At 41.9% G+C, this 57,671-nt stretch carries 50 protein-coding genes, 1 tRNA gene and 2 pseudogenes; 32 read left to right on the top strand and 21 right to left on the bottom strand.

Annotation, left to right across the window (positions count from 1 at the left end; translation table 11 throughout):
- Window positions 1–8: 8 nt before the first annotated feature.
- The 4 genes from PseudUWO311_RS18260 to PseudUWO311_RS18245 all read left to right on the top strand — a co-directional run bounded on the left by PseudUWO311_RS18260 (window position 9) and on the right by PseudUWO311_RS18245 (window position 4,926).
- Window positions 9–1,286, top strand: a complete 1,278-nt coding sequence (locus PseudUWO311_RS18260) for a ferredoxin:protochlorophyllide reductase (ATP-dependent) subunit N (protein ID WP_142656665.1) — start codon at window positions 9–11, stop codon at window positions 1,284–1,286.
- 67 nt (window positions 1,287–1,353) lie between these two features.
- Complete coding sequence (bchB, locus tag PseudUWO311_RS18255) at window positions 1,354–3,036, top strand: ferredoxin:protochlorophyllide reductase (ATP-dependent) subunit B (RefSeq protein WP_142656664.1); 1,683 nt, start codon at window positions 1,354–1,356, stop codon at window positions 3,034–3,036.
- Window positions 3,037–3,105: 69 nt separating this feature from the next.
- Entirely contained in the window at window positions 3,106–4,008 is a 903-nt protein-coding gene (gene bchL, locus PseudUWO311_RS18250) for a ferredoxin:protochlorophyllide reductase (ATP-dependent) iron-sulfur ATP-binding protein (protein ID WP_142656663.1), read from the top strand.
- 261 nt (window positions 4,009–4,269) lie between these two features.
- Window positions 4,270–4,926, top strand: coding sequence for a Uma2 family endonuclease (locus tag PseudUWO311_RS18245; RefSeq protein ID WP_142656662.1), 657 nt, complete (start codon window positions 4,270–4,272; stop codon window positions 4,924–4,926).
- 121 nt (window positions 4,927–5,047) lie between these two features.
- Here PseudUWO311_RS18245 and PseudUWO311_RS18240 read toward each other — a convergent pair whose 3' ends face one another.
- Window positions 5,048–5,623 (bottom strand): GNAT family N-acetyltransferase, encoded by a 576-nt coding sequence (locus PseudUWO311_RS18240; protein WP_142656661.1) that lies wholly within the window; start codon window positions 5,621–5,623, stop codon window positions 5,048–5,050.
- A 246-nt stretch (window positions 5,624–5,869) separates the two neighbouring features.
- Between PseudUWO311_RS18240 and hemF the strand changes: the two genes are divergently transcribed.
- Complete coding sequence (gene hemF / locus PseudUWO311_RS18235) at window positions 5,870–6,892, top strand: oxygen-dependent coproporphyrinogen oxidase (RefSeq protein WP_142656660.1); 1,023 nt, start codon at window positions 5,870–5,872, stop codon at window positions 6,890–6,892.
- Between the two features lie 40 nt (window positions 6,893–6,932).
- On the opposite strand, the gene PseudUWO311_RS18230 is transcribed toward hemF, so the two are convergent.
- Window positions 6,933–8,258, bottom strand: a complete 1,326-nt coding sequence (locus PseudUWO311_RS18230; RefSeq protein ID WP_142656659.1) for a hypothetical protein — start codon at window positions 8,256–8,258, stop codon at window positions 6,933–6,935.
- Window positions 8,259–8,373: 115 nt separating this feature from the next.
- Between PseudUWO311_RS18230 and PseudUWO311_RS18225 the strand changes: the two genes are divergently transcribed.
- The 4 genes from PseudUWO311_RS18225 to PseudUWO311_RS18210 all read left to right on the top strand — a co-directional run bounded on the left by PseudUWO311_RS18225 (window position 8,374) and on the right by PseudUWO311_RS18210 (window position 11,315).
- Window positions 8,374–9,075 (top strand): ABC transporter ATP-binding protein, encoded by a 702-nt coding sequence (locus PseudUWO311_RS18225; protein WP_142656658.1) that lies wholly within the window; start codon window positions 8,374–8,376, stop codon window positions 9,073–9,075.
- Window positions 9,076–9,211: 136 nt separating this feature from the next.
- Complete coding sequence (locus PseudUWO311_RS18220) at window positions 9,212–10,300, top strand: AI-2E family transporter (RefSeq protein WP_142656657.1); 1,089 nt, start codon at window positions 9,212–9,214, stop codon at window positions 10,298–10,300.
- 236 nt (window positions 10,301–10,536) lie between these two features.
- A complete protein-coding gene (locus PseudUWO311_RS18215; protein WP_142656656.1) occupies window positions 10,537–10,833 on the top strand; it encodes a hypothetical protein in 297 nt (98 codons plus the stop codon).
- A 161-nt stretch (window positions 10,834–10,994) separates the two neighbouring features.
- Window positions 10,995–11,315, top strand: coding sequence for a hypothetical protein (locus tag PseudUWO311_RS18210; protein ID WP_142656655.1), 321 nt, complete (start codon window positions 10,995–10,997; stop codon window positions 11,313–11,315).
- Window positions 11,316–11,396: 81 nt separating this feature from the next.
- Here PseudUWO311_RS18210 and opcA read toward each other — a convergent pair whose 3' ends face one another.
- Both opcA and zwf read right to left on the bottom strand, forming a co-directional pair.
- Complete coding sequence (gene opcA, locus PseudUWO311_RS18205; RefSeq protein ID WP_142656654.1) at window positions 11,397–12,518, bottom strand: glucose-6-phosphate dehydrogenase assembly protein OpcA; 1,122 nt, start codon at window positions 12,516–12,518, stop codon at window positions 11,397–11,399.
- Window positions 12,519–12,667: 149 nt separating this feature from the next.
- Window positions 12,668–14,197, bottom strand: a complete 1,530-nt coding sequence (gene zwf / locus PseudUWO311_RS18200) for a glucose-6-phosphate dehydrogenase (protein WP_142656653.1) — start codon at window positions 14,195–14,197, stop codon at window positions 12,668–12,670.
- A gap of 393 nt (window positions 14,198–14,590) precedes the next feature.
- Here zwf and PseudUWO311_RS18195 point away from each other — a divergent pair, with 393 nt between their 5' ends.
- Window positions 14,591–16,198 (top strand): iron uptake porin, encoded by a 1,608-nt coding sequence (locus PseudUWO311_RS18195; protein WP_142656652.1) that lies wholly within the window; start codon window positions 14,591–14,593, stop codon window positions 16,196–16,198.
- 55 nt (window positions 16,199–16,253) lie between these two features.
- Here the strand turns inward: PseudUWO311_RS18195 and PseudUWO311_RS18190 are convergent, their stop codons facing one another.
- Together PseudUWO311_RS18190 and PseudUWO311_RS18185 are read right to left on the bottom strand one after the other, a co-directional pair.
- Entirely contained in the window at window positions 16,254–16,886 is a 633-nt protein-coding gene (locus tag PseudUWO311_RS18190; protein WP_142656651.1) for an RloB family protein, read from the bottom strand.
- The gene (locus PseudUWO311_RS18185; RefSeq protein ID WP_223807631.1) at window positions 16,879–18,108 is read right to left on the bottom strand and encodes an AAA family ATPase; all 1,230 of its coding nucleotides are present in this window, start codon (window positions 18,106–18,108) and stop codon (window positions 16,879–16,881) included. Before PseudUWO311_RS18185 ends, PseudUWO311_RS18190 begins: the two co-directional genes overlap by 8 nt.
- A gap of 246 nt (window positions 18,109–18,354) precedes the next feature.
- Here PseudUWO311_RS18185 and bchD point away from each other — a divergent pair, with 246 nt between their 5' ends.
- A complete protein-coding gene (gene bchD, locus PseudUWO311_RS18180) occupies window positions 18,355–20,403 on the top strand; it encodes a magnesium chelatase ATPase subunit D (RefSeq protein ID WP_142656649.1) in 2,049 nt (682 codons plus the stop codon).
- Window positions 20,404–20,439: 36 nt separating this feature from the next.
- Here the strand turns inward: bchD and PseudUWO311_RS18175 are convergent, their stop codons facing one another.
- The 3 genes from PseudUWO311_RS18175 to PseudUWO311_RS18165 all read right to left on the bottom strand — a co-directional run bounded on the left by PseudUWO311_RS18175 (window position 20,440) and on the right by PseudUWO311_RS18165 (window position 24,808).
- The gene (locus PseudUWO311_RS18175) at window positions 20,440–22,050 is read right to left on the bottom strand and encodes a SpoIID/LytB domain-containing protein (RefSeq protein ID WP_142656648.1); all 1,611 of its coding nucleotides are present in this window, start codon (window positions 22,048–22,050) and stop codon (window positions 20,440–20,442) included.
- Window positions 22,051–22,211: 161 nt separating this feature from the next.
- Entirely contained in the window at window positions 22,212–23,423 is a 1,212-nt protein-coding gene (locus PseudUWO311_RS18170; RefSeq protein ID WP_142656647.1) for a DUF2252 domain-containing protein, read from the bottom strand.
- A 44-nt stretch (window positions 23,424–23,467) separates the two neighbouring features.
- Entirely contained in the window at window positions 23,468–24,808 is a 1,341-nt protein-coding gene (locus PseudUWO311_RS18165) for a hypothetical protein (protein ID WP_223807633.1), read from the bottom strand.
- Between the two features lie 272 nt (window positions 24,809–25,080).
- Between PseudUWO311_RS18165 and PseudUWO311_RS18160 the strand changes: the two genes are divergently transcribed.
- The gene (locus PseudUWO311_RS18160) at window positions 25,081–26,370 is read left to right on the top strand and encodes a glucose-1-phosphate adenylyltransferase (protein WP_142656645.1); all 1,290 of its coding nucleotides are present in this window, start codon (window positions 25,081–25,083) and stop codon (window positions 26,368–26,370) included.
- Between the two features lie 74 nt (window positions 26,371–26,444).
- Here the strand turns inward: PseudUWO311_RS18160 and gatA are convergent, their stop codons facing one another.
- Window positions 26,445–27,905 (bottom strand): Asp-tRNA(Asn)/Glu-tRNA(Gln) amidotransferase subunit GatA, encoded by a 1,461-nt coding sequence (gene gatA / locus PseudUWO311_RS18155; RefSeq protein WP_142656644.1) that lies wholly within the window; start codon window positions 27,903–27,905, stop codon window positions 26,445–26,447.
- A gap of 157 nt (window positions 27,906–28,062) precedes the next feature.
- On the opposite strand from gatA, the gene PseudUWO311_RS18150 reads away from it, so the two are divergent.
- From PseudUWO311_RS18150 to msrA, 5 genes are all read left to right on the top strand, one after another.
- Window positions 28,063–28,473: an STAS domain-containing protein gene (locus tag PseudUWO311_RS18150; RefSeq protein ID WP_142656643.1), complete on the top strand. Its 411-nt coding sequence runs from the start codon at window positions 28,063–28,065 to the stop codon at window positions 28,471–28,473.
- Window positions 28,474–29,078: 605 nt separating this feature from the next.
- Window positions 29,079–29,474, top strand: a complete 396-nt coding sequence (locus tag PseudUWO311_RS18145) for a Mini-ribonuclease 3 (RefSeq protein WP_142656642.1) — start codon at window positions 29,079–29,081, stop codon at window positions 29,472–29,474.
- Window positions 29,471–30,988 (top strand): 23S rRNA (guanosine(2251)-2'-O)-methyltransferase RlmB, encoded by a 1,518-nt coding sequence (rlmB, locus tag PseudUWO311_RS18140; RefSeq protein ID WP_142656641.1) that lies wholly within the window; start codon window positions 29,471–29,473, stop codon window positions 30,986–30,988. Before PseudUWO311_RS18145 ends, rlmB begins: the two co-directional genes overlap by 4 nt.
- Window positions 30,989–31,083: 95 nt before the next feature.
- A complete protein-coding gene (locus tag PseudUWO311_RS18135) occupies window positions 31,084–31,380 on the top strand; it encodes a DUF1816 domain-containing protein (protein WP_142656640.1) in 297 nt (98 codons plus the stop codon).
- Window positions 31,381–31,498: 118 nt separating this feature from the next.
- Window positions 31,499–32,149, top strand: coding sequence for a peptide-methionine (S)-S-oxide reductase MsrA (msrA, locus tag PseudUWO311_RS18130; protein WP_142656639.1), 651 nt, complete (start codon window positions 31,499–31,501; stop codon window positions 32,147–32,149).
- Between the two features lie 62 nt (window positions 32,150–32,211).
- Here the strand turns inward: msrA and PseudUWO311_RS18125 are convergent, their stop codons facing one another.
- Window positions 32,212–33,489 (bottom strand): lipid-A-disaccharide synthase, encoded by a 1,278-nt coding sequence (locus tag PseudUWO311_RS18125; RefSeq protein ID WP_142656638.1) that lies wholly within the window; start codon window positions 33,487–33,489, stop codon window positions 32,212–32,214.
- A 281-nt stretch (window positions 33,490–33,770) separates the two neighbouring features.
- On the opposite strand from PseudUWO311_RS18125, the gene btpA reads away from it, so the two are divergent.
- Window positions 33,771–34,637, top strand: a complete 867-nt coding sequence (gene btpA, locus PseudUWO311_RS18120) for a photosystem I biogenesis protein BtpA (protein ID WP_142656637.1) — start codon at window positions 33,771–33,773, stop codon at window positions 34,635–34,637.
- Between the two features lie 70 nt (window positions 34,638–34,707).
- Window positions 34,708–35,607 carry a vitamin K epoxide reductase family protein gene (locus tag PseudUWO311_RS18115; RefSeq protein WP_142656636.1) on the top strand — a complete coding sequence of 300 codons (900 nt, stop codon included), beginning with the start codon at window positions 34,708–34,710 and terminating at the stop codon, window positions 35,605–35,607.
- A 33-nt stretch (window positions 35,608–35,640) separates the two neighbouring features.
- On the opposite strand, the gene PseudUWO311_RS18110 is transcribed toward PseudUWO311_RS18115, so the two are convergent.
- From PseudUWO311_RS18110 to rpmI, 3 genes are all read right to left on the bottom strand, one after another.
- Window positions 35,641–36,477: a transporter substrate-binding domain-containing protein gene (locus PseudUWO311_RS18110; RefSeq protein ID WP_142656635.1), complete on the bottom strand. Its 837-nt coding sequence runs from the start codon at window positions 36,475–36,477 to the stop codon at window positions 35,641–35,643.
- A 65-nt stretch (window positions 36,478–36,542) separates the two neighbouring features.
- The gene (rplT, locus tag PseudUWO311_RS18105; RefSeq protein WP_142656634.1) at window positions 36,543–36,896 is read right to left on the bottom strand and encodes a 50S ribosomal protein L20; all 354 of its coding nucleotides are present in this window, start codon (window positions 36,894–36,896) and stop codon (window positions 36,543–36,545) included.
- A 72-nt stretch (window positions 36,897–36,968) separates the two neighbouring features.
- A complete protein-coding gene (gene rpmI / locus PseudUWO311_RS18100) occupies window positions 36,969–37,166 on the bottom strand; it encodes a 50S ribosomal protein L35 (protein WP_103670288.1) in 198 nt (65 codons plus the stop codon).
- A 101-nt stretch (window positions 37,167–37,267) separates the two neighbouring features.
- On the opposite strand from rpmI, the gene PseudUWO311_RS18095 reads away from it, so the two are divergent.
- The 6 genes and pseudogenes from PseudUWO311_RS18095 to PseudUWO311_RS18070 all read left to right on the top strand — a co-directional run bounded on the left by PseudUWO311_RS18095 (window position 37,268) and on the right by PseudUWO311_RS18070 (window position 42,487).
- Entirely contained in the window at window positions 37,268–38,368 is a 1,101-nt protein-coding gene (locus PseudUWO311_RS18095) for an AAA family ATPase (RefSeq protein WP_142656633.1), read from the top strand.
- Between the two features lie 13 nt (window positions 38,369–38,381).
- Entirely contained in the window at window positions 38,382–39,056 is a 675-nt protein-coding gene (locus PseudUWO311_RS18090; protein ID WP_223807630.1) for a DUF3226 domain-containing protein, read from the top strand.
- 83 nt (window positions 39,057–39,139) lie between these two features.
- On the top strand, window positions 39,140–40,321 hold the full coding sequence (gene lpxB, locus PseudUWO311_RS18085) for a lipid-A-disaccharide synthase (RefSeq protein WP_190303557.1): 1,182 nt from the start codon (window positions 39,140–39,142) through the stop codon (window positions 40,319–40,321).
- Window positions 40,322–40,344: 23 nt separating this feature from the next.
- On the top strand, window positions 40,345–41,409 hold the full coding sequence (locus tag PseudUWO311_RS18080) for an LD-carboxypeptidase (RefSeq protein WP_142656631.1): 1,065 nt from the start codon (window positions 40,345–40,347) through the stop codon (window positions 41,407–41,409).
- A 217-nt stretch (window positions 41,410–41,626) separates the two neighbouring features.
- Window positions 41,627–41,885, top strand: a pseudogene (locus tag PseudUWO311_RS24945) (AbrB/MazE/SpoVT family DNA-binding domain-containing protein).
- Between the two features lie 26 nt (window positions 41,886–41,911).
- The gene (locus PseudUWO311_RS18070; protein WP_142656630.1) at window positions 41,912–42,487 is read left to right on the top strand and encodes a Uma2 family endonuclease; all 576 of its coding nucleotides are present in this window, start codon (window positions 41,912–41,914) and stop codon (window positions 42,485–42,487) included.
- Window positions 42,488–42,650: 163 nt separating this feature from the next.
- Here the strand turns inward: PseudUWO311_RS18070 and PseudUWO311_RS18065 are convergent, their stop codons facing one another.
- On the bottom strand, window positions 42,651–43,109 hold the full coding sequence (locus tag PseudUWO311_RS18065) for a DUF29 domain-containing protein (RefSeq protein WP_142656629.1): 459 nt from the start codon (window positions 43,107–43,109) through the stop codon (window positions 42,651–42,653).
- Between the two features lie 304 nt (window positions 43,110–43,413).
- Here PseudUWO311_RS18065 and PseudUWO311_RS18060 point away from each other — a divergent pair, with 304 nt between their 5' ends.
- The 3 genes from PseudUWO311_RS18060 (at window position 43,414) to PseudUWO311_RS18050 (ending at window position 46,763) form a co-directional block, all read left to right on the top strand.
- Window positions 43,414–44,913 (top strand): AAA family ATPase, encoded by a 1,500-nt coding sequence (locus PseudUWO311_RS18060; RefSeq protein WP_142656628.1) that lies wholly within the window; start codon window positions 43,414–43,416, stop codon window positions 44,911–44,913.
- The gene (locus PseudUWO311_RS18055) at window positions 44,910–45,695 is read left to right on the top strand and encodes a hypothetical protein (protein WP_142656627.1); all 786 of its coding nucleotides are present in this window, start codon (window positions 44,910–44,912) and stop codon (window positions 45,693–45,695) included. The genes PseudUWO311_RS18060 and PseudUWO311_RS18055 overlap by 4 nt, the downstream gene beginning before the upstream one ends.
- A 75-nt stretch (window positions 45,696–45,770) precedes the next feature.
- Window positions 45,771–46,763 (top strand): succinate dehydrogenase/fumarate reductase iron-sulfur subunit, encoded by a 993-nt coding sequence (locus PseudUWO311_RS18050; RefSeq protein ID WP_142656626.1) that lies wholly within the window; start codon window positions 45,771–45,773, stop codon window positions 46,761–46,763.
- Here the strand turns inward: PseudUWO311_RS18050 and PseudUWO311_RS18045 are convergent.
- Window positions 46,742–47,383, bottom strand: a complete 642-nt coding sequence (locus PseudUWO311_RS18045; protein WP_142656625.1) for a Uma2 family endonuclease — start codon at window positions 47,381–47,383, stop codon at window positions 46,742–46,744. The two genes, PseudUWO311_RS18050 and PseudUWO311_RS18045, sit on opposite strands and share 22 nt — an antisense overlap.
- Window positions 47,384–47,427: 44 nt before the next feature.
- The gene (locus PseudUWO311_RS18040; protein ID WP_142656624.1) at window positions 47,428–48,816 is read right to left on the bottom strand and encodes an N-acetylmuramoyl-L-alanine amidase; all 1,389 of its coding nucleotides are present in this window, start codon (window positions 48,814–48,816) and stop codon (window positions 47,428–47,430) included.
- A gap of 316 nt (window positions 48,817–49,132) precedes the next feature.
- On the opposite strand from PseudUWO311_RS18040, the gene PseudUWO311_RS18035 reads away from it, so the two are divergent.
- Both PseudUWO311_RS18035 and PseudUWO311_RS18030 read left to right on the top strand, forming a co-directional pair.
- Window positions 49,133–49,537, top strand: a complete 405-nt coding sequence (locus tag PseudUWO311_RS18035; protein WP_142656676.1) for an NIL domain-containing protein — start codon at window positions 49,133–49,135, stop codon at window positions 49,535–49,537.
- Between the two features lie 244 nt (window positions 49,538–49,781).
- The gene (locus tag PseudUWO311_RS18030; RefSeq protein WP_142656623.1) at window positions 49,782–50,528 is read left to right on the top strand and encodes a DedA family protein; all 747 of its coding nucleotides are present in this window, start codon (window positions 49,782–49,784) and stop codon (window positions 50,526–50,528) included.
- 48 nt (window positions 50,529–50,576) lie between these two features.
- Here the strand turns inward: PseudUWO311_RS18030 and PseudUWO311_RS18025 are convergent.
- The 3 genes from PseudUWO311_RS18025 to PseudUWO311_RS18015 form a co-directional block, all read right to left on the bottom strand.
- Window positions 50,577–50,661 (bottom strand) — tRNA-Ser (locus PseudUWO311_RS18025).
- A 179-nt stretch (window positions 50,662–50,840) separates the two neighbouring features.
- Window positions 50,841–52,019 (bottom strand): hypothetical protein, encoded by a 1,179-nt coding sequence (locus tag PseudUWO311_RS18020; protein ID WP_142656622.1) that lies wholly within the window; start codon window positions 52,017–52,019, stop codon window positions 50,841–50,843.
- A 513-nt stretch (window positions 52,020–52,532) separates the two neighbouring features.
- Window positions 52,533–54,887 (bottom strand): hypothetical protein, encoded by a 2,355-nt coding sequence (locus PseudUWO311_RS18015; protein ID WP_142656621.1) that lies wholly within the window; start codon window positions 54,885–54,887, stop codon window positions 52,533–52,535.
- 146 nt (window positions 54,888–55,033) lie between these two features.
- Between PseudUWO311_RS18015 and PseudUWO311_RS18010 the strand changes: the two genes are divergently transcribed.
- Window positions 55,034–55,717, top strand: a complete 684-nt coding sequence (locus PseudUWO311_RS18010; protein ID WP_142656620.1) for a response regulator transcription factor — start codon at window positions 55,034–55,036, stop codon at window positions 55,715–55,717.
- A 2-nt stretch (window positions 55,718–55,719) separates the two neighbouring features.
- On the top strand, window positions 55,720–56,961 hold the full coding sequence (locus tag PseudUWO311_RS18005) for a sensor histidine kinase (RefSeq protein WP_142656619.1): 1,242 nt from the start codon (window positions 55,720–55,722) through the stop codon (window positions 56,959–56,961).
- Here PseudUWO311_RS18005 and PseudUWO311_RS24940 read toward each other — a convergent pair.
- Window positions 56,908–57,468: pseudogene (locus PseudUWO311_RS24940) on the bottom strand (hypothetical protein); the annotation flags it as partial. The gene PseudUWO311_RS18005 and the pseudogene PseudUWO311_RS24940 sit on opposite strands and share 54 nt — an antisense overlap.
- Between the last annotated feature and the right edge of the window lie 203 nt (window positions 57,469–57,671).

Below are 57,671 nucleotides of genomic sequence, written 5' to 3'. Positions count from 1 at the left end.
AGCAAAACATGGCTCTAGAGCCTTGCACGGAATTACCTGTCAAAATTACTGCTGATATTCCCGTACTTAAGGAACGGGGACAAAGAGAGGTGTTTTGTGGCTTGACGGGGATCGTTTGGCTACATCGCAAAATGCAGGATGCTTTTTTTCTGGTAGTCGGTTCTCGTACCTGCGCCCATTTAATCCAATCAGCAGCAGGCGTAATGATTTTCGCGGAGCCAAGATTTGGCACAGCAATTCTCGGCGAACGAGATCTTGCTGGGCTGGCAGATGCCAATGAAGAACTTGATCGCGTTGTCGATCAGTTGCTTGAACGTCGCCCAGATATTGGCACGTTGTTTTTGGTGGGATCATGTCCCTCTGAAGTAATTAAGCTCGACCTTGCCAAAGCCGCAGAGAGACTTAGTACGCGTTTCTTTCCAAAAGTTCGGATTCTCAATTATTCTGGCAGCGGAATTGAAACAACATTTACCCAAGGTGAAGATGCCTGTCTGGGGTCTATGGTTCCAGTATTACCTCGCAGCGATGAAGCTGGGCTAATGGTGGTTGGTAGTCTGGCGGATGTGGTAGAAGATCAATTTCGCCGACTATTTGACAAAATGGGTATTGGCCCCGTTTATTTCTTTCCTCCTCGTCGTGCGTCTAATCTGCCACCAGTGGGTAAAGGTACAAAATTATTGCTTGCCCAGCCATTTTTAAGCGATACGGTGCGATCGCTTGTTTCTCGCGGCGCAACGTTGTTGCCATCACCATATCCTTTAGGGATCGAAGGGACAACAGCATGGCTCAAAACGGCAGCAGATGCTTGGAATATCGATAGCAAAGTTTTTGAAGAAGCGATCGAGCCTCCTGTCAAACGAGCCAAAATAGCTTTAGAACGCTATCGTCAAGCGCTGACAGGGCGTAAAGCATTTTTATTCCCAGACTCACAACTAGAAATTCCTTTAGCTCGTTTTCTATCAAGAGAATGTGGCATGGAACTTGTTGAGGTGGGAATGCCCTATATTGATCGCCTGTTGATGGACAAAGAAATTGCCCTGTTGCCTGAGGGAACTGTCCTATCAGAAGGACAAGATGTAGAGAAGCAGCTAGATCGATGTCGGGAAGCTCGTCCTGATATTACAGTCTGTGGTTTAGGACTTGCCAACCCTCTCGAAGCTGAAGGCATGGCTACCAAATGGTCAATCGAATTAGTATTTTCACCGATTCATGGGTATGACCAAGCTGCCGACCTTGCTGAATTGTTTGCTCGCCCGCTTGAGCGACGCAGAAGATTAACAGTGTAGTTAAGTAGGAGCGCGAAGCGCTCCTACTTAACTATGCTTTTGTAACCTAAACTCATCGAAGTAACTTATGGAATTGACTCTCTGGACTTACGAAGGCCCTCCCCATGTGGGGGCAATGCGAATTGCCACTGCAATGGAAGGTGTCCATTATGTTCTTCATGCGCCGCAGGGCGATACATACGCCGACTTGCTGTTTACGATGATTGAGCGTCGCGATCGCCGTCCGCCTGTAACTTACACCACCTTTCAAGCTCGCGATCTTGGTGGTGACACGGCTGAAATGGTTAAAACTTCTGTGCGCGAAGCCTATGACAGATTTAAGCCTCAAGTCATGCTCGTTGGAGAAAGTTGCACAGCTGAGTTAATTCAAGATCAACCAGGTGGCTTGGCCAAGAGCATGGGGCTGCCGATCCCAGTTGTAAGTTTGGAGCTGCCTGCTTATTCTAAGAAAGAAAATTGGGGAGCAAGCGAAACTCTGTATCATCTAGTTCGGACACTCCTATTACCAGTTGTCCCAGCCCCAAATACGCCACGTCCTAAACGCGATCCTAATATCCGTCCGAAAGCGAACATAATAGGACCAACTGCATTAGGCTTCCGATGCCGTGATGATATTCGCGAAGTGATCAAGTTATTGGCGGAGATCGGCGTAGACGTAAATGTCGTTGCGCCGATGGGATCAACACCCGATGACTTGCTGCGGATTCCAAATGCAGATTTTAATATTTGTCTCTACCCTGAAATAGCACTGACAACTTGTACTTGGCTCAGCCGTAGCTTTGGACAACCAATTATTAAAACCGTGCCTATCGGAGTCGGAGCGACTCGCGACTTTATTGCTGAAATTGGTAAAGTTGCTGATATCGATGTTAGTCAAGCACTAGCGCGATCGCATGCTGATACTCTGGGTAATTGGGATGCAGCGCGGGTATCATCGGCAGCAGAAGTGGGCGCTTCGAGACTACCTTGGTATTCCAGATCAGTTGACTCCACCTATCTCACAGGCAAGCGTGTATTCATCTTTGGTGATGCGACCCATGTTCTGGCGGCAGCAAGGATGGCAACTGAAGAATTAGGCTTTACCCTCGTTGGTATTGGAACCTATAGCCGAGAGTTCGCGCGGGAAGTACGCGAAGTTGCCAAGAAGCACGGAATTGAAGCTGTGATTAGTGATGACTATCTTGCCGTGGAAGCCAAAATTGCGGAAGCCGCTCCAGAACTAGTGCTTGGCACTCAGATGGAACGACATATTGCCAAACGCTTGGGTATCCCTTGCGCGGTAATTTCTGCACCAATCCATGTTCAAGATGTACCTGCTCGTTACTCACCACAAATGGGCTGGGAAGGCGCAAATGTGATTTTTGATAGCTGGATACATCCTTTGATGATGGGTCTAGAAGAGCATTTGATTGGAATGTTCAAAGAGGACTTCGAGTTTGCAGAAGGTCATATGAGCCATTTGCATACTGCACCATCACAAGAATCTCGTCGTGATCTACCTAGTGAATCAGTCGCTACTGATCATGCGATCGCCTTAACAAACAACTCTAATCAAGCCGTTCTCACACCTGTTGCTCAAGCAATTGAGGGCATTACTTGGAGTGCTGATGGTGAAGCTGAGTTGAAGAAGATTCCCTTCTTTGTTCGCGGCAAAATCAGGCGTAATACTGAGAAATTTGCTAGCGATCGCGGCATCACTTCGATCACCGTAGAAACTCTCTACGATGCAAAAGCCCAGATTGGTCAATAGAAACAGAAATGAAGTTTGGTGCGATGTACCAAGCTTCAAATAAACAATTATTTTTAATAGGAGTCTATTTTGGCAGTTTTAACCGCGCATCCACCATCAGTTACAAAATGTGAAGATGGCGAAGGCAGTGTTCAAGTTTATCAAGAGCCAGGAATGGTAATTGAAGGAGCTTTGGTAATCGCCGTCTATGGTAAAGGTGGCATCGGTAAATCGACCACTTCTTCCAATCTATCCGCAGCTTTTTCTCATCTTGGTAAGCGCGTACTTCAGATCGGCTGTGATCCTAAGCACGATAGTACTTTCACCTTAACCAAGAAAATGGTTCCCACGGTAATCGACATTCTCGAAACCGTTGATTTCCATTCCGAAGAACTGAAACCAGAAGATTTCATGTTTGAGGGCTATAATGGCGTGATGTGTATCGAAGCAGGTGGCCCACCCGCAGGCACTGGTTGCGGTGGCTATGTCACAGGGCAAACCGTTAAACTTCTTAAAGAACATCATCTGCTCGAAGATACTGATGTCGTGATTTTTGATGTATTGGGCGATGTGGTCTGTGGTGGTTTTGCTGCGCCATTGCAACATGCTCATTATTGCTTGATCGTCACCGCCAATGACTTTGACTCGATCTTCGCCATGAACCGCATTGTCGCTGCAATCCAATCTAAAGCGAAAAACTATCGCGTTCGTTTGGGCGGTATCATCGCCAACCGTAGCGAAGGAACCGATCAAATCGACAAGTTTAACGATCGCGTTGGCCTAAAAACCTTGGCACATTTCCGTACCGTCGATGCCATTCGTCGCAGTCGCTTGAAGAAATGCACCGTGTTTGAAATGGATCCTGATCCTGAAGTTCTAGAAGTGCAGCAAGAATATCTGAAGCTTGCCAAAGGTATGCTGGAAAACGCTGAGCCACTTTACGCTCAACCTCTAAAAGATCGCGAAATTTTCGACCTACTTGGTTTTGACTAATCATCAAAAAAGCCCTCGCTTAGCGAGGGCTTTTTTGTATTCAGGAGAATCCTACAGGAATTTCCGATCAGATGAAACACGATAAATTTCTTAAAAGCTGTGAAAGTGTTGCCTTGTAATACTTTCACAGCTTTTATTGGTTTGGATTTTATCGCAAAACGCTGTAAATAGACTTATTCATATGCTAAAACTATTGGTATAAGTTCTGAAGCAAAATCTTAAAGTATGATTTGTGGATAACGTTGCCAGGAGATTGATTAGATGATTACGACTTCCTTCCCTTACAAAAAAAAAGATGTAGAATCACCTAATGGTAAAGCTGTGCTAACTAATATTAGTTGGCAAACTTATCAAGCGATGCTTACTGATATGGGCAGCCATCGCTCTACCCGTCTAGCCTATCATCATGGAGTTTTAGAAATAAAAATGCCTTTAGGATTGCATGAAACAATTAACTGCATTTTAGAAAGGATAATTATTACTCTAACTGAAGAATTAAATTTAAGCATTCGAGGATTTGGTTCTACAACGTTAAACCGAGAAGACTTAGGCGTAGGAGTTGAGCCAGACTGTTGTTTTTATATTCAAAATAGCGATCGCATACGTGGACGCGAGATAAATTTAGAAATTGATCCCCCTCCAGATTTAGTCGTTGAAGTCGATATTACTAGTCCTAGCAGCCGTAGGTTCCCAATTTACAGAGATTTAGGTGTGCCAGAAATATGGAGATACAGTAGTTCGGGAATAGGTATCTACAAATTGCAGGAAAATGAATATTTGGAAAGTGAATTTAGTTTGTCTTTTCCAATGGTTTCTCATAAGATCCTCGATCAGTTTTTACAACAGACTGAATCAATAGATGACAATAAACTGATCCGTGAGTTTAGAGTTTGGTTGAGACAACAGATTAATCAATAAAAATTAGTGTCTTTATTTATTCGCGCTCCAGATTTTGGCTGTCTGAAACCTTTACGCGGAGGCTATCATTTTTTGAGCTTTGGGCGAGCGCGAATAATTCATGACACTAACCAATAAAAGGTTACATTAAAAAATCTGGATGTAAAGATGTATGCGATCGCGTAATTGCATACATCTTTACATCCCAAGGACGTTCTTTAGTGAAAACATAATTATGCAAAATCCCTTCAAACTGCATTCCTGATTTCTCTAGAACTCTTGCCGAACTTATATTTTCTACAGCACAATAAGCTTGAATCCTGAGTAATTGCATCACATGAAAGCCGAATGCGATCGCTACATTTACTGCTTCAGTCATCAAGCCTTGCCCCCAATAATCCTTTGACAGAGTGTATCCTAGTTCTGCCCTTCGATGAACAGGTGTAACATGCAAGCCACAAGTTCCAATTAATTTGCTGCTTCCCTTTTCTACTATTCCCCAAGTCATTCCTGTCCCATCGCGATACATTTTAAAAACAAAATTGTTTAAATATTCATAAGTCTCATTAATTGACTGATGCGCTTCCCATAAAGTGTAGGTACTTACTTCTGGATCATGGGCATAGGCAAAAATATCCGCAGCATCAGTAATATCCAATTTACGAAGAATCAATCGTGGTGTTTGCAAAGTTAGAAATTGTTCTGGCAGATCTAGCATCGTTGGGATTTTAATAAAGTCAGCGCGAAGCGCTGACTTTATGATACGAGTTAGCGATCGCGATATTTTGCTACACAATGCTTTACATTTGCCCCAGGCAACACAGACTAAATGTAAAGTATTTAACAGTGATATAGCAATTCTTAATGAGCTTAAGGAATCTCACCAGTAGGCTGAGACTCCTTAAGCTCACAAACTCTTATAAAAATTTTAAGTCCAACCTCTGAAAACTAATACGAAACGATTATGACTATCGCCCCTGTCGCTCCTAGTAAGGTTTTACTCAAAGTTCCTGTTGACTCTAAGACTCGTGTGAAACAGTTCATGCAGGGCTTGCAAGACAACATTTGCCAAGGTTTAGAAGAACTAGACGGCAAAGCAACGTTTAAGCAAGATCAATGGGAGAGACCCGAAGGCGGCGGCGGACGATCTCGTGTAATTACCGATGGTGACTATTTTGATAAGGGCGGCGTAAATTTTTCTGAGGTATTTGGCTCCCAGTTGCCCCCAGCTATTTTGCGCCATCACCCAGAAGTTGCAGGCGAAACATTTTATGCAACTGGGACTTCGATGGTGCTACATCCTAAAAATCCTTACGCGCCGACAGTTCACCTTAACTATCGCTATTTTGAAGCAGGTCCAATCTGGTGGTTTGGCGGCGGGCTTGACCTCACCCCTTACTATGGCTTTGGCGAAGATGCAAAACACTTACACACCACACTTAAAGCTGCTTGCGATCGCCACAATCCTCACTACTATCCTGTGTTCAAACAATGGTGTGATGATTACTTTTACCTCAAGCATCGCGGCGAAACTCGCGGCGTAGGCGGCATTTTCTTTGACTATCAAAATGGCGAAGACGGACTTTACAAAAATAGTAATGACTCAACAACTGCTCAAGTAATGAGTGACGAAGTCGGAGATGTACCTCGTACTTGGGAAGAAATTTTTGCCTTTGTCAATAGTTGTGGTAATTCCTTCTTGCCAGCCTATACCCCGATCGCTAATCGTCGCCGCAATATGGAATATGGCGATCGTGAGAAGCAATGGCAACTATATCGTCGTGGACGTTATGTAGAATTCAACCTCGTCTACGATCGCGGTACTATCTTTGGTCTACAAACAAATGGGCGCACCGAATCAATTCTGATGTCTTTACCTCCCCTAGTTCGTTGGGACTATGACTATCACCCTGAGCCAAATACTCCTGAAGCTGAACTAAATGAGACCTTCTTGAAGCCTCAAGACTGGGTTAACTGGAAAGCCTAATAAAAAAGCACCCCGCACGGGGTGCTTTTTTATTGATTAATCAGCCAATCCAAATACCGTTAGCATAGTCTAACCAATACTGCACTAACCATATACTTGATATTCCTAGTATCCACAAAAGCAATTTACTCACTTTTCGCGATGGAAAACATTGACTTATATAGGCGATCGCAAAAAAGAAATAAGGAGTTCCAAATATAAAACGTCTTAAGCTAGTTAACTTTTGGTCACTAAAAACAATAATAACTGTATGTATTAGAGCAAAATATACACAAAACCAAAATGTATAACTAGTGGATAGATTGTTGGCTGTATGAGTTAAGTTAATACCACTTAAATTATTTGTTTTGTTTGAAAAATTTCCTCTTTTAAAGTCAGAGCCATAGAATGCTAAAAAAGCTGGTGGATAGGCAAAAAGCAATATCCATTGCCAAACCTTTGGAATGACAAAAGTTAGCTTTCTAATATTAGTAGAGATAGAAATTAGCCATGATGTAATTAATAATATAAATGGCAAATATATTGATATAAAATCAGCATAAGTTAATGGAATAAAAAATAAATGAGGATAAAGTCCTAATTGCTTACCCCAATTTTTTTGATCATGAAAAGGGGCGAAAAAATCGCCTCTTGATTCTAAGCAATAATATCCATAGATACAATAACCAACAGCAGAACCAAGGCAAATTACTAGGGTTGCTATGCCATAGGTTTTAAGTATTTTTAAAGAGTCTGTACTATTCTGAAATCTATTTATTACTAAAATTGAGACCAATGCAAATACACAAGCAAATGCTGCTTGTATAAGAAAAGGTCTTGTTAATGAAAGCAACAAAGACAAAATAAATATAAGTATCAATAGATAAATTGATTTAACCTGTTTAACAGGTGTTTTTGAGGTTGATTTAAAATTGCTTAGAATAATTAAAAAAAGCAGGCTTAAAAAAGAAAAACCCCCTTCTGTATAACCAATCATTCTGAAGACTGAAAGAGGATTCATTGCATAGAGTGCTGCAACTAAAGATATTATTTTATAGCTTTTGATATTTTGTAATAGCAGAAATAGAAATAGGGGAATACTCATCAAAGATAATAAGCTACCAAAAACACGAAAATATAATGCAGCATCATCTACTGTTTGAGGTTTTACTAATCTATTAATTAGCCACGACCATAGGGGATAAAATGCATTACAAGTTTGATGTATTGCTAAATTTGAATAATGCTCAATATCATAAAAAAGTTTAGTGGCGGAGTTAGAGAAAAAGCTTGTGAAAATATGTGGATTTATAATGATGGCAATGGCTGTACAAAGAATAAATCCTAATATGATAAAAATTGATGTTAAAAATATACTGAATTTCATTAATGGTATAAATTGAACTTTGAAGTGATGTTTAATTTAGGATGACTTTAAATAGGAAATTAGAGTTAATGTCGATTTATAGGTAAGATTTTACAGCGTAGGAGGTAATTATTAAGTGTTAGACATTAACAATCTAAGCGTTAACTATGGAGGAATTCAGGCTCTGCAAGACGTGAGTTTAACCATAAATGAAGGCGAAATCGTGACTTTGATTGGCTCTAATGGCGCAGGTAAGACGACCACTTTACGCACTATTTCTCGTCTTGTTTCACAGCGATCGGGGCAGATTATTTATAACGGCAAAAACGTTACCAATCTACGACCAGATCAAATAGTCAAAATTGGGATTGCCCATAGCCCAGAGGGGCGGCGAGTATTAGCAAGACAAACTGTGCTGGATAATTTGGAGCTAGGAGCATTTTTGCGAAGCGATCGCTGGGGGATTAAAGCAGATATCGAAAAGCAATTTCAGATTTTTCCGAGGCTCGGTGAACGGCGCGATCAATTAGCAGGGACATTGAGTGGTGGCGAACAGCAAATGCTAGCGATCGCCCGTGCAGTGATGAGTCGCCCCAAGTTGCTATTACTAGATGAGCCTAGCTTGGGACTAGCACCGCAAATTGTGAAAGAAATCTTTAAAACCATTGTTAGCCTTAATGAAGATGGAGTAACAATTTTATTGGTTGAACAAAATGCCACATTAGCTTTACAACATGCTAATCGCGGCTATGTAATGGAATCGGGAGTAATTACGATCGCAGGGCAAGCATCGGATTTATTAGTTGATGAAAGAGTTCGTCAGGCTTATCTAGGATGAAACGACTAGTGGTGATGCATCGCCACTAGTCGTTTGTTTTTTAAGCTTTGTGGGAAACTTTTAGTGAATTTGTGTTTTAACCAACACTTTTAGCGCACAATTTTAAGTAGATACCTAGCGCGTCAAATTGTTTTGTATGATTGAGACCCTCAATAAGTTGCCTCGTTGGTTTTCTCTGGGCTTAACTTTCCCGTTAATTTTTCTGAACGGTTGGTTATTGCTATTGCTTGGTCGAGAATTGCAACCATTAGTCAGCATCCTGATCACAGCGACAGTGATTTCGTTTTTGCTAGATTATCCCATCCGCTTTCTGATCAAATTGAAGGTCAAGCGGGGTATTGCGGCGGGATTGGTAATTCTGATATTTTTCATGGTACTGGGGACATTAGCAATTTTTCTAGTGCCTTTGATTTTGGCGCAGGCAAATGAACTCATAGTCCGTCTACCTGAATGGATTAAGTCAGGGCAGCAACAGTTGCAAATTTTTGAGACTTGGGCGATCGCGCAGCAATTACCGATTGATATTAGTAGCACATTCAATCAAGTAATCGAAAAGTTAACGGGTGTCTTAAGATCGCTAACCAGCCAGCTTTTTAGTATTGTCTTTGGAGCGATCGGTAGTCTGGTCAATATCTTTTTGACGTTGATATTCTCGATTTTTCTCGTCCTGCGTGGCTCATTTCTGTGGAATGGCTTGCTTAGTTGGCTACCTCAAAAATGGAACGATCAGGTTCGGAATTTACTGCCCCGCAATTTTGAGCGCTTTATTGTCGGACAGGTGACTTTAGCGACAATCCTCGGTATTTCCCAAACCACAGCCATGCTGATTTTAGGTGTTCCCCTTGCTCAGCTGTTTGGCTTCGGCATAGGGCTTGCGAGTTTAATTCCCCTTGGTGGCTCTAGCACGATTATCACCGTTAGCCTATTGATTGCTCTACAGAATTTCTGGCTTGGTGTAAAGGTTTTACTAGTTGCAGTGGCAATTATTCAAATTGTTGAAAATGTACTTGGGCCGCGTATTGTCGGAGAGTTAACAGGGCTAAATCCAGTATGGATGTTAATTTCCCTCGATATTGGCTTTAAGCTAAATGGAGTTTTAGGGCTATTAGTTGCTGTGCCGATCGCAGGTTTTATCAAAGGTACTTTTGACACAATTCGCGGTGTGAATGGTTCCAGTAAAGTTGAGGCGATCGCCGAAGCCCATACCGAAGTTACTATTAAATGACACAGAACCACCAAGGAAATTTTTATGAGGATTTACGCAAAATAAATTCCCACACCCTTAGAGTTGCTCCCCGCAAGGGAGCAACTCTAAGGGTGTACTTTTTGTAGGCTTTTCTCTTTAATTGCTCGCGAAAAACATATAAATTCCACCTATATAGATATTTATTATCAAAATAAAGCTAAGATTAATTTTTAGAGGGGAATATCTATTAATTAGCTCAAGATATTCTAAAAACAATGTTCGATTTATTTCTAAGCTTGCCAGTTCAAACTGCCCAAGTTCAAACTATTGCTCAAGCGCAAGCTTCGACTGTCTATCTATCAATCTCCACCACACAATCAACTCGTCAAAATTGCATCAGTTACACAGCTAAAAATTCTACAGGGAGGACGGTAAGAGATGTTCAAGTCAACCGCCGCAATAGCAAAGGTGAAATCTTTCAGAACTATCTAATTGATTCTTTAGCTGCTGGTAAAACTACTTCTTTTGACATGTGTGATAGTTCATTCGTAAATGTTGAAGCAAGACAGTAAACAAAAGGAGTCGCTTAACGACTCCTTTTGTTTACTTTAAGTTTTTGTAACGTATGCCCCAATTAACAGGAACTCCTGTTAATCTAGGTAAAAGAAACATGAGTAGCACTCAAAGCGCCGCTCATGTTTCTCTTTTACAGAACTACTGATAATTTGGGCATATGAAGCGTTTTCGGGATGAATGGATTGATGAATGGTGTCAGGAAAATGGTTGGACTGACCTATTTGTTGAACGTTGCTGCAATTACTGGGCATTTCCACCAAGCTCTGTGATGCCATTGCCGATACCAGACAAGACGCTGCGGGCGATTAAAAATGCCAAAGGAATGAGTGATGATGAAAAATCTTGGACATTTGCTGCGATCGCTATTTCCTGCCTAGCATCAATATTTAGTTTTATTTTAAAAAATCCGCTACCAATTACCTGTGCTTTTGGCTGTGTTGCCTTTATTGTCGGGCAACTAGAAATCGAAGAATTTTAAAAAAAGTGCCTATTCTCATTATGAAACCAATTTTTATAATGAGAATAGCTATAAAAAAAGCTCGCCATGGCGAGCCTTTTTTTATAGTGCTAGTATTTTCGATACGAGCGCAAGACTTTCTTCGTAGAGAGCTTCACGTCCCCAGCGCTGCAATTGTTGCCCAAGAAGCGTATCAGCACTTTGATCTGACAAAGGTGATACTTGATGAACACGATAGTTTTGTGCTCCGCCACCAGCTTCCATCCGCATACAGCCTGTAGATTCTGAGCAAAATACGTTACAAGCGTCCGTATTTTGATTAGAGGCTGTCAAGCGTAAACCAATGAGATCTCCAACTACCTCACCAACATCGCCAATGGGAATTGCTGCTAATTCAGCCTTAACTTTGATGTGGTTTCGACCTTCAAAAATAATATGCTGAATATCGTAATCACCACCCTCAGAGCTACGTTCGATTGGTTCCCATTCGAGACGACTGGCGATCCAGCCGAGAAACATTAGAGCTTGGGTGCTGTTGCCACGTTCGTAGTCTATGGTGATCCCATCAATTTCCCAAACAGCCGAACGGCGATCGGGTTGGTCAAAAGCCTGCGCAGTCAGTTCTTGCCAAGGTGCAAGGCGTTGCCAATTCAAGTCCGCAATTTGCGTACTTGCTTGGATCATTCCCTGTACTTTAAGTAAATCTGACTCAGAATTGGCAAACGTCGCTGAGTCCATAATTAAGCGATCGCTTAAATTTACCAGCTTCTCAAACATGCGTGTATTTGGTGCAGGGCTGTCTTTCCACCACAAAAATACAGGTAGGTCGGGGATCAGTAATTCTGGCAGAATACTATGAACGCGATCAAAGGCACGTTTCGCCCCAGTTAGAGTGATATATTCACCACAAACTAAGGAGCTACGACTTTTTTGGATCGGGCAATAAGCGGCGACCTGTGCAGATATGCCTTGATCTTCTTCATCAAGAGTTACCAAATCGACTACGCGACAAGGACTCTGAGAAACGATAGCATCAACGGAAGTCATCCGCGATACTACATCCATATTTTCTGGTTCATACACCAAAAGATTAAAAGTTGTGGCGCGAGCAGCCGAATTTTCACCATAAGACTGCCAGATTTTGCTTAGCTCCGCTTCGACTTGAGATACCGAGACATCTTTGGGAGCTTGCAAAGATACAACGGAAGTTGCTTGGGTATTCATGGGAATTATAAATTACGAATTACGAATTGGGAATTACGAATTGCAAATTGCAAATTACGAATTACGAATTACGAGTAGGGAATTGGGAATTACAAATTATAAATTTAAGGAAATTAGATCGTAATTCGTAATTCGTAATTCCTAATTGATCAAAGCCGTCGCCACTGTCGTCCATCACGTTCGATCAGTTGTTCGGCTTCAGATGGGCCCCAAGTTCCTGCTTCGTATTGAGGCACGACGCTGGGATCATTAGGCATTTCCCATGCAGTAAGCGCGGGTGTCACCACTTTCCACGCGGCTTCCACTTCGTCACCGCGCGTAAATAGCGTCTGATCGCCCAACATACAGTCTAGCAATAGACGATCATAAGCGTCGGAGCCTTCGATACCAAAGGTTTTACCATAGCCGAAGTCCATTTCTACCGATCGCGATCGCAGGTCGGCTCCTGGCATCTTTGCCTCAAATTTCAGAGCTACGCCCTCATTAGGCTGGATTCTGAGTGTCAGCACGTTAGGTGAAACCTGCTTTGCGGCTGACTGAAATAGTAAATAAGGCACATCACGAAACTGAATCGCAATTTCGCTGACTTTTTTTGGCATCCGTTTGCCAGTTCGTAAATAGAAAGGAACACCTTGCCAACGCCAGTTGTTTACTTCAAATTTCATGGCTACATAGGTTGGCACTAAAGAATCAGGATTAACATTAGGTTCAAGGCGATAGCCTTCTACCTGTTTACCCTTCATCCAGCCCTGTCCATATTGCGCTCGTACACATGATCGCTCTAGGCGGCGTGTATCGGCGAGTCGGGTTGCTTGGATCACCTTAACTTTTTCATTTCGCAGAGAGTCTGCATCCATGGCGTTAGGTGGTTCCATCGCTGTCAAGCAGAAAAGTTGCATCAAATGATTTTGCAGCATATCTCTGAGCGCCCCAGAGTTTTCATAATAGCCAGCTCGATCCTCAACACCAACGGTTTCGGCGACCGTAATTTGGATATGGTCGATAAACTGACGATTCCATAGTGGTTCAAAAATCGCATTGGCAAATCGCAGCACCAAAAGATTCTGAACGGTCTCTTTTCCTAAATAATGATCAATCCGATAAATCTGTTTTTCGTCACAAGCTTTCTGAACTACTCGGTTGAGATCTTGACATGATGACAAATCTCGACCAAAGGGTTTCTCAATCACAAGCCGAGTCTTGTCAGCATTCTTGATCATCCCAGCTTGCCCCAACTTCTCGATCGCATCGGTAAAGTAATTGGGTGAAACGGCTAAATAAAAGACTCGATTACCGCGAGTACCCCTTTCTTTGTCAATTTGATTTAGAAATTCATCAAGCTTTTTATAATCCTCAAGATTGCTCATATCAAGGGATTGATAATATAAGCCTTCAGCAAAATCTTGCCAAATTGCTTCAGCGCCAATACCTACGGAGAACTTTTCTACGCCCTCGCGCATTTGTTCACGAAAGTAGTCGTGACTCCAAGGTCTTCGAGCCACACCCACGATTGTGAGTTCTGGCGGCAACCGACGCTGCTGTTTGAGATGATAGATCGCTGGAACTAGCTTGCGAATAGTCAAATCACCAGACGCACCAAAGATCACAAGGATCAGAGGTTCAGGTGTTCTTTCTTGCTGTAAACCAACCCGTAAGGGATTTTCGAGTATTTGTACCACAGGCTCGTTTGTTGAACGCTAGGTAGATTCTAGCCAATATATTCATTTTTCTAACAATATCGTCTGTTTTCCTTTAGGATCACTTGTCTTAGTTTGGGGATTTACAGCATCGCGGGTCTAAATACCCTCCAAATTAGGGAAAGCACTGTTCAAATCCTCGCATCGTGTATGATAATGATTATCATTCTTGGAATAATAGTCAGATAAATATAATTTCTGGTGTAAGAGTTTGAGTAGGCTTAACGCAAATATTATTGCAATTAATAGTCAAATCTTTTTATTGAAAGCATGATTTATTTGGGTCTAAAAGTTATAAAAATATTTATATTAGTTCTCTTTAATGATATTAGTTACTATTAAGGTTTACGTAATACGCAAGTGAGGAGTTAATCTATGTCGAAAATTTGGTTTGACCAGGTACAAAAGTCTCTAGTTGGCGCGATCGCCTGTTCTGCGATCGGAGTATTGCCCAGCAGCATGTCTAGTGCAGCGGCTCAGTCGTTACCACCAACTAAAGATGTCCTAACGCAAAATGTCACATCCGTTTCACAACTCAGTGATGTACGTCCGACTGATTGGGCTTTTACCGCCTTGCAGTCCCTAGTTGAGCGCTATGGATGTATCGCAGGTTACCCTGATAGAACCTTTCGCGGTAAGCAGGCAACCAGTCGCTATGAATTTGCCGCAGGTTTAAATGCTTGTCTCGATAAAATCAATGAAATTATTTCCGCAGGGCTAGCTGATAAGGTTAGCAAAGAAGATCTTGCCACTTTACAAAAATTGCAAGAAGAATTTGCGGCTGAACTTGCCACTTTGCGCGGTCGTGTCGATACTCTTGATACCAAAATTGCCAAGCTCGAAGCGCAGCAATTTTCAACTACGACTAAGCTTGAAGGTCAAGTGATCGCGGCTGTCTCTGCGGGAAGCTCAGGTAATGATTTTCTGCTGGACTCAACTGGATCGGCGACAACCAATGCTGGCAAAGTCAATGCAACTGTAATCAGCCGTGTACGCCTGAACTTTAAAACTAGTTTCACTGGCGAAGATTTGTTGTTAACCCGAATCGAACTTGGCAATGGCGGAACAGGGCTTAATAATCAGCTAGATGCCCCTGCTAGCTTATTAGGTTTTACAGGATTTGGGAACAGTTCTAAATTTGATTACAGTGGCGCTGGTACGACTGCAACATTAAATCGCTTGCGTTACGATTTCCCGATTGGCAAAGATATCCGCGCTTCGATTGGGACAAATATGTCGCTGAATGATCATCTTGATGCCAATAGCTTTGCTAATGATGAGTCAGCCGATTTTTCCAGTGGAATGTTTATAAATAACCCCCTGATTTTGCCTGTGAATGATGGTGCTGGTGCTGCGATCGCATGGAACTTTGGTGGTAGTGCTTTTACTTTAAGAGCAGGCTATGTAGCCCAAAATGCTAATAGCCCTACTTCTAACGGAACCATCAATCGAGGTTTATTTGGCGATCCCTATCAAGGTACGCTTGAGCTAGAATTTGCGCCAAAAAATGCGAATGATGAGAGTCCGTTTGCAATCCGTTTGCAATATACTCGTGCTTCAGTGAATAATCTGGACTACAACACGGGCGGGGTAAACCTTGAGTGGGCTTTTAATAAATCTGTGGCGCTTTTTGGCCGCTATGGATTTGGCAACATCAGTAATCGCAGCAATGCTATTTCCGCAGCACTCCCCAGCTACACAGTTTCAGGTAATACCTCTCTTAGCCCTCAAACTTGGTCTGCGGGTTTCGCATTTCCTGATTTATTTAAGGAAGGTGCGATGGCTGCGATCGCAGTTGGACAACCTTTCATCGAGAGCAATGTGGGCAATGCCACTCAAACTAATGTGGAGATGTTCTATCGTTTCCCAATCTCTAGCAATATCAGCATCACTCCTGACTTGCAGTTCATTTTCAATCCCAATAACAACAGTGGCAATAGTACCATCACTGTCGGTACATTGAGAACTGTATTCTCGTTCTAGATAAAAACCTCACCCCTAGCCCCTCTCCTTGCAAAGGAGAGGGGAATAAGAAAAATCAGTTGCCCATTCCCAAAAGCATATCGACTAATTGAGAGATACCGCTACAGCAGGGATTTGCATATTCAGCTAGTTTATTTTGTTTGGCTAAGTTATCAAGATCTTTTGCTCTTGCGATCGCATCTTGAGTCAGCTCCTTTAGCTTTTCTGGATAATAGCATCGGGCTTTGTCGTAGTTAGGAATATGCTGTTTTAAGCGGTCTTTTGCTTTATCTCGTGCAATAATCGCTGAGTGAGCTTGAAAATGAATGAGATACCAAAATTCGATACTAGGATTGGTGATTGCAAGATTAATTTTTTGATGTTTAGCAATCTGAATGGCTTGACACCAGTTGGGGCGATTATTGGCGATATGTTCATCACCATCAAAGACTGCCCAAGCTGAATCTTGATCGTCAAACCAAGTCTTTTCGCGTTTTTTATCTTTTCTGGCTTCTAATACTGCGTTGACAACGCTAAGCGGATCGGTTCCATCGTGGGGAAGTATCAAAACTTGTACGGTGGTAAGGCGTAGATCTTGACGAATTGCATTGAAATATTTTGGCTCTGTCTGCTTTCCTTCACAGGCTATCAAAATCTTTTTGCCAACTGTTTTTGTGGGAGCATTTCTTTTGAGAGAAGATTTAGCCATTGTCTTTATCCTTCTCCTCTGAATTTGTTGGCTCCTCATCTTCATCAGAAATAAATGGAACTGCTCCAAATCTTCCATCTAGATATGCTTTGTCAATTGCTAAATCATTACGCACTTTAAAATCGCTAAGTGAATATAGCTCTGTACTTTGGTCAGGACGCTTCTGTGTAAACCAAATCTGATCTCGCCGCAATAAATTATTTCTCTGTAAAGTATTATCGTGACTCGTAAAGATTAATTGAGCGCGTTTAGGGTTTGTTTGTTTGTCTTGAAAAAGTTGAACAATATTGTGAACTATATTTGGATGAAGATTTGAACCTAACTCATCAATTACCAAGGGTAAATATCCTTGAAGTATAAATTCTATGCTAGCAGCCAAATTGAATAAACTTTGAGTACCTGTAGATTCTTCTTCAAATTTCCAAGAAAGTATTTCTCCCTGCTCAGTTTTATGGAATGCTGTAACTTCTATATCCATTTCATTATCTTTTGATTTTTTAATTTGAATATCATGTAAGCCAGTATCAAATTTAATTAAAAGTTTTTTTGCTCTTTCTAAAAATGGAGAAAATTCTGGATTTGAAGTTTGACTAAGATTCCACATAACATTGATATACATAGTATTACTTAAAGCGTTAGCCATAAAACTTGCGCTAAACCATAACGTAAAAGCATCAATTACTTGAATTTCTAGCTTCGAGAAAAGACTTGTGAAAGGCTCACGTTCCTGCAAGTTTTTTTCGAGTTGAATATGTGCGCCTGAAAAATCCGAACCATTTTTCCACTCAAATTTTTGATGTTCTTCATTCCAAAATCGAGAATACAAGAGTCGATATCGTTTTGTAGAGACTAGGGCATATTCTAGCTTTTCTGAAAGTATCCGATTACTATTCAAGATTAAAGAATAAATATATATCGTTCCATCAAATAAAATACGAAGCTTAAAAGAACTTGGACTTTCCCTACTTTGTTGATTTAGCTTAAAAGGTATTAATTCTGCTCCACGATCATAATTTCCCTCTGACATAAACTTGAGCAAATAATTAAGAGCTTTTAAGACATTGCTTTTACCTGAAGCATTAGCGCCAAAGATTGCGATTACTGGCAAAACATCAATATCCCAACCCTCAACGTGAAAAGGCTCGGCAATTTCATCATCAGACTTAATTCGACGACCGCTCTCACTATTACTGGCTTTAGATTTGCTCTTACTCGCCGCCACAGCACTAAGCGTTTCCGCACCCTTAATCGAGCGAAAGTTCTCTACAGTAAAATCTAAAAGCATAATTTTTTACTCAAAAGGCAAAAATACGTGAATAATTCACGCAAATACTATTGTAGCAACCTTTAAGTATCTAATAATGCAGTCTATTATCCTAAATCAAACAGCGCTAGGCTTGCTGACCGACAAACCGCTATAATTGGGAAAATATTTATAATTTCTAAAACTTTTATATAACTCGATCGCATGGTCTTTTCGCCGCCCGCCCCTTCAACAACAAACATCTCCTATACCCCTATCACATTTCCCCTTGCGGCTGTGGTCGGTCAAGAAGCGATTAAAACCGCTTTACTACTTGCAGCGATCGATCCTTGCCTCGGGGGCATTGCCCTCGCAGGTAGACGCGGCACAGCTAAATCCGTACTTGCGCGTGGTATTCATGCCTTGCTACCTCCCATTGAAGTCGCGATCGCCTCTCTGAGTAACTGTGATCCTACTAATCCTGATGAATGGGATGATGCCTTGGTTGAAGCGATGCAGGGCAAAGAGCTTAGCGAAATCGAAACTAAAGTTATCCCTGCGCCATTTATTCAGATCCCTTTAGGAATTACTGAAGATCGGCTGATCGGTTCGGTGGATGTGAGTCGGTCGGTACGTGAGGGACAGACCATATTTCAACCAGGGATTTTAGCAGAAGCTCATCGCGGCGTTCTCTATATCGATGAGATTAATTTACTCGATCCGCAGATTTCTAATTTATTGCTTTCAGTTCTCTCCACAGGCTACAACCAAGTCGAACGAGAAGGCATTAGTTATCAACATCCCTGTCAACCTTTGCTAATTGCTACCTATAACCCAGAAGAGGGGACATTAGGCGAGCATTTGATGGATCGTATTGCAATTAATCTCTCGGCAGATGGAGTTCTCTCCCTCGATCAACGAGTGGAAGCAGTAGATATGGTGTTGGGTTATGCCAATTCCCCTGAAGCATTTTTGAGTAGTTATGACTCGGATATTGATGATCTGCGAACACAGATTATTTTGGCGCGAGAATGGCTAAAAGATATCACAATTTCGAGAGCGCAGATTCAGTATCTTGTTGCGGAAGCAGTGCGGGGTGGAGTCCAAGGACATCGGGCTGAGTTATTCGCTCTGCGAGTAGCTAAAGCGGCGGCGGCGTTGGAAAGTCGGACTCAAGTTAATGCCGATGATTTGCGTCAAGCAGTGGAATTGGTAATCGTGCCGCGATCGCCGCTTTCTCCTGAGCAACAACAACCCGAACAGCAGCAACAGCAGCAAGCACCACCTCCACCGCCAGATCAAGATGATGGCGAACAAGAACAGAATGAAGATCAAGAGGATCAGGAACAAGAACAAGAGCAGGATGAATCTCCTGAAATCCCTGAAGAGTTTGTCTTTGATCCTGAAGGAGTAATTCTTGATCCAGAAGTTCTCTTCTTTGCTCAGTCAATGCAGAAGCAAGGGCGATCGGGTACACGCAATGTTATCTACTCCCAAGAGCGAGGGCGTTATATCAAGCCAATTTTGCCTCAAGGAAAGAGCGATCGCATAGCAGTAGATGCCACACTTCGAGCCTCGGCTCCCTATCAAAAAGCGAGAAGATTGCGCCAACCGCATCGTAAAGTCATCGTTGAAGATGTGGATATCAGAGCGAAGAAGCTGGCTCGTAAGGCAGGAGCGTTGACGATTTTCTTGGTGGATGCGTCTGGATCGATGGCATTGAATCGGATGCAATCAGCTAAGGGTGCGGCTTTACGGATGTTAACCGATAGCTATCAAAATCGCGATCAGATTTCTCTGATTCCCTTTCGCGGTGAAAAAGCAGATGTATTACTACCCCCAACCCGCTCCATTGAAGCGGCGCGTCGTCGTTTGGATACAATGCCTTGCGGAGGTGGTTCTCCTTTGGCGCATGGCTTAACTCAAGCGGTGCGTGTTGCCATGAATGCTCGCCAGTCAGGTGATGTTGGCTCGGTGACGATTGTGGCGATTACGGATGGTCGTGGCAATGTGCCTCTAGCGCGATCGATGGGTGAACCGATTGATCCTGAAAACAAGCCTGATATTAAAGCGGAATTGATCGATATTTGTCGCAAAGTTCGCGCTTTAAATTTAGGGCTATTGGTAATTGATACAGAAAACAAATTCGTGTCTACTGGCTTTGCAAAGGAACTTGCTGCCGCAGGTGGTGGGAAGTATTACCATTTGCCCAAAGCGACCGATCAGGCGATCGCAAATGTTGCGCTCAGTGCGATCGCCGATCTGCGTCAATAAAACTCAATAAAAAAACGCCCGCTATGCGGGCATTTTTTATTGTCGAGGCGTGTAATGTTCGGGACGTAGTTTTTGTAACTGCGCATTCGTGTAATAAAAGTTGAGAATGCGATCGTAAGACCAACCCATGCGAGCTAAATTATAAGAACCTGTTTGACTCATGCCCACGCCATGTCCTAAGCCACCACCAACAAAAGCATAACCACTCAAAACTTTATCTTGATAAATCGGATCTAGTTTAAAGAAAGTGCTGTCAGGTGGATCGAAAGCATCGATAATTTCATCTTTTTTGACGAGGATTTTGCCAGTATCAGTTGTTACTTCTAATTCCAAAACTCGTCCTGACGCAGCTCTTTTTGAGACTTGCAATTGTTTAATCGCACTAAAATTGGTTGTACTGTCTCCAGAGAATCGTAAAAACTTTTTCAAGGAAGTCTGTAATTCTTCTAATGAGCCAACTCTCCGCCAACGCAGATTTTTCCACCCATCTTCATTAAATCCCTGTTGACGTTCTAAAAATGCTTTGAGATTTTTATCATCAGCAATATTTGCCGATCGCAGATTTTCAGGACGATTGGCAAGATCTAGTACCGATTGCAAATAGGGGCGTGCAGTTCCATCCCAAATGTCGTTATAGTCTGCGGTAATACCACCAGTCGTTGACGAATAGAGTGCATCGATCACCCGATTGTTATAGGTGAGAACCAAGCCTCTGGTATCGGCGATCGCGCGATCGGCGACTTCAGTCGTATCCTCTAAACCTCGATATACTTGGCATTGTGTATCAGCACAAAGTTCGTATTCATCGACCTTAAAGCGGTGCAAACTGGCCAGCACATAAGTACGCGCCAAGATAGCTTGGGCTTGTACAGACGCATAGGGAGCCTTGTAACCAATTTCATGGGGAACTACACCGCGCACATAAGTTTCTAAAGGAACGTTATTGACTAAGGTAAAACTTTGATGAGCATTAGGTTGTAATCTCAAGCTACCCGCATAAGCTCGATTGCTAATCTCAGCCTTATTCTCTCTTTGATAGCTCACTTCGACAATACCATTACTGCTAATGACATCAAGGCGATCGCGGTTATACCGAAAATCTCCCACTGTCCATGAAGCGATCGCTTTTTGGGGCAGTATCCGACGATCAAGCTGAACTGTCAGATTGCCTTGCGATCGTAGAGTATAAAAAAGCAAATAGCGCAATAACATCGAGGCATATATATCGCGCTTTGCCCAGACTTGCCAACGTCTCGGTTGAGCAATTTCAGTCTGTATACCCTTCTCATTCCAATGGAAAGCACTTGCTGCCGCATTCTCAAAACTGCGATGATTACTGAGGACTAACTTCTCTTCAAGTATGGGTTGCGTTAATTGCTGTGAGGCAATTTCAATAACTAGGCGATCGCTGCTTAAGGTTTGTGTGCTTTTCCCGTCAGCAGATGGAAAAGAAAGGGTCAGTTTGCCACCTGAGGGAGCCTTTAGTGTAAGCCGATCCTGCGGTCTTTCCCCAAAACGTTGGACAATACCAATTTTAAGAATAGGATCTGATTCTGTTTGAGCTTGCACAAGTTCGCCTGCCGTAAGTGTAAACGAACAAATAGTTACAATTACGGTTTGGCGAATGATAACGAAAGTTTTTAACATGTCAAGCTCAAGATGTCAGAAGATGTACTGTATTTTTGCAATATATTAGCAATACTATGGACAAATTTGGTCATAAATGGAGCCCCAAAAGCAAAGCTTCTAGAAATTTAGTCCATGTCTGCCCAAGATCCAATAAATTGGTTGGTCTTGAGTGAGTTCTACTATTGACAAAAGTCTTTCCAATCTTGATGTACTCTTTGGCTATATGCCTTGGCATATTCCATTACTTCAGTTTTCCATTTAGATTTACCAGCAAAATCGATCAATTGATCGATGGTCGCAGAGCCTTGTATAGCACTACTTCGCAAATGTGACCAAGCTACAACTTCCCCTAATGCCAACATTAATTGTTCGGACTTCTCCAATTTGTCATCCCATTTCTCGATCTTTAAATGATCGGTTGGACTTTGAGTAGACTGAAGTTCTCTCAACACAAATGAATCTTTACCAATAGTCACAGAGTGTAGAAAAGCGATAGGAATTGCTTGTAATCGCTTTTGAATTGACACAATGCGATCGCTTTCACTTTTCCATGTTGGTTGAGCCCAAACGTTACGCACTGCCAGCGAAGAAGGTAGTGCTCTTTTTAGGTCGAGAAGGTAGTTACCATCGGGTGAGCCTTTACCTTCCACTAATAAGACATAACGCTCTATCCCTAAACTTCCCTTGCCAGCAATGCGTTGTGCTACGTCCAATAATTTAAAAAACTTGGGATTTGGCTGCTGTGCTGCAAAATCCTCTATCCAACTCTCCAATTTTTGTCTTTGTTGGTCAGTTATTGGTTGCGCCTTTTTGAAATCAATTTTTAACGATCGCCTTTGCTTTTCTTGATCTAAAACAGTTCTTTCCTCTAATAACTCTCTGCGCTTGACCTGATTTTTACGCGCCAGCAAATCCTCGATCACTGGAGGAGCCATATCTTCGCCCATCCAATAAGCTTTCTCATCAGAGATAGTCTGAAGATATGAATTGAGGAATTTCTTGCAGAGTTTTTCTGCAACTTGTAAACCAACCGAATAGGTCTCAGTAGACACAAAAATGCTGGTCAATAAACGGGCGATTTCCCAAGTACAGGGAGCAAGCATAGCTTCATCAAAATCGTTAATATCAAAATAAACGTGACGATTATCAGCCTTGTAATTCCCAAAATTTTCTACATGAAGATCGCCACAAATCCAGACTAGAGGAGCTTTTTTAAACCATGACTTAATCGGCAAATCTTCATAAAATAGATGGCAGGTGGATCGAAAAAAGATAAAGGGGTTTTCTTTTTCCTCACGCATGTACTGATATTTTGCCTTGAGCAAATCGGGATCTCGCGGTTGACTGAGATTAAATTGATAAATGCGATCGCGAATATTTCGATTTGCCATAAACATTCTGAAATTAATATAAACAGCGTAAAGCGCTGTTTATATTAATTTACCTTACTGATTCCCGTATAAACATTCTCATTTACTAATCCCAACCAAGGATCACTAGCTGGAGTGAGAAACAATTGATCATAAACTCGGCGATTAAGGGAGTTTAGAGCCATTGAATTGCCATTGAGGTTTTCATTGCCAAGAAATTCACCATTAGCAAACCAACTGTGAATCTGTGCATGAAATACATATTCGTTACGTACAGTATCTTGAGCGATCGCTCTTTCAAAACTATTGACCACCGTTGGCATTGAAGCACTCGGTGACAACTTACGTTCCATCAGCTTCAGACTACCTTGATCGAGATATACCCGATTTTGATAAAGTCTTGCTAACCTTGCCCAATTGGCATCACTAAGCTTGGCAAAAGGCGAAGGTGGAATAACTTCAGAGATAGGCGCACTAGGTGTGCGAGTCAGGGTTGGTAGCTCAACTGCCATTTTCCCAACAGTCAGACGGCTAGCAATCGTAGCATCAACATTTGCCAAAGATCTCATCGCTATAGGTTCAAGTAACCTTTGTGCAGGTAAGTTTAAGCGCTTGAGATCTGATTGCCAGTTTCTTTCGATTTTGGCTAAGCGATCACGATGATATTTCACCAAAATTTCGCGGCGTAACTTTACATCGTTAGTATTGTTAAGTAGTTGCTCTGCGCCCTCAGCATCTTTAAGATTTTCGATAAATGCTTGGGGGCTGTACAAACCTGGGATGGCATCGATCGGGCGACCATCACTATCAAGTACATAGTGAATGCTATTACCTGTCAGGGTTTGCTCTAGCTTACGACCATCCCCAAAATCAATCGTCACCTTAGGTACTGGACGCTCTGACTGCCAGTGCAAAATAAAGCGATCGCGCAGCAATTGTGAGACTCCCGCATTAGGATAAAGCGCTGTGCGGAAAAATCGACTATTAGCACAACTCAACTCATCATTAAGGTTGCCAAGCAATCGCAATGACAAAATCGGTTTACCAGATTCTTTTGATTCAGTCTTGGCTGCTTCTAAATCTTTATACCAATATAATCTCGAAGCATCGCAGTCTTTTTGCTGACAAATCGCATCTAAAGTTGCCCGTAATTGCGGATTATTAGGTAAATCTTTTTGATAAGCATTCCAAAATGCATCCACACCAGTATTTTTAAATTCTCGTAACTTCGCGATCGCTTGCTGCGATGTTACTTGATCTTTGGAAACTGCTTGTTGAACTAGGCTATCCAAACTCGGTTGCTCTGAAGCGATAACTGCCTGTGGTGAAGAGATGGCAGAGATAGCGATCGCGCCCAAACTCAATAAAGCGAAACATGAATTAGCCAGGCTTTTTTTCACAAGCATCATAAAATCTCCTTAAATCGCGTTAGGCTTAAGCTTCCGCAGCAATAGACATACTTACCACTCATATTGTTCCTAACAAAAGCTAATTTTAGCTAATTTTTAAAACCACAAATAGTCGTAAAGCTTAAAAAAATCTGTGTGGCACTTCACACCCGCTAGAAATTTCTGAGTTTGTGTTCTTACATTACTTGCAACGATCCCCGCAAAGATAGACAATGTTTGCATTCAGAAAAAATATGCAAATAAAAAAGCCAAGATAATCCGAAGAATTTATGAAAAACGTACTGGCTATCATTCTGGGCGGTGGACAGGGAAGCCGACTATATCCCCTCACTAAAACACGCGCTAAGCCCGCCGTCCCTGTAGCAGGCAAATATCGACTGATCGACATTCCTGTGAGTAACTGTATCAACTCAGGTATTGAAAAAATTTATATCCTGACGCAGTTTAACTCCGCATCACTTAATCGTCATGTCAATCAAGCCTATCGCCCCGCCTCCTATTCTGATGGCTTTGTGGAAATTCTTGCCGCTCAGCAAACACCCGATAGTCCAGATTGGTTTCAAGGTACAGCCGACGCTGTTCGCCGTTATGCATGGCTGTTAGAGTCTTGGGATGTCAGTGAATACTTGATTCTATCTGGCGATCATCTGTATAACATGGACTACGAGAAATTCGTAGAGCATCATCGCGAAACTGGGGCAGATATCACCCTGTCAGTATTGCCTGTTGATCAGAAAAAAGCCTCAGCCTTTGGCTTGCTCAAAACAGACAGTACTGGCAAAGTAATTAACTTCCTAGAAAAGCCTAAAGGTGAAGCACTTGAGGGAATGCGTGTTGATACAACTAAACTTGGCTTAGATCAGGCTTCAGCGATCGCGAATCCTTTCATTGCTTCGATGGGAATCTATGTGTTTAATAAGCAGGCTATGTTAAAGCTGCTCAGTGAGAATCCCGAACACACAGATTTTGGTAAAGAAATTATTCCTGATGCAATTCACAATTTGAATGTTCAGGCTTACTTATATAAGGGATATTGGGAAGATATTGGAACCATTGAGTCTTTCTATCAAGCAAATCTAGATTTGACCCGTCATCCTTCCACTGGCTTCAATTTCTACGAAACCAAAAAACCAATTTACACCCGCGCTCGTTATTTGCCACCCAGCAAAGTTCATGACTGTAAAGTTAAGGATTCAATTATTGGTGAAGGATGCCTTCTTAACAAATCAACGGTCACCAATTCAGTTGTTGGTATTCGGATGCATATTGATGCTGATTGCACTATCGAAGACACATTGTTAATGGGTTGTGATTTCTATCAACCTCAAGAAGAGCGTGAGTCAGATCTCGAAACCAACAAAGTGCCAATGGGAATTGGAGAAAATACAATTATTCGTCACGCAATCATCGACAAGAATGCCCGTATTGGTAAGAATGTGCAGATCATCAATAAAGATCGGGTGCAAGATGTAAACCGTGAAGAGCAAGGCTATTGCATCTGTAATGGCATTGTCGTCGTCGTCAAAAATGCAGTTATTCCCGATAACACCATCATCTAAAAAAGGAGTTGGCAATTTGTGCCGACTCTTGTACAAACAAAAAAAAGCCTTGCAAAGCAAGGCTTTTTTTTTGTTTATATAGAAGGCTGTTGTTTGTGCCATTCCGTTGATTGCTCGTAGCCATATGCAACTTGCAGCAGCACATCTTCTCTCAGTACATTTGAGATCATTTGCAACCCGATTGGCATTCCCTTGGAATCAAAACCACAGGGAATACTAATCCCTGGTAACCCCGCAAGGTTTACAGGGATTGTCATCAAATCCGATAGATACATCCCAAGCGGATCTTCAGTTTTACTACCTGCCTTAAAAGCTGTAGTTGGTGCTGTTGGACAAACTAAAACATCCACTTGCTCAAAGGCTTTTTGGAAATCTTGAACGATTAAAGTTCTAACTTTCTGAGCTTTCAGGTAATAGGCATCATAGTATCCAGCTGACAGGACATATGTACCAATCATGATCCGTCGCTTTACTTCAGCCCCAAAACCCTGCTCGCGGGTATTTTCATACATACTTAACAGGCTCTCAGCGCTCTCGTCACGGAAGCCATACTTCACGCCATCATAGCGGGCGAGGTTAGCGGATGCCTCGGAGGGAGCGATGATGTAATAGGTGGGTAGTCCATAGCGAAATCGAGGACAGGAAATTTCATAGACTTCTGCGCCCATGCGCTCGAAATGCGCGATCGCCTTTCTTACGGCAACTTCAACTTCACTATCCAAACCTTCACCAAAGGTTTCTGTAATTACGCCAACTTTTTTACCCTTAAGTGACTGAGTTAAATCTGGTGTTAACAAAGCTGCATAATCAGGAACTGCGGCGTTGATACTGGTGGAGTCTTTGGGGTCATAGCCTGCGATCGCGCCCAAAAATATCGCCGCATCTTCGACAGTATTGGCAAAAGGTCCTATTTGATCCAAAGACGAAGCAAAAGCAACTAAACCAAATCGTGAAACTAATCCGTAAGTTGGCTTTAGACCAACTACGCCACAATATGAAGCGGGTTGGCGAATCGATCCACCAGTATCAGAACCTGTTGCTATTACACATTCACCACTGGAGACGGATGCTGCCGAACCACCCGAAGAGCCACCAGGGACATATTCCGTATCCCAAGGATTTGCTGTTAACGCGATCGCCGAGTTTTCAGTGGAGCTGCCCATGGCAAACTCATCAAGATTCGTTTTGCCAACCATCACGGCTCCAGCCGATCGCAATTTTGCTGTAATTGTCGCTTCGTAGGGTGGAACAAAATTTTTCAGCATTTTGGAGCCGCAAGTAGTGGGCATCCCCATGACACACATATTGTCTTTCATGCCAAGCGGCACGCCTGCCAGCGATGGTATAGTTTCACCTGCTGCGATCGCGGCATCGATGACTTTGGCTTGAGCGATCGCCACTTCTGGCGTAACAGTAACAAAGCTATGTAATTTCGGCTCTAGCCGATCAATGCGATCTAAAAACTCTTGAGCAATTTCGGTTGCTGATCGCTCTTTATTGATTAAGGTTTGGCGAATTTGGGCGATCGAAAGCATAAAGAATCTAGTACGTTAGTGGACGGAATTTTAAGTATATAGCGAAAAAGTAGAGAGGGTATCAAGCAACCGCTCTACTTTTTCGTTATAGCCTTTGGACTAAAAACAAATAATTTTCTGGACAAGTGCGGAGAAAGCAAATACAATATATCCGCAAATTAAGGTACGTTCGCACCGCTTGGAGGTCATTATTCCTGAACCGCTAACCCTGACTGTGAGTTTACGAGGCAGCCGCGAAGTCAAGGACACCTATCAATTGATCCGCCTCACAGGTCTTCTGGACGCTTTTTCGGAGCCAGCCTTTAAAAAGGTGATTGGCAAATGCGTCGAGGATGGACCATTTAACGTGATTTTAGATCTGTCAACCATTGATTTTGTCGATAGTTCTGGACTTGGGGTTTTAGTGCAAATGGCAAAAAAAACTCAAACTTTGAGTGGCACTCTCCAAATTATTACCAATGCTAGAGTCACGCAAACTGTCAAACTGGTTCGATTAGATCAGTTTTTGTCTCTTCAGACATCTATTGATGCAGCGCTTGCCAAGCTTGACCAAACTAGAAAAGACTAAGTTAAAAGTCAGTAAACCAAGCAAATAAATCAACCTCTTGATCAAGCTCAGAAAGTGTAGGCACTCAATTTTAACTTGATGATATTTTGCATTATCTAAAGATGAGGAAAGTTTAGGGGGCAAATTTTCTAAATCTGATGTAAACATCGAAATAAAATTGTTCACTTTATGAACCTGATGCAGCACAAATCACTCATTAGTCATTAGTAAATCTAAATCTTTTGCTGTAACTCATCTTTGCTGTTTTTCGCAAAAGATTTGTTTTTTGTGGAATCTCCTCGGATATCAAACGAATCAATGAATTTTTGAGAGTGTTGATTGGCTGCCATCTCAAGAATTTATTAGTTCTGATTTAAGCTCGAAGTGCTGTAATACCAATAGTTGTGGCACATGTTTTTAGTTGCAGCCACTAAAACCTATTCTCAGTAATTGGAAGTACTGCTATGATGTTTCTAAGACAAAATTTATATACATTGATGGGCAAGCTATGCTTGCCCATCAATGTCTGAAGTAAATGTAAATATTAAACGTCTGATAAATACCTAAACATTTTGTCCAACCCCAACGAAAGTAATCAAATTATTCTGTAATGGCATTATCCTGTAATGTCTCTTAGCCCAATCGTTGAAAATATCGCTGAGATCCCAGCCTCTGCACTTGCCTATATTGGCGATGCTGTGTATGAAATGCAAATGCGGTTGCATTATTTACTGCCGCCACGCACAGCCAAACAGTATCACCAGCTTGTAGTTAGTCAAGTTAGGGCTGAGCAACAAGCAAAACTTCTCGAAAAACTTGATCTCACAGATTTTGAGTCCGATCTAGTAAGACGCGGACGCAATGCTGCAGGATCAGCCCCACGTAAAGTTGATCCCAAGATTTACCAAAGTGCTACAGGATTTGAAGCTTTGATTGGTTATCTTTACTTAACCGATCGCAATCGCCTCGACCAAATTTTCATACAGCTACTTAGCCACATCGATACCCCAGCGCCGCCATGACAACGCAACCTAGACTAAAATCCGACAAGAATTCCGATAAAGACGGAGTTAGAAGCTACGAAAAACGCTCCGACAAGTCCTTTGATAAATATTCAGACAAACGTTCGGATAATCGCTCTGACAGCCGCCCCGATCGCAGCACTGGCAAATATACCGATAAACGCACTGACAATCGCTCTGATAGTCGCTCCGATAGTCGTCCAGAGAGAAGTGCTGAGCGATCCTTTGACAAACCCTACAAATCTGATAAGCCCTACAAGTCATCAGATAGAAATTTTGAGAAGCGCTCTGATAGCCGTACTGACTCTAAATATTCAGGAAAATCAGACAAGTACTCAGATCGTCGTCCTGAGAAAAGTTTTGACAAGCCATTTGAGAAGCGGGCTGAATCATTTGCTGAGCCAAGATTTGAGCGCAAGTTTGACAAACCCATTGGCAAAAAATTTGGTGACAAATTCGCTGAAAAGAAATTTGGCGATAAGAAGTTTGGTGACAAGAAGTTCGGTGATAAAAAATTCGGCGACAAGAAATTTGAACGGAGCGATCGCCCTGAGAGATCTGATCGGGGCGCTGATCGTAATTTTGGGGATCGTGATTTCGGCGATCGCAAATTTGATCGTGATCGTAATTTTGGGGATCGCGATCGTACCTCTATTCCTAATTTTGAACGCCGCTCTCTTCCCCCAGTCTCGCGAAACGTTGATCCCGACGGCGAACTAGGAATCACTGCACCAGTGCATAATCCCGAAAATCCTGACATTGTTTATGGTCGTCATGCAGTTGAAGCTGTGCTAAGTAGCGATCGCAGTATTAATCGTGTATGGGTAACTGCTCGAATGCGCTATGCTCCAGACTTCTTGCCATTGATTAACGAGGCTAAGAGCGCTGGAGCAGTCGTCGATGAAGTTGACAATACAAGACTTGATCGCATTACTGACAATGGCAGACATCAAGGCATTGCTGTTCAAGTCTCTGCTTATGAATATGCTGACCTTGACGAATTAATTGCCAGTGCCAAATCAAAATCGGCACAGCCAGTAATTGTCATCGCTGATGGAATCACTGATCCCCATAATTTAGGAGCGATTATTCGCAGTGCTGCTGCCCTTGGCGCACATGCTTTAGTGATTCCCCAACGTCGTGCAGCAGGAATTACTGCTACAGTAGCCAAAGTTGCCGCAGGCACATTAGAAATCCTTCCAGTCGCTCGCGTAGTGAACCTCAATCGAGCCCTTGAGAAAATCAAGGAAGCAGGTTTCTGGGTTTATGGAACTATGGCAGGTGCAAGCGAAGCTATTCACAAAGCCAAATTCTCTGGCGCGATCGCCTTGGTCATTGGCGCAGAAGATGAAGGTTTGAGTCTGTCAGTACAAAAAAATTGTGACTTCCTCGTTTCTATTCCTTTAGAAGGAAAAGTGGAAAGCTTGAATGCCTCAGTTGCCACAGGAATGGCGCTGTACGAGATTTTCAGGCAACGTTGGGTGAATACGTTAAACCTGAACAATTTGTCTTGAAGTCATGTTTTAAGTTATATAAAGATATAGGAAGAAAACTTTAACCTTAAAGCTTTCTCATTCACCTAAACCATTCACTTTAACTATGTAAAATCATGGGTGGTAACTTGTTTAAGAACATATTTACATCAATTCTCGAAACTGTTGGGTTAGCTGTGTGGATCGAAATTGTTACCGATTCACCACATTGCACATACTACTTTGGCCCTTTCTTGAGTGAGTCTGAAGCTGAAGCTGCAAAAACTGGTTACATCGAAGATCTAGAAACAGAAGGCTCTAAGGGGGTTTCTGTAATGGTTAAGCGATGCAAACCTGAAAAACTGACCATTTATGATGATTCACTGGATTTTAAGCTTGACCGTTTTTTTGCATTTAGCGGTCAGACTCTGTAATCACTACACTGATGAATGAATTGAGGGGCTGAAGCCCCTAATTTTTTGTGAGATAAATGCATAATAAATATCTAATGAGAGATTTATTGTTTTTTTAAGCGAATATTTAAGCGAATATATGTTATTTGGTCTTGGCAAAAAGTTAACTCTTCCCACCGCATCAGATGCTCTTGCGGGAAGATCTTCGGCAATTCCTACTGCATCACATCATTTTGTAAATGGTAATGCCCTGAAACCACCTTTCCCTGAAGGTATGGAAACCGCTATTTTTGGTTTAGGATGCTTTTGGGGAGCGGAACGTAAGTTTTGGCAGCAAAAAGGTATTTATGTTACCGCTGTTGGCTATGCCGCAGGCTTAACACCTAATCCGACTTATGAAGAAGTTTGTTCGGGCATGACTGGACATAATGAGGTTGTGCTAGTTGTGTACGATCCCAAAGCAATAAGTTATACAGATTTACTCAAGGTTTTTTGGGAATCTCATAACCCTACCCAAGGAATGCAGCAGGGTAATGATAAAGGAACCCAGTACCGTTCAGGGATCTATGTTTACAACGATGTGCAAAGAAAACTTGCCGAGGATTCGCGGGAAGTTTATCAGGATGCTCTCAAGGCTTCAGGGATGAAGCAAGGCATTACGACGGAAATTCGTGATGCTGGTGAGTTTTATTACGCTGAGGGCTACCACCAGCAATATCTCGCCAAAAATCCTGGTGGATATTGCGGGCTAGGTGGTACAAATGTTTGTTATCCACCTGTCGCAGTCTAAAAAAAGGCAATGCAGCGCTTTGCGCTGCATTGCCTTTTTTTAAAGCTGTATTTCGGGACGGATCAATTATTCTCCAAAGCACTGATTACCATTTTTGCAAGTTTATTTGCTGCTCCCGTTTCACCACATACAGCTTTTAAGCGATCGCGCATTTTACTAAGTTCATCTGGGCGATCGAGATAAGACAAAATTTCGGTAGCAACTTGAGTTGGTATGAGCTTTCCCCAAAGCTCAGGGACAATTGCTTCACCAGCCCAGATATTTGGCCAAGCTAGCAATTGACCTTTTTTTTGAATTTGTGAAATTAGCACTGCGTTAATTACAATGCCCAAAACCTTACCTAAAAGTGGTGCAGATGCAATTAGTCCCAGCAAACCATCCCATCCCACTTTGGTGTCTGCAAAATTTGTGGGTAGAAGAACTAGCATCGGCTGATTGAGCGCTGCTAGCTCAGCAGTATTAGCGCCGACAGTGGTAATGCAGAGTTGATTGCTTTTGATGAATTTATGGGCGGGGAATTCGCGATGTATCTTAATTACAGTACCTTTGGCAGTTACTAAATTTCCATCAAATATATTGGCTGTCGCCCCATCACTATCTGCAGTAGGAAAGCTAATTTGAGTATATTGAGCTAAGGTTTCGGGGGTAGTCGTAGGGGCTAGAATGATTGCTAATTCCAAATCAGGGCGTTTTTGATGGAGAATATCAGCGATCGCAACAACTAGAGGTGCACCGACCTGTAGTTTATGTCCTTTGGAACCAGGCATAAAGCAAATTCTATTAGCAGGTAATGAGTTGCTCAATGTCTCTTCTTGATTTGATTGATCAATCATCAAATCCCCAATTACTGTTGCTTTTGCTCGAAATTCTGTTGGGATCTTATCGAAAACTGCCTGATTGCGTACTGCGAACAAATCTGCCCAGCGAGACCATCGTGCTTCCCATTCTGCATAAATCAAAGTTTTGTAGCCAAGGCGCTTGGCGATCGCGATCGCAAAAAGCTGATCTCCACCCAAAAAAATTACGATCCCTTGCTTCGCCCATTCCCAGTTAGGGGTTCTGCCCCACAATAAAAAATCAAAAAACTGATCCTGTGACAATACCCGATCTACATTCGGAAAACCTTGGGCGAGTTGAGCTTCCCGCCCACTGGCATTCTGGTCTGGTGAGAGGGCGATTGAAATGCGTATTTTTTGAGAATTGCTTAAGTCTGGCTGCGATCGCTGTGCTGCTTCCAATGCTTTAAGAAACGGAAATACCCATGTAGTTAACTCCCCAGGAGCATTCGACAGAATTAAAATATCTGTGGAAATACCATTGGTTTGAGAAATGTTAGCCATTGTTCAGTAAACCCATAAAGTAGACAGAAAGTTTCTCACGTTCTCTACTTTATGGGTTTACGTAGCTAGGCACAATTAAATATAAAAAAAGCAAAATCTGTACCGCCCGCGTAGCGGGCGGTACAGATTTTGCTTCTAGTTTTTTAATTGTGTAAGGTTACTCATTGCCAGAAATTGAAATGACGGGATCGAATTCACGATAAAATTATGCACTCATAATCAAGTTAAATTAAGAGCTAGTCACTCAGCTTTTTACTCAAATTTTTATAAACGTCACGCATGTGGATTTAAGTAGTTTATTTGATACGCCCAAACCCGTAATTGGGGTCATCCATCTTTTGCCGTTGCCTACTTCGCCGCGTTGGGGGAGCAGCCTTAAAGAGGTTATTGATCGTGCTGAGCAGGAGGCGACAGCACTCGCCGCTGGCGGTGTGCATGGAATCATCGTAGAAAATTTTTTTGATGCTCCGTTTACGAAAGATCGCGTTGATCCTGCGGTGGTGAGTTCCATGAGTCTAGTTGTCCATCGCGTCAAGCAGATGGTTGGCGTTCCTGTAGGCATCAATGTCTTAAGGAATGATGGTCATAGTGCCTTAGCGATCGCCTCCTGTGTTGGTGCTAAGTTTATTCGGGTCAATGTCCTGATGGGCGTAATGGCAACTGATCAAGGCATTATCGAAGGTGATGCTTACAAACTTTTGCGCTATCGCCGTGAACTTGGCTCAGATGTAAAAATCTTTGCTGATGTTTTGGTGAAGCACGCTCAACCCATTTCAGTTCCACAGATTTCCGCCGCAGTCCACGATACGATTCATCGAGGACTTGCCGATGCGGTGATCTTGTCTGGATGGGCGACTGGACATCCGCCGACATCAGAAGATCTTAAGGAAGCAAAAATAGCCTGTGGTGATACTTCTCTATTTGTTGGCTCTGGCGCAACATGGGATAATGTATCGCAATTGATGGAATACGCTGACGGCGTAATTGTCTCTAGCTCTCTCAAGCGTAATGGCCAGATCCAACAGGCGATCGATCCGATCAGAGTCAGCCGCTTTGTCGATGCTGTACGGTTAGATATTGCTAATAAAAAAAATAAACATATTGCTGAAGAGCAAATATTGCGATCGCCGCCGATATCGATTGGATAAAATCTATAAAATAAAAACTAGATGCGCATAACGCCTCTAGTTACAAATCTATTTAGTAGGCAGGTACAAATTGTCAGGAACAGCTACAAGAAAACGATCTGAGCCTTGGTTGCATCGGTGGTCGCGCCCTGCGATCGTCGCTTTGTCTCTATTTGGCTTTTCTCTGGTAACTTATTTGACTGTAACTCACTTTTTTGGGCAAAAAGTCGCACTCTGCGATGTCCAAGGCAGTGGCTGTGACTTAGTGCTCAGTAGTGAATACGCCAAGATTTTTGGTATTCCTCTGACAATTTTTGGTGGTTTGGGCTATCTCACCATAGGACTCTTGGCGGGATTGCCCTTGATTCTCAAGAAAGATGTTCCCAAGGAGCAAGCTCAAATCAAGGAAGTAGCAAATTTCTTGCTGTTCATGGTGTCCTCGTCAACTTTTGTCTTTAGCGGCTACCTGATGTATCTACTAGCATCGGGACAGATTGGGGGACAGCCTCAGGTGTGTCTCTATTGCATATCTTCCGCTGTGACCATGACGACAATTTGGTTACTCACAGTATTTGGTAATGCTTGGAAAGATGTGGGCAATCTCTTCTTCACAGGTGCGATTGTAGCGATCGTGACGCTCACGGGAACTTTAGTTATTTATGGTAGCCAAGGTAAAATCGCAGCTCAGAGCAACACGTTTGCGGGACGTTTAGCTCTGCACTTAACTGCAACCAATGCAAAAATGTATGGTGCATATTGGTGTCCGCATTGTTTAGATCAAAAGAAAAAGTTTGGTGAGGCACAAAAGTTAATTCCTTATGTCGAATGTGCTCCTAATCCACCGAAAGGAGTGAAGTCAGAGACTGCGTTATGTGAGCAAAAAGGAATTAAGGGATTTCCTACATGGGAGATCAATGGCAAAATGCTTTCAGGTGAGCGTACTTTAGATGAATTAGCAAATGAATCTGGCTATACAGGCGATCGCAAATAAACAAAAAAGAGAGTGCTTTGCACTCTCTTTTTTTTATAAGCCCCAATAATTTGCTCGTTCTTTGAGCCAGCCATTTCTTCGCCATTTCTCGACAATATCAAATACTCGATCGCGTAAGTCTAGATGTTGTAAACCACGCGGTAATGCGATCGCTAAACTATGAACCGCTAAAGGTTGTCCAATGATGGCGAAATCAGGATGATCTTTTAACCATTGCATGAGACTGGTGCGATCGCCAACAAAAGCCTTGACTTTGCCAGATTGCAGAGCTTCTAAGCCATCTGAATAGGAGCTTGCACCAATAATCGCAGCTTTGGGAAATTGGGATTGGATCACGGCGATCGCTGAAGAGTTCTTAAGAACCCCAATGGCTAATGGGAGCCTTAATTCTTGAGAAGTTATGCCACGCCTCGCGATCGCGATCGTGCTGTCGGTGTAATAGGGCAAAGAAAAATCGACTAGGCGCGAACGATTTGTGGTGACTGTGATTTGGGCGATCGCTAGGTCTACTTGATTGTTTTGTAATGCGGATAGGCGATCACGATTTTTTAACGGGACTAACTCTATCGGAATGTTTAGTTCCTTCGCCAATTCACGGGCAATATCAATTTCTAGCTCTGATAAGTTGCCACTGCGATCTCGAAATCCTAAGGGAGACAAATTATCTTTAACCCCAATAATTAGCTTGCCCCGTTTTCTGATTTTATCAAGAGTATTTATTTCTGGAGTGATAGCTGAGTTTGTCTCTGCGGCGATCGCTAGATTTGCTAAATGACTTGGCTGAAGAAACTTGAAATGATTTCCTCCATCAAATAAGGAAATCATTGCGATCGTTGCTAAGGCAAAAGTCCCAATCTGAATCTTTTTCACACAGCCTCCCTAAAATCTCGCAAAAGAAAAAAGCGGCGCTCAGCGCCGCTTTTTTCTTTTTTTGTTTATGCGATCGCTTTTGCTTTTTCCACGATCGCGGTAAAAGCATCAGGATCAAGAATCGCAATCTGAGAAAGCATCTTACGATTGATCTCAATATTAGATTTCTTCAGCAACCCAGCAAACTTGCTGTAGCTCAAACCTTGTTGGCGAGCCGCAGCATTAATGCGGGTAATCCAGAGACTACGAAAATCGCGCTTCTTCTTGCGGCGATCGCGGTAGGCATTACGCAGAGCTTTCATTACCTGCTGGTTAGCAGTGCGGAACAGCTTAGAGTGCGATCCGCGAAAGCCCTTGGCTAATTTTAGTACTTTGTTGCGGCGCTTCCTAGCTACGTTACCGCGTTTTACTCTCGTCATGGCAGTTCGTTAATTATCGTTAAAGTCGGTTATTTTCACTTCTAGCAATGTCTATCTCATCGATAGCAATCACTAGGCGTAAGGCATCATTGCACTTACTCTGTCATTATCAGTCTCATCAACTATAGCCATTTTACCCAATCTGCTCTTACGAACAGTTGGTTTATGCTCTAGTAGGTGATTGCGACCAGCGTGGCGGCGAGCAAACTTGCCGCTACCCGTCACCTTGAATCGCTTGGCGGCAGATTTACGAGTTTTGAGCTTAGGCACTTCTTTCTAGTCCAAATTTTTGACCTTTACGAGTGTACCATAAGAATGTGCGATATATCGAATATTTTGGAAGGCTGACTTAAAAAAGTTAGAATATCCCGATGATTAAAAATATTGAAATTAAAAACTTTAGGTGTTTTGACAACCTAAAAGTATTTGGCTTTGAAAGAGTTAATCTGATTAGCGGTAAAAATAATGTTGGTAAGACTGCATTACTAGAAGCCATATTCTTAAATAGCGCTCCCAGACCCGACACGATTTTTTCACTAAGACAAGTAAGGCGAGAGCAAGTAAGTTTTAGTAAAACTTTGCCAGAAAGAACTTGGATTAATTTTTTCTTCCAGCAAAACAAGGGCGATATAATACAAATTAAATCAGTCCTAGATAATGATGAGTCAAAAGTAGTTGAGATTTCTGTTGATGAATCATTAAAAAATTTTTTAGTGAATACTTCTCAAGAAAATGAAGGGCAAGAAGATGAAGTAAAAGAAGATATTACAAGCCTTTTCTCAGGCAGCGAATCTTCAGTATCAGTAATTCATCTTAAAACAACAATAAATAACAAAGAATCTTTTGAAACGCAAATTGTTTCAAGTGCTAAAGGTCTGATAGCGAGAGATATTAAAATTCCTGAAAGTAGAAACGTTTCATTTATCCCTTCGTTTTTAAGGGTTTCTAATAGAGACTTAACAAGTGAATTTGATAAAGCGCGTTTAAGTGAAAGGGATGACGAAGTTCTAAAAGCTTTTAAGTCTATCGATAATTCTATTACTGAGGTGGAAAGTTTTAGTATTGGTGAACCTACTATTTATTTAAAAAGAGATGGAAAGAGTAGATTGCCTCTGTCTCTTTTTGGCGATGCAATTAATCGTATTGCCGATATTATCTTAAAACTAGTCAATAATGAAAACAGTATCCTGATTATTGATGAAATTGAGAATGGGATTCATCACTCCAATCAAGTCTATTTTTGGAATGTTCTTTATAAATTAGCCGATGAGTTAAATGTACAGATATTTGCGACAACGCATAGTTTAGAAATGACTCAAGCTTTTCTAAAAGCTGGGTTGCAGTACCGAAATTTAGGTGTTCATTTTGAACTGGCGAGACAAGCTAAAACCGATAAAATAGTCGCGATCAAGCGAGACTTAGATGCTTTAGATTATGGTATTAGCCACAATGAAGAGGTGAGAGGTGGGTAGGAATATTTTGATAGTGGAAAGCAAGAATGATAAACACTTTTTTCAAGCAATCATTCGCAAACTTAATATTGACATAGAAATCACTACACCAATTCGTATTTCAGATGAAGATTATCGAGAAATGGATGGATTAAATCATCAAAAGCTAAAAGCAGCTCTTGGAAATTTAAAAGCTAGTATCCAAAAAGGTGAAATTGAAAAGGTAGGTGTAATTATTGATATTGATAACTGCCGAGAAGAGGATAGGATCAAGTTTGTTAATGAATGTATCCAAGAGGTATTTTCAAATTCAGAATTTCTTATTAAAGTTAATGAGTTTATTAATCTAAATTTTGAAGATTTTAATATTCAATTAGCTTGTTATTTTACAAATCTCGATGGACAAGGAGAACTTGAAACAGTTTTAAAAGCAATTAAAAAAGAAGAATCTATTCATGCGGATTGCTTAGAAAGCTGGAAAAATTGTTTGGTAAGTAATGGTAAAACCATCAAAGACAAAGATTTTGATAAATTCTGGGTCGATATTTACGTTAGATTCGATACTTGCTCAAATAATGATAAAAAACAAGCGGGGCGTAAATGTAGTATGAGAGCATTTGATTATGTAATGGAGAACAAGGTCGAGATTTGGGACTTAGAGCATCCAACCTTGGATAATTTAAACCAATTCTTGGGTCTATTTAACTAAGAGATACATTTATTTCTGGCATATTCTCACAAATAGCAATCACAATTAGCGATATTTTTTCAACTAGGATAATTTTTAGCGATATGAAATCTAGCTCAGAAACCAAGATAAAACGCCGCGTGTTTATTAGTACAGGGGAAGTTTCAGGTGATTGGCATGGAGCGATTTTGATTGAGGGTTTGCGTGAACGGGCTGCCCTAAGAGGGATCGAATTAGAAATCGTCGGGCTTGGTGGCGATCGCATGGCGGCGACAGGGATAAAGGTTCTAGGAAATACAGTTGGAATTGGGTCAATTGGGATAGTTGAAGCATTGCCCTATGTTTTGCCAACCCTCAAGGTGCAGCGAGATGCCAAACAATGGTTAAAAACTGCTCCGCCAGATGTGGTAGTACTAATCGATTACATGATGCCCAATCAAAGTATGGGGCATTATGCTAAACACACGTTAAAAATTCCCGTCATCTATTACATCGCTCCTCAAGAATGGGTTTGGTCATATAACGACAAAAACACTCGGGCGATCGCTGATTTTACCGATAAATTATTGGCGATTTTCCCGCAAGAAGCAATTTTTTACGAGAAGCAAGGCACAAACGTGCAATGGGTCGGGCATCCATTTGTGGATTTAATGGCAAGGATTCCCGATCGCATGGAAGCCCGTAAGCAACTTGGTATCGCTGATGATGATTTGGTGGTGACTTTACTTCCAGCTTCTCGAACGCAAGAATTGCGATCGGTTATGCCAATTATTCTTGCCGCCGCTAAAATCATCCAAACCAAGTTGCCCCATGTCAAATTTTGGTTGCCGCTATCTCTAGAACGCTATCGTCCCGAAGTTGAGAAGTTGCTTGAGGAATATGACATTAAAGCCACAATCATTTCCGCAAAGTCTCAGATTGCAATTAGCGCGGCCGACTTGGTGCTTAGCAAATCTGGAACTGTGAATTTAGAGACAGCTCTTCTCAATGTGCCACAGGTAATTTTATATCGAGTCAGTAATGTTACGGCTTGGATCGCGCGTCATGTGCTAAAGCTAAAACTACCATTTATTTCACCTGTGAATTTAGTCAATATGGAATCAGTCGTACCTGAGTTTGTGCAAACTGACGCGATTCCTGAAGCGATCGCGGAATGTGCCCTAGACCTATTAATTAACCCTCAAGCAAGACAAACTATGCTCGATGGATACTCTAGAGTGAGAGAGAGTTTGGGCGAAAAAGGAGCGATTAACCGTGTTGCTGATTCGATTCTTGATTATCTATAAAAAGATAGATAAGAAATCTTGTTATGAACTACCAACCCTCTCGCCGCCAATTTCTAGCAGGTGCTTCTGGAGCGATCGCTTTAGCAGCTAGTCTAGCTAGAGCCGACGAGACTGTTGCCCACTCATCAAATAAAAGCATCATTAAACCCGCAGTATTGAAGAAAGGTGACAAGGTAGGAATGGTAGCTCCTGCTAGTTATAGCTTTGAGCCAGAGGATATTAAAATTGCCAAGGAAGTGATCGAACAATATGGCTTTGAAGTAGAACTTGGAGCTCACATTGCCTCTCAATATGGATATTTAGCAGGAAAAGATGTAGAAAGAGCTTCTGACATCAACGAGATGTTCCGTCGCCCTGATATTCGTGGTATTTTTACCTTTTCTGGTGGCTATGGCAGCGGCCGATTGTTACATTTACTAGATTACGAACTGATTCGCCAAAATCCTAAAGTAATTATTGGACATAGCGATATTACGGCTTTGGTGCTAGCAATCCATCAAAAAACTGGGCTAATTACCTTTCATGGTTCATCTGGCTTAAGCAATGTCGGGAACTATGCGATCGCCCATTTTCGGCGTGCGGTCATGGCTACTCAGAATATTGGAGAAATTGCTAAGTCTCCCTACAGTGGTACGGATGATGAAGCTCGTAAGCATCGCCTAATTACCATAGTTTCGGGACAGGCTAATGGTCAGCTTGTAGGCGGGAATCTCAGTTTAGTGGTCAATCTTTTGGGTACTCCCTATGAAATCGACACTAAAGATAAGATTCTATTTCTAGAAGATATTGGAGAAGAACCCTATCGCATCGATCGCATGTTAACGCAATTATTTTTGGCTGGGAAATTACAAGCAGCTTCAGGTTTTGCGTTGGGACATTTCGTGGATTGCCAAGCCAAAGATGGAGGATTGCGAAGTTTTAGTCTAGAAGAAGTCCTACGCGATCGCTTTGAGCCATTGGGTAAGCCAACCTTATATAATTTGATGTTTGGTCACATCACTGAAAATGCAGTACTCCCTCTAGGAGTAAATGCCACGCTTGATGCTACTGCTAAAAAATTAGTGATTAACGAAAGTGCGGTTATTTAAAGCAATTTCTGCTCAAATGAACCAAGAACTTTCCAAAAAGTTCTTGGTTCATTTGAGCGCAAAGCACTGTGAATTATTATGATCAGCGATCACCTAACTTTTAAGCTTGAGCGATCGCAAAGCTATCCTGATAGCTTTACAGTCCAAAAACAAGATAAGAGTAAAATAAAGTAAGGAAATCTTACATTCTGCATTTTGCAAACTTAGGAAATTTACCATACTGGCTCGGTTAACTTCCAAAAATCAGCTTACTCTTCCTAAAAGTATTACAAGGGAGATCGGAGATTCTGAGTACTTTGATGTGAAGGTGGAAGGTGGGCAAAATATTCTTACCCTTGTTAAAGATGCAGCGTAATGATGTGGTACGTTCTAAGCTGGCTGCTTTGGATTTAAGCGAACAGGATATTGCGGATGCTGTAGCTTGGGCGCGTAAGGGATGGATAAGTTGTTATAAAATGTGTAAATTGCGTTGTTAAATTTCCATTTTTAGGAGGATTCAGTCATGATTGTTGCAAGTCCTTTGCTGACACTTGCGGAATATCTTGCCTATGATGATGGGACAGATACGCGCTATGAGCTAGTTAATGGAGAGTTATTGGCGATGGCACAGCCTACGGGAATTCATGGCGGCATGAGTGAATTTGTCAATGATTCTTTCCGTGTCGAGATTCAACGGTTGCAGTTGCCATTAATTTCTAAGCAGGATTTGATAGCAGTACAAACGGGTCAAGTAAGAGGGAAAATCACTTGTCGAGTCCCCGACGTAGTAGTGATTACATCGGAACAGTGGCAGGAGATGCGATTTCGAGAGGCGGTATTAACGGATTCTGTTCCCTTATTAGTTGTAGAAATCGTTAGTGATAGTACGCGCAATATTGACTATCGCAAGAAGCGAGCAGAATATAACGCGATCGAGATTCCTGAATATTGGATTATTGATTTTAGCGATCGCAAGGTGACAGTTTTACTGCTGGAAGATGGGCTATATGAGGAAATAGTTTATCGAGGCGATGAGTTGATTAAATCCTTGCTGTTTCCTGAACTGAAGTTAACGCCATCACAAATTTTTAACGCTTAGCAAAATATTCACATGAATGAGTCGAATGTGTTAGAAGATGCGATTGATTGCCTAAATCATTTGGTTAGCGATCGCAAAATCCTGAAACTTGGATAATCGCCAAGCTATCTCGGATCGCTAATCCGATAAAACAAAAAGTCTGAGTCAATGGTGAGAATTTGGATTATTCAGGTAAAAAATCGGGATTTAGAGTTTCTTCTTGACTAAAAGGCGATCGCATTGGGAAACTAGAGATATTTAACCCTGTTTCAATCGCGGCTTTTCTTCGACCTTCTTGATAACAGTCGTCAAAGACTTGTTTTAAGTATGGTTTTAGACTAGGACTTACTTTTAGGGCTTTAACAATGCGGCTACGATGTTCGTCAATGGTATATCGCCAACTCGAAGTACGTTTATTGACTTGATATTGATATTTGAGTAAATGCATCAATAAAACTTCTAAGTTACTTTCTAAAGCAACTTTTTCTTTTCGCGCCATTGCTTCAATTTCTTCTAAAAGGTTCTCAATGTCTAAATTTTCTAGTTTCCCCGTGCGGAGTTGTTCGGTAGTCATTTCCAACCACTGCAAGTAATCTTCTTCATAGATTGTCTTTAAAGAGGGTTTTGCCTTTATGACTGTCATCGGGGTTGCTCCATTTACGATGTTTCTATTTTACAATGAGATTTATCAATAGCGAGGTTGAGATCCCCGACTTTTTCGGCTCAATCAAAGGGGATTCACAAATTCACAGAAAAAGTCGGGGATCTGTTAATTTGGTTAGAAATCTTCATGATCAAACAATTGCAAAGCGATCAGAATCGCAAAAAATCAAAAATCAATGATGCTTGCCTATCTTTTTAGTCATCAATTTTCCGCTAGATCGAGCATCTGTTAATATACCAATACTACATAGTTAGATCGCGCAAGGGTTTCTCGCCCAAAAGTCATGACCAACCAACACAAGAAAAATATAACCAGACGTAAACCTGCGGCTTTAAAAAGCAAAGTTCCTCCTGTGTATTTCCTCTCTCTGGAAGTAGAAAATATTCTCTGTTTTAAGGGTAAGCAAGAACTCAATCTCTCAGATAAGAATGGTCATCCAGCGCAATGGACAGTCATTTTAGGAAATAATGGAGTTGGGAAAACAACATTGCTCAAGTGTTTAGCTGGTATGGAGATAATCCCAATAAGACAAGATTTAGAGTCACCTTATCAAGCATATCCATTAATAACTCTTTTAGGGGTTTCAGATGATTTTAAAGATTGGAGAACCGAACTACAGACAATGCAGCGAACTATGGGTGAGATTAATACTAAATACATCTGTAATGCAAACCTGCAGTCCTTGCGAATACTTGAAAATGACATAAAAAATTCTCCAGAGATCAAAGTTGTGCATATTAAAGTAGACATGCAGACTTATTCGCCTAGGATAGGGTTTCCTATTGAGTCCCAAAAGTTAAATAGATTTTTATTTCCAAATTCTTCGAGTAAGTCTGCTGAAGAAGAAGCCTCAAAATTAGCACTTAATTTATTGAATGGCGCAATATGTTACGGTTATAGCGCAAATAGAAAAATGTCTAATTCATCTATAAGCTATCCTGACTTTGAAGATAATACTGGCAATATATTCTTAGATAGTCCGTTACTTATTAATGCTGAAGATTGGATGTTACAAATCGATTATGCTATAAAATCTGCTTCGGGAAAGGTAAAAGATCAACTGCAATATCAGTTAACTCATATTATTGAAGTGCTAAAGAGAGTTTTACCAGATGTTGAAGATGTTCGTATTGCTCCAGTAGATGAAGAGCGAGATCGTCCAACAGCAGAATTTTTAACACCTTATGGATGGGTGCGATTATCTAGTTTAGGATTGGGATATCGTACTATGATCGCTTGGATGGTCGATCTAGCAGTGAGATTGTTTAAACGTTATCCTGATAGTGAAGATCCGCTTGCCGAACCAGCGATTGTTTTGGTTGATGAGATTGACTTGCATATGCATCCACAGTGGCAAAGGACAATTATGGAATTTCTGACAGAGAGATTTCCCAATACACAATTTATTGTTACTGCCCATAGTCCGCTAGTGGTGCAAGCTGCTCAAGATGCAAATATTGTTTTATTACGACGAGAAGGCGATCGCGTCGTAATTGATAACAATCCTGAGATTATTGACAATTGGCGAGTCGATCAAGTTCTAACCAGTGTTTTTGAAATCCCCTCAGCACGACCTCCTCAAATTGAGAAATTGTTAGCTGAAAGACAAGAGATTCTCTCAAAACCAAAGATTTCAAAAGCCGATAAAGCAAAACTGAAAGAATTAGAGGAAAAAATTGGCACTTTGCCTACTGCCGAAAACCCAGACGATATCAAAGCGATGGACATCATTCGACGTGCTGCCAAATTATTAGAAAAATCTGGTGCGGAGGCAGTTGAGTGATTCGGATTCACAAACCCCAAACGCCGCCAGAAAAACTCGCTAAAGATGGTAAACAAAAACGGCGATCTCATTGCACCTCATATTCTCGTAATCCATCAGCCTACGAAACGGGGACAAAAAAGTTTGAATTTGATAGTTCAATCTACGCCCATAAAACCGTCAAGCAAGCACTAATTCAAGCACAACACCAAAAATGCTGGTTTTGCGAACGCTTAATCGGCACTGATGGCGATGTCGAGCATTTTCGCCCGAAACAAGCTTATAAACAAGCAACTGGCAAAGCTCTAAAATATCCAGCTTACTACTGGCTAGCTTACGAATGGGACAACCTCTATCTTGCCTGTACTGGTTGCAACCAAAGACACAAACAAAATTTATTCCCTCTTCAAAATCCAGCCGAAAGAGCTACTAACCACAAAGAAAAAATTGAGCAAGAGCAACCGTTATTTATTGATTTTGGGAAAGAAAATCCTGAAGAGTTTATCGGATTTAGAGGCGTGATTGCTTATGCGATTCAAGGAAACCAGAGAGGACAAATTACAATTGATTCACTAAAACTTAATGCTCGATCGCTACCAGAAGCAAGACTCGAAAAGCTGCAACCATTACGGGGATTAAACCAAGTTTTGTTGTTAGCTATGCAAAGACAGAATGACCAAGAATTTCAAGAATTAGCAAAGGAAGCAAAAGACATTCTAGAAAATGCCATTTTGGATAGTGCCGAATTTGCATCGGTTGCTCGTTGTGCGATTGATTCAAAATTCCAGTATGTAATTGGATAGGTTGATCGCCTCATCCATCAAACATTGCGTTAAAGTTAAACTTACTGCACAAAGCCCGATCGCCAATAATCACCCATGAATATTACAGTCAAGCTTCGCCGCCAAACATCGCGCACCAGCGAACCCACCTATCAAACCTATCAAATCGAAGCCGACCCCGATCGCACCACAGTCCTTGATGCATTAATCAAAATTCAAGGCGAACAGGATGGCTCCATCGGCTTTCGGCGCAACTGTCGCAATGCAATTTGTGGATCTTGCTCCATGCGAATTAATGGGCGATCGGGCTTAGCTTGTCAGAAACATATCAGCGAAGTAATGGGAGAGCAGGATACCGAACTAGTCATCGAACCGATGCAAAATCTACCCGTGATCAAGGACTTGATCGTGGACATGACTAAGTTTTGGGATAATCTCGCCAAAGTCGATCCCTATGTCTCTACTGCATCACGGCAAATTAGCAAAACTGAATACCTCCAAACTCCCGAACAACGCGCCAAACTCCAAGCCGCCGCCAATTGCATACTCTGCGGTTCTTGCTATTCCGAATGTAATGCTGCGGCTGTCAGCGATCGCTTTGTTGGCCCCCATGCTTTAGCAAAAGCATATCGAGTCATGGCAGACAATCGCGACGATCGCACCGAGGAGCGAGTAGAGAAATATAACGAATCAGGATTTGTCTGGGACTGTACGCGCTGCTATAACTGCAACGAAGTCTGTCCAGTGGAAGTACAACCACTTGATCGAATTTCCAAAATCAAACATGAGATTCTTGCTAATACTAATCTGCCAGAATCTACCGCTCAGCGCCATCGTCACGCGATGGTTGAACTAGTCAAAGAAGACGGCTGGATCGATGAAAGTAAATTTGGTGTGCGGGTGGTTGGCGATAACTTTCGGGATATCAAAGGATTACTCAGCATTTTTCCCCTCGGCATTCGTATGGTTTTAAGCGGCAAAATGCCCTACCCTTGGGAGTTTCAGAAATCAGAAGGAGCATCTGAAGCTAAAGCTTTGATTGAGGCGATCGCTGCTTCGAAAAGCGATCATTCTTCTGAAAGCCATTGACGACAAGCTCTCATAGCGGCGCTTCTACCTTGATTGATAGCGATCGCTACAAAGTTTGGGATTGCTTCGGTAATTTTTAGATTTGGGAAGGTAGGACTAACATCGGAGTCAATGTAGCGATCGCCATGCAAAATATAAATAGATAACTGGTGATTGCTGTAGCACCATAGTTCAGCAACCTGCAAAGCTTCATAAGCTTTTAGTTGAGTAAACGAAGTGACATCTATTTCTATAGATAAATCAGGCGGTGGATCGATGGCGAGATTGAGCCTCCGTTTACCAACCATCCTGTGATGATTGGCAATATAAAAACAAGTATCTGGCTCGATACCACTTTTCATTTCTTGACGCTTAAATGTCGTTGAGCCGAAGCATTCAAACTCAATACCAAAAGTATCTAAAATCAGTTTGACAATATCTCCAATCAATTCCTTGTCAACTTCATGTTCTGGCAAAGGCATTCGCACCTCTAATATCCCGTCAAAATAAGCGATCCGAGAAGCACGATGTTCACCAAGCTCTCCCAAAATTGCTTCAAATTCTTGCCAATTAAGATCGTGCAAGCGCAATCTTTGCCCTTCGGGAATCTCTAGCTGACGTAAAGCTAATTGAACTGTCATATAAAACCATATATGCCTAGACTAAATCTTAGCTCATACTAATTTTAAAAAATACCTGCGGATTCGTAGAGGCGGCGAATGAGCGAGAGGATTTTGCGATCGTAGAGAGGATCGATTGCCCAACGTCCTGTTAGTTGATGTAAGACAGGAGCAATTCCTCTCGCTACCAAATTGAATCTGGGTGCAACTAGAGGTTGAAATAGCGGAGCATTACTGGCATAAGCTTTAAGCTGTTGGATATGTGCTCTCACTCCTGTTCGCTGATCGGCAAAACTTGCCCCTGCTCCATTTGTTTTAGAACTGGCTGCTGCACCCAAACTAGCGAAATTATTTTGCTCAGGCTCAATACCTTTGACAAATCTGAGAAATCCTGTTTCGATACACATTTGGCAAAAAGCAATATCGTGATTTACACCTTCAATTTCGGCTTCTTCACGATATATATGGGGTAGATCGCTATAGTTGGTGAGAACTGTTTCATTATTATTTTTAAGAAACATTAACATCTGTACTTCTGACGTATTTCCTACACCCATGATCTGATCGATTTGACCAGTAAAAACCTTGAAAATTGTTTTCAAATGAAGGGTGCGTGTCGTGCTGTCCCAAGATACAGAAGTATTTAGCTCGCGCAGTGCGATCGCTTGTATGTAGACGATACTTTGATAACGGAGACGACAGGTTAAAGGAATTTGGTTGAGATCGAAGCCAAGGCGATCGACTAAATCCGCAGGCACAAAAACATTGCCTGAAACTAGAATCCCTTTTTCTTCATAACTTTGACCGTTGAGATTAATGTTAATCTCTGGATAAGTTACGGGCTTAATAGTTGTGGGACGATTGGATGGAGTATAAACAGGAATCGTTGTCGCAGTTTCATTAATCCATGCTTGCAAACCATCGGCAATTCCGATCGCATAGTCACGTCGCCTTGTTTGCATTAGTAACTTATCTTGCGAATTGTTAGAAAATACTAACTCTAGCAAAATAGAAGGAACTGAAATTTGGCGGCAAAAACTCAAACTACCAATGCTCGCGATCGTATCTGCTTTTGCACCACGATTGATTATTTCAGGTACACGCTTGGTTAAAGCACTGGTAAGTATTTCTGCTTGCCGTTTACGTAAGGCATTATTTGTAATGTAATAGGCAGTTGTACCGCGTAATTCACTAGTATTGGCAATATCTATTTGCAAGGACAAAGCCACATCTTGAGGTGTAGCTCTCGCATTAATCCATGCGATCGCCTCAGTTAAATTTAAATCATCGCTAGGGATGCTGATCGAAATGCCCCGCGATCGCAATTCGGCAATCACTAAGTCTCTGGTGGCAGCTAATTCAGCAGTTTCCATCGCTCCACCCGTCATCTCACTCAGATCGCGAAATGAACCCTCAAAACCACCGTGACCTGCGGAAATAAATATTTTACCCATATCTCTATCTGCCAGCCAATTTCAGCAACCAAAAAAGTCTTCGTAAGTCTATCAGCTTTTGTCCTGTTTGACTTTTTATTATTAAAAATAGAATGGTGAGAAGCGCCATTCTATTTTTTTTGCTTAGGATTTGATCGTAAAAACATCAAAATTGGTTTCATAATTAATACAGCACTTTACGAATGTGTTCAGTCCACATTCGTAAAGTGCTGTATTAATCTCAGTGAGATTTTGGGTTTTGGATTTTGCTACAGGCAAAATCCAAAACGATGTATTGCTGATTTATCAGGGCGGGAATCTTCAAAAAGCACCAATTATGAAAAAAAGAGTTAATCTTACCTTTCCCAAGCGAGCAATCAGCATTCCGATTACCTATCGGCTTGCCAAAGATTTTAATATTGCTGCCAATATCATTCGCGCTCAAGTTGCCCCCAATAAAGTGGGCAAAATGGTGCTGGAGCTATCAGGCGATATTGATCAACTGGAAGAATCGATGGACTGGATGCGATCGCAAGATATCGAGGTTTCATTACATGGACGCGAAATTGTGATCGACGATACTGCTTGTGTTGATTGTGGCTTATGTACAGGTGTCTGCCCCACGGAAGCCCTGACCCTTGATCCAAAGACTTTTCAACTCAACTTTTTGAGATCGCGCTGTGTTGTATGCGAACAATGCATTACTGCATGTCCTGTTAACGCTATATCCATCAACCTATAGCTTTTTTTCGCAATTTTATGATTGAACGAACCGCAATAAATTTTTTGAAAGTCTTGCAAAGCAACACTTTCAAAAAATTTATTGCTTCAGGTTTGAGCGCAAAGCATTGTAAGCTCAAGAGAGGTATTGCTTAAGATACAAATCAGCAACAACCGATTTGTGATCGCGATAACCGCCTATAATGATACAAAAAGTAACAATTTTTCATAAACCCTTTAATCAATCAAACTTTGAGTCATAACTCATGCATTTTGAGTTTTTTTCGCTAGAAATTATTCAAGAATGGATACAGCAGTATGGATACTGGATTGTTTTCTTAGGCATCATGCTTGAGAATGCAGGTATCCCATTGCCAGGGGAAACGATCACCTTAGTTGGTGGATTTTTAGCTGGAAATGGAGAATTGCGCTATCCATTAGTTTTACTCTGCACAGTCGCTGGAGCTATCTTGGGAGACAGTGCGGGCTACTGGTTAGGACGTTGGGGAGGCTTGCCAGCATTAGAGAAAATCGGCAAGCTATTTCGGATGCCTAGTGATGAAATTGCGATCGCTCGCGAAAAATTTCGTGGTAGCGCTGATCGGGCTGTCTTTTTTGGACGCTTTATCGCTATCTTACGAATCTTTGCAGGCCCAATGGCAGGGTTGTCAGGGATGTCCTATCCTCGATTTCTATTTTTTAATGCTACAGGAGCGATCGTCTGGGCAACAGTCACGACAGGGGTCGCTTATTACGCAGGTACATTAATTCCCCTAGAAACTCTAGTGTCTGGAGTTGTGAGGATTAGTTCAATTATTTTAAGCGGTGTGGTGTTATGGTTTGCCATACCCCCTGCATTCCGATGGCTTAAAGAAAGGTTTATCAATTGGCGCAATGTAAATAGACCTCAATCCTCTAAGGCTAGTCATCCTAATCTCAAATCTGCTCAAGAGCCATCAGTCCTCTTATCAATCACTGAAGATAAGGTGATGGTAAAAATCGAACAAGATTAAATACAAAAAGATGGGCTACCCACTGGGTAGCCCATCTTTTTGTATTTACGGAGAGAGAGGGATTCGAACCCTCGGTTGCTTTCACAACATTCGATTTCAAGTCGAACGCATTCGACCACTCTGCCATCTCTCCCGTTGGATATTCTAAAGCATGATTACACCTAACACAAGCAAAAAATAAAGACTCGCATAGCGAGTCTTTATTTTTTAGAGGTAGTAGGTTACAAATGAGTGTGTGCTCATTTGTAATCCTAAAATCAATCCAATGTCTTAGGCAGAATAAAAATCCTTACAGGCTACCTAATCAATTACCTATGCCTTGACCGCAGACATCGACAAGGTGTAGTAACCCAACTGGTTAGGAACTCTCTCCCATTTGCCATCCAACTTGCCCTTAGACAAGTTTTTGGTAACGCGATCCTTCGCTTGACGGAAGTTTTCTGCCGAGAGATCGCCATAGAGAGCTTTGACAACGCTATCAGCATTGACAAACTCACCTTTACGCTCTTGCAAAACCTTCTCGATCGCATCAGTCAAGGTATTACCCTGATAGAGAGGACGCATCACCAGAGAACTCATACGACCAGACTTCTTAGGCTGTGAAGTCTTAGATGATTCTGCTTCAGCCTTTTTTGAAGCCTTAGGAGCTGCCTTTACAGGGGTCGCTTTAGGAGCTTTGGTTGCTACTGCCTTAGGAGCTTTGGTTGCTACTGCCTTAGGAGCTTTGGTTGCTACTGCCTTAGGAGCTTTGGTTGCTTTGGTTGCTTTAGGAGCAGGAGCAGCTTTAGCAGCAGTTTTAGGAGCTACTTTAGGAGCTTTGGCTGCCTTAGGAGCAGGAGCTTCAGTCTTCACGGATGCAGCTCTACCTCTCTTGATGGTAGAGGTAGGGACAGTCTTCAAGGTTTCCAAAGATAATGTGTAGTAACCAAGTTGGTTAGGAACACGCTTCCATCTATCTTCGCCCTTACCCTTGGAGAGGTTTTTGGTGACGCGCTCTTTAGCGACTCGGAATACTGACTCAGTTAGATCACCATAAAGGATATTGACTACATCATCAGCATTTACAGCTTGACCTTGGCGTTCATTCAAAATCTTTTCGATCGCTTCTGTGAGGGTAAGACCATCATACGCAGGACGAGTTGTCAAAGAACCACGACGATGTCCTCTTCCTCTTCCTTTAGCGGCAGGAGCAACTTCAGGCTTAGCAGTGGCTTTAGGTTTGCGACCTTTAGTAGGGGCTGGTGGAACTTCAGCAATGACGTCGGGAGCAACAACAGGAGCAACAGCTACGACTTCTTTCTTTTTGGCTTTGGTCTTAGGATCTTCGGCTGGTAATGTGCCTAGGAGTGCTTCAACATGAGCGAGTTGGGCGCGGGCTTGAGCCACTTTATCTTCATATTCAGAGAGGAAGCCTTGCAAACTGCTATGCAAAGCTTGTAAAGTCGCACCAAAGCCATCTGGCTGTAGAGTTACAGGTAGATCTATAGTCATATTACGGAAACCAAAAAGATAATAATGATTGATTGATTAGATTAGCTTGTTTCTTCATACTTTTGCTTATGATGGAAGAAACTCATCATTTCGTTCTATCACGTTTTGAGAGAACTCGCAATAGTTTAGACAGAATTCTCACCATTTTATTTTTTTTAGAAGAAAGAGGGATATGCATCGTCTCTTTTTTCCCTGTTGTATAAGTTCATAAGAAGCACCCTAATTCAAGCTAAATACTACCAATTCCGTGAAGTATGACCGACACCTCATAGAGTTTAAACCTATATCCTGCAAGGTTTTTAGGCTCAAAGAAATTCCTTCACCTCTTTTTTTGAATTGGCATAAAGTCTATTCAGGCTAATTTAAATATTGCTGAGAGAGAGTGCTATGCGCAAACTCTCTCTCAGAGCCAAAAAACAAAAGTCTCGCTTAGCGAGACTTTTGTTTTTTGGCTCTGAGAGCTTAACCCGAACTATCATTCAATAAAAATTTGTGGGTTTAAAAAAAGCGTTGCTATTTTTTTAAGTCTAGGAGAAACCTTGCTTCGACAGCCCGATCGCTGTTGGGATACCGCTCTAGCAATTTTTGTAAATAATTAGATTGCTCACTGAGAAAGAAGCTAGAAAATAGCAAATCATCAATATATTGGCTCTGAGGAAACTTCACCTGTAATTCAGTGATGATGCCATCAATGCGCCTTTGGTAGTCAGAACGCATATTCTTTTCGCGTTGCTCGTAATCTTGGTAAGAATAATTACGTCTGCTCATCGGTGATTGCTTAGTAGCAGTTACTCCTGCGGGTGGATGGATACGTTGGGTTTCTGAGAAAGTGTGGTTTTCCCACTGGGCAAGCAGGGTCATTGCTACCATGTACAGAGATTTTTCGCGAAGGTCGGTGGAGAGATTGGGATCTTCAATCAAGTTTTGATAGAGGGAGAGAGCGATCGCATTTTGACTGCCAGCTTGATATTTAGCAAGAATTTCCAATGCACTGCGCTTAGATTCATCGCATACCCACCACTCGCGACAACCCCAATCCGTCGGCAAGCGATAAAGACGACTACCATCCCAGATTGGTAAATAGCCGTTTTTCCATCCTCCTATGCCTGCCCAATTGGATGCGATTTGATATCGCGATTCGGGAGTATTTTCGATTTGCCATTGGCGGAGTTTTTGCCACCGTAATTTTTGTTCGCTCAATAATGATTGAGCTTCTTTCTTAAAATTTTCGACCTGATTATATTGCCATGACCAACGCGGCCGTCCTTGTGGATAATAATAAGCTTCGAGAAGAGCATCAGGCATTGCTTCTAGTTGCACATTTGCGGATACCTCTAAAGCTTTTGCGTAGTTGTGCGATCGCGCATATTGGATGGCGATCGCATATTGCAAGAGAGGCGCTAGGGGTTTGTTTTCTGGCTCTTGAAGGAGGGTTTGCATCTGGTCGATGGACAAGCCGACATCTAGGAGAGTTCGTACATGGGGGAAAGCGAGGTAAATAGCATCTCGATCGCCCATTGGTTGAGCCATGATTTTGATCCAGACACGCATAGCTCCGACAATATCATTGTTGTCTTGGAGACTGAGGGCAAGAAAGTGATGGGCATCATCGGCTCCAGAATGATTTGAATATCGTTGTAACCATCCTTGCCAAGCATTGAGGCGTTCTTTCTCAGTTCGTTTGGCATTACTAGCCAGAATTGCCTCATTACGAGGCTGACCATCAAAATAAGAGCGCCCAGTTAAATCCCCATATTCACGACAGCCGATCGCAAATTTTGATTGCGGATATTTCTCTACCATGCCCAGCAGCAGGTAGTAGGCATAGTCGCCTTTTGACGCAAAATTTTCGTAACTGACAATCCGTGAGAGCGAATGTAGTTGAGATAGATCGTTATTCAAAATATTTTTGAGGATTTTTGTCCCTTGGGCATCTCCATGACGATCTAATTCTGCGATCGCCCAAATGCGATCGCTAGCAGAGCGATCATTAGCCAAAGAAAGAAAGAAAGAGCGAGCGAAGGGCTTAATTTGTCCTGCTTTGATTGCACCTAATCGCTCAACTAAAATATGCTCTTGGGCATCGCTAGACAACTTTTGATAGAGGGTGATCGCAGATTTAACTTGAATATCTGTCGGTTGTTGAAGCTGCTCGTACTGTAACCATTCCGATAGACCCACAAAATCCTTATCTTTCTGGTAAGGATTTTTGCCATTCACAGCTTCATATCCCAACAATCGAGTTAAAAACTCTAGATTAAATTGGTCGTAATATTGCGGCGAATTCCGAGGCTCAAGATTTGCTTTGGCAAGACTGATTAGCTCTTCCCGTACTTTTGGATCATCTAAGCCAAATTCTTTCTCCCAGTCCTTGCTTTGAGCTTCAAATGAATAGGAAGCGATGTTATACAAGTTAGGATAAGCCAAACGCCTTTGAATCTGTCCACGTAGCCATAGGGTTGTGTAAGGTTTTCCTAGACTGCGAATTCCTTCGATACCATATTTTTGGCGAGTATCATCACGGGAGCTAGCATAATAACTCAGTAATGGATATGCCTTGGCTCCATATTTTTTCCAGACTGGATTCTCAACAGGATCTTTTCCCCATTTGGCAACAATAATATCTTGGCGGATTGCTTGAGCAATTTCTTGCCATTGGGGATCAAATCGAAGGCGATCGCGTAGGATGTCATCGATTTCTAGTTGTGAGATTTCTTGGGGACTGAATGAATCCGCCAGTTTTGACATTTCAGATGGACTAGGTATTTTAACTGTCCGTGATTGAAATACTTCTGTCGCTTTAATGGCTATGCCAAACGAGAAAATAGTGGCAAATATAGTCAATATATATAGATATCGCTTTTTCATATCGGCTTATAAACTCACTTTAAACTTCATCTAAATTGGCTAAGCGGAGAGGAGAGGAGATCATGCATTTCAACCTGTGTCCTCTATAATTAAACTCGATTTAGGTAAGACGGGAATAATTCTCGTTCATTTGCTTGCAACAAATTATGAAGATCTTACTTGTAGAAGATGACGATCGCATTGCTCGACCCTTGATTGAAGATTTACGCGCGCAAAAGCATAGCATTGATTATGCTAGAGATGGTTTAGAAGGTTGGGAGTGGGCGCAGTTGATCGTCTATGACCTAATTCTACTGGATGTGATGTTGCCGAAGCTAGATGGAGTAAGTCTTTGTCGGCGACTTCGTTCTAGCGGCTGTAAAGCGCAGATATTAATGCTAACCGCCCGTGACAGCATTTCCGATCGGGTGTTAGGTTTAGATGCTGGGGCTGATGACTATTTAGTTAAGCCCTTTGATTTAGAAGAACTTTCAGCGCGAATTCGAGCATTGGCAAGGCGCAGTCACGATCTCAAACCCAAAGTTTTTGCCTACGGTGGATTGAGTCTTGATTCTGGCAGTCAGATAGTTAGTTATAAAGGAAAGATTCTCTCGCTTACACCCAAAGAATTCATGATTTTAGACCACTTATTGCAAAATCCGACTCAAGTATTTACGCGCACCGCACTAATGGATAGGATATGGGAATTTGACAAGCAGTCAGGTGAAGATACGATTAGAACACACATTACCAATTTGCGGCGTAAGCTGAAAGAGGCTGGGAGTTCAGATACTTTGGTTGAAACTGTGTATGGGATTGGCTATCGGCTAGCTGCTTTGAATCAAGGTTAGTTATGTTTACCAAGATTCGTTACCGTTTACTGTTGTCTTTTCTGCTTGTATTGATGGCAATATTAACTTCGCTTGGTGTAGTTGTACGATTTCTGTTTGTGCATAGCTTAAGTCAGCAGGTGACTGAAAAACTTACTACGTTGGGACATGGAGCTTCTAGCAGTCTGGAATCAGAGAATGGTCAAATTAAATTTAAAAGTGATTTTCCTCAGCAAGCCCTCGTAGCCAAAGATCAAGCATTGGAATGGTTTGATATTCGCGGCAATCTAATTTCTCGTCAGGGAAAATTAGTTTTCAATCTACCATTTGCTGGTCAAGATGCGGTTCAAATCCAATCAGGGAGTCCTCGCATTCAATCGATAACTCTGCCTGTGGTTAGCAATGATGATGGGAAACTTATAGGATATGTGCGTGCTAGTCAGTCGTTGGTGGAATTTGATGAAGCGGTGCGACATCTGGACTGGGGGATGTCAGGTGGTGCGGTTGTGGCTCTTTTGTTAAGTGGGATCGGAGGACTATGGCTGACTCGACAATTTATGCAGCCCATTGAGCGCAATTTTGAGCTTTTAAAGCAGTTTACTGCCGATGCATCTCATGAGTTACGCAGTCCGTTGATGGTGATTTCCAGTAATGCTCAGGTGGCGTTGCGATACCCAGAGGGCATCCGTATAGGAGACATCGCAAAATTTGAGGCGATCGCAGATGCAACCAAACAGATGACTCGTTTAACAGAAGATTTATTACTGCTAGCGAGAACTGACAATTTACTTAAAGAACATTATCATGATGTGAATTTAAACGAGTTACTAACCGAACTTATCGAGTTTTATAGACCTCAAGCCGAGACAAAATCAATTAAATTGCAGTTTTTAGCAGATAAGCCAATTGATACTTTTGGCGATCGCGCCCAGTTGAGAAGATTATTTGCTAATTTGATTGCAAACGCTATTCAGTACACATTAGCGGACGGTAGGATTGAACTAGATTGTCAAATAACTGGACAGCGAGTATTAACTTCAGTACGCGATAATGGAATTGGCCTTGCGCCAGATCAGGTTGATAAGGTTTTTGAGCGCTTTTGGCGATCGGAAAACTCTCGTACTTATCATGCGGGTAGCTTTGGTTTGGGATTAACGATCGCACTGGCGATCGCTAATCAGCATGGCGGTGAAATTTCTGTCACCAGCGAACTAGGAATTGGTAGTTGCTTTACCGTTTCTCTGCCGCTTTTGCTTAAGAGTTAACAAAGTCACAAAAGTCACAATTACAACCAGAAAAAGAATGCTAGTCACGACCGTACCTAAACCAAAGCCACCATTTGCAGCAGGTTGAGACAGTAAATCACCTATAGATGCTCCGAGTGGACGAGTCAAGATATAGGCTAGTCAAAATGCTAAGATTCCATTCATGCGTAAATATTTATAAGCGATGGTAATAATCGCGATCGCCGTGCCAAATATAATTGCAGCTTGGGTATAACCCAGTTTCAATGTCTCAGCAAGAAGATCTCCTGTTGCAGTACCCAAGGCAAACGTAAATAAAATTGCTGCCCAATAAAAAAGCTCTCTTTTCGTCGTGTTAATCGAATGCATCGCTAGGGTCTTTTCGGTGAAATACCAGAACCAAAAAATTAGCAGTAGGATGACACTAAAGGCGATTGTTGTTGTCACCAAACTAATTCCGAATATATCTATTAAACAATCGGTAATTAATGTTCCAGTCACGCTCATAAAAACGACTACCACCCAATAACCTGATTGACTGACAAAAGAGGTAAGAGAAGTAGCGAGAAAGTATACAGAGATTGAATTTAAGTAAAAAAGAGGCGTATGCTGTTTTTTGAAGAAAAAGGAGCATAGGACAAATGACCCAAAACGCCTCACGTATCTATAAAATGAACTAATAAAATTTGGGAGTCAATACAGTGACTGGTCAGATGTGCGTCACTTGAGAG

The organism is Pseudanabaena sp. UWO311 (assembly GCF_006937785.1).
GTDB lineage: Bacteria > Cyanobacteriota > Cyanobacteriia > Pseudanabaenales > Pseudanabaenaceae > Pseudanabaena.
Note: the sequence above shows the minus strand (reverse complement) of the source record. Positions and strands in the feature narration are given on the sequence as shown.

Bases quoted from the DNA above. Each gene is read 5' to 3' on its own strand.
- PseudUWO311_RS18125 (WP_142656638.1), bottom strand. From the start codon at position 33,489: ATGGCTAACATTTCTCAAACCAATGGTATTTCCACAGATATTTTAATT.
- PseudUWO311_RS18240 (WP_142656661.1), bottom strand. From the start codon at position 5,623: ATGCTAGATCTGCCAGAACAATTTCTAACTTTGCAAACACCACGATTG.
- PseudUWO311_RS18015 (WP_142656621.1), bottom strand. From the start codon at position 54,887: ATGAAAAAGCGATATCTATATATATTGACTATATTTGCCACTATTTTC.
- PseudUWO311_RS18065 (WP_142656629.1), bottom strand. From the start codon at position 43,109: ATGACAGTCATAAAGGCAAAACCCTCTTTAAAGACAATCTATGAAGAA.
- PseudUWO311_RS18095 (WP_142656633.1), top strand. From the start codon at position 37,268: ATGATTAAAAATATTGAAATTAAAAACTTTAGGTGTTTTGACAACCTA.
- PseudUWO311_RS18165 (WP_223807633.1), bottom strand. From the start codon at position 24,808: ATGCTTGTGAAAAAAAGCCTGGCTAATTCATGTTTCGCTTTATTGAGT.
- msrA (WP_142656639.1), top strand. From the start codon at position 31,499: ATGTTATTTGGTCTTGGCAAAAAGTTAACTCTTCCCACCGCATCAGAT.
- PseudUWO311_RS18070 (WP_142656630.1), top strand. From the start codon at position 41,912: ATGATTGTTGCAAGTCCTTTGCTGACACTTGCGGAATATCTTGCCTAT.
- PseudUWO311_RS18060 (WP_142656628.1), top strand. From the start codon at position 43,414: ATGACCAACCAACACAAGAAAAATATAACCAGACGTAAACCTGCGGCT.
- PseudUWO311_RS18045 (WP_142656625.1), bottom strand. From the start codon at position 47,383: ATGACAGTTCAATTAGCTTTACGTCAGCTAGAGATTCCCGAAGGGCAA.
- PseudUWO311_RS18215 (WP_142656656.1), top strand. From the start codon at position 10,537: ATGTTCGATTTATTTCTAAGCTTGCCAGTTCAAACTGCCCAAGTTCAA.
- hemF (WP_142656660.1), top strand. From the start codon at position 5,870: ATGACTATCGCCCCTGTCGCTCCTAGTAAGGTTTTACTCAAAGTTCCT.
- PseudUWO311_RS18080 (WP_142656631.1), top strand. From the start codon at position 40,345: ATGAACTACCAACCCTCTCGCCGCCAATTTCTAGCAGGTGCTTCTGGA.
- PseudUWO311_RS18135 (WP_142656640.1), top strand. From the start codon at position 31,084: ATGGGTGGTAACTTGTTTAAGAACATATTTACATCAATTCTCGAAACT.
- bchD (WP_142656649.1), top strand. From the start codon at position 18,355: ATGGTCTTTTCGCCGCCCGCCCCTTCAACAACAAACATCTCCTATACC.
- PseudUWO311_RS18190 (WP_142656651.1), bottom strand. From the start codon at position 16,886: ATGGCTAAATCTTCTCTCAAAAGAAATGCTCCCACAAAAACAGTTGGC.
- PseudUWO311_RS18005 (WP_142656619.1), top strand. From the start codon at position 55,720: ATGTTTACCAAGATTCGTTACCGTTTACTGTTGTCTTTTCTGCTTGTA.
- bchB (WP_142656664.1), top strand. From the start codon at position 1,354: ATGGAATTGACTCTCTGGACTTACGAAGGCCCTCCCCATGTGGGGGCA.
- PseudUWO311_RS18245 (WP_142656662.1), top strand. From the start codon at position 4,270: ATGATTACGACTTCCTTCCCTTACAAAAAAAAAGATGTAGAATCACCT.
- rplT (WP_142656634.1), bottom strand. From the start codon at position 36,896: ATGACGAGAGTAAAACGCGGTAACGTAGCTAGGAAGCGCCGCAACAAA.
- PseudUWO311_RS18040 (WP_142656624.1), bottom strand. From the start codon at position 48,816: ATGGGTAAAATATTTATTTCCGCAGGTCACGGTGGTTTTGAGGGTTCA.
- rlmB (WP_142656641.1), top strand. From the start codon at position 29,471: ATGACAACGCAACCTAGACTAAAATCCGACAAGAATTCCGATAAAGAC.
- PseudUWO311_RS18050 (WP_142656626.1), top strand. From the start codon at position 45,771: ATGAATATTACAGTCAAGCTTCGCCGCCAAACATCGCGCACCAGCGAA.
- opcA (WP_142656654.1), bottom strand. From the start codon at position 12,518: ATGAATACCCAAGCAACTTCCGTTGTATCTTTGCAAGCTCCCAAAGAT.
- PseudUWO311_RS18175 (WP_142656648.1), bottom strand. From the start codon at position 22,050: ATGTTAAAAACTTTCGTTATCATTCGCCAAACCGTAATTGTAACTATT.
- gatA (WP_142656644.1), bottom strand. From the start codon at position 27,905: ATGCTTTCGATCGCCCAAATTCGCCAAACCTTAATCAATAAAGAGCGA.
- PseudUWO311_RS18160 (WP_142656645.1), top strand. From the start codon at position 25,081: ATGAAAAACGTACTGGCTATCATTCTGGGCGGTGGACAGGGAAGCCGA.
- PseudUWO311_RS18170 (WP_142656647.1), bottom strand. From the start codon at position 23,423: ATGGCAAATCGAAATATTCGCGATCGCATTTATCAATTTAATCTCAGT.
- PseudUWO311_RS18195 (WP_142656652.1), top strand. From the start codon at position 14,591: ATGTCGAAAATTTGGTTTGACCAGGTACAAAAGTCTCTAGTTGGCGCG.
- PseudUWO311_RS18230 (WP_142656659.1), bottom strand. From the start codon at position 8,258: ATGAAATTCAGTATATTTTTAACATCAATTTTTATCATATTAGGATTT.
- PseudUWO311_RS18010 (WP_142656620.1), top strand. From the start codon at position 55,034: ATGAAGATCTTACTTGTAGAAGATGACGATCGCATTGCTCGACCCTTG.
- PseudUWO311_RS18220 (WP_142656657.1), top strand. From the start codon at position 9,212: ATGATTGAGACCCTCAATAAGTTGCCTCGTTGGTTTTCTCTGGGCTTA.
- PseudUWO311_RS18210 (WP_142656655.1), top strand. From the start codon at position 10,995: ATGAAGCGTTTTCGGGATGAATGGATTGATGAATGGTGTCAGGAAAAT.
- PseudUWO311_RS18030 (WP_142656623.1), top strand. From the start codon at position 49,782: ATGCATTTTGAGTTTTTTTCGCTAGAAATTATTCAAGAATGGATACAG.
- PseudUWO311_RS18260 (WP_142656665.1), top strand. From the start codon at position 9: ATGGCTCTAGAGCCTTGCACGGAATTACCTGTCAAAATTACTGCTGAT.
- PseudUWO311_RS18145 (WP_142656642.1), top strand. From the start codon at position 29,079: ATGTCTCTTAGCCCAATCGTTGAAAATATCGCTGAGATCCCAGCCTCT.
- PseudUWO311_RS18020 (WP_142656622.1), bottom strand. From the start codon at position 52,019: ATGACTATAGATCTACCTGTAACTCTACAGCCAGATGGCTTTGGTGCG.
- lpxB (WP_190303557.1), top strand. From the start codon at position 39,140: ATGAAATCTAGCTCAGAAACCAAGATAAAACGCCGCGTGTTTATTAGT.
- PseudUWO311_RS18035 (WP_142656676.1), top strand. From the start codon at position 49,133: ATGAAAAAAAGAGTTAATCTTACCTTTCCCAAGCGAGCAATCAGCATT.